Origin of the sequence: uncultured Sphingomonas sp., from assembly GCF_913774285.1 — a bacterium.
GTDB lineage: Bacteria > Pseudomonadota > Alphaproteobacteria > Sphingomonadales > Sphingomonadaceae > Sphingomonas.
In genome coordinates this window covers 111,086-166,704 of sequence record NZ_CAJYHX010000006.1, presented here as the reverse complement: position 1 = coordinate 166,704, position 55,619 = coordinate 111,086, and the positions used below count along the sequence as shown (strand labels likewise).

Annotated in this window: 57 protein-coding genes (2 of these 57 running past the window's edge); 41 read left to right on the top strand and 16 right to left on the bottom strand. The window is 68.4% G+C overall.

The features are described 5' to 3' along the window. A protein-coding gene (locus QZ670_RS02600) for a pyruvate dehydrogenase complex dihydrolipoamide acetyltransferase (RefSeq protein ID WP_294251749.1) crosses the window boundary here: on the bottom strand, positions 1-857 show its 5' portion. The gene continues 445 nt to the left of window position 1, outside the view; only the first 857 of its 1,302 coding nucleotides appear in the window; it begins with the start codon at positions 855-857; its stop codon lies beyond the left edge, outside the window. A gap of 129 nt (positions 858-986) precedes the next feature. Between QZ670_RS02600 and QZ670_RS02595 the strand changes: the two genes are divergently transcribed. The 10 genes from QZ670_RS02595 to QZ670_RS02550 all read left to right on the top strand — a co-directional run bounded on the left by QZ670_RS02595 (position 987) and on the right by QZ670_RS02550 (position 12,255). Beyond that, entirely contained in the window at positions 987-1,442 is a 456-nt protein-coding gene (locus tag QZ670_RS02595) for a universal stress protein (RefSeq protein ID WP_093298081.1), read from the top strand. 40 nt (positions 1,443-1,482) lie between these two features. Then, positions 1,483-2,784: a M28 family metallopeptidase gene (locus tag QZ670_RS02590; RefSeq protein ID WP_294251732.1), complete on the top strand. Its 1,302-nt coding sequence runs from the start codon at positions 1,483-1,485 to the stop codon at positions 2,782-2,784. Positions 2,785-2,851: 67 nt separating this feature from the next. Beyond that, positions 2,852-3,574: a response regulator gene (locus QZ670_RS02585; RefSeq protein ID WP_294251728.1), complete on the top strand. Its 723-nt coding sequence runs from the start codon at positions 2,852-2,854 to the stop codon at positions 3,572-3,574. After that, entirely contained in the window at positions 3,571-4,905 is a 1,335-nt protein-coding gene (locus QZ670_RS02580; RefSeq protein WP_294251726.1) for an ATP-binding protein, read from the top strand. The genes QZ670_RS02585 and QZ670_RS02580 overlap by 4 nt, the downstream gene beginning before the upstream one ends. A gap of 109 nt (positions 4,906-5,014) precedes the next feature. Further along, positions 5,015-6,109, top strand: coding sequence for a Gfo/Idh/MocA family oxidoreductase (locus tag QZ670_RS02575; protein ID WP_294251723.1), 1,095 nt, complete (start codon positions 5,015-5,017; stop codon positions 6,107-6,109). Between the two features lie 11 nt (positions 6,110-6,120). Next, positions 6,121-8,355 (top strand): glycoside hydrolase family 3 N-terminal domain-containing protein, encoded by a 2,235-nt coding sequence (locus tag QZ670_RS02570; RefSeq protein WP_294251720.1) that lies wholly within the window; start codon positions 6,121-6,123, stop codon positions 8,353-8,355. Continuing rightward, a complete protein-coding gene (locus QZ670_RS02565; RefSeq protein ID WP_294251717.1) occupies positions 8,355-9,698 on the top strand; it encodes a gluconate:H+ symporter in 1,344 nt (447 codons plus the stop codon). Before QZ670_RS02570 ends, QZ670_RS02565 begins: the two co-directional genes overlap by 1 nt. 11 nt (positions 9,699-9,709) lie before the next feature. Then, a complete protein-coding gene (locus tag QZ670_RS02560) occupies positions 9,710-10,762 on the top strand; it encodes an SMP-30/gluconolactonase/LRE family protein (RefSeq protein ID WP_294251974.1) in 1,053 nt (350 codons plus the stop codon). Between the two features lie 30 nt (positions 10,763-10,792). Further along, positions 10,793-11,527, top strand: coding sequence for an NUDIX domain-containing protein (locus tag QZ670_RS02555; RefSeq protein WP_294251714.1), 735 nt, complete (start codon positions 10,793-10,795; stop codon positions 11,525-11,527). Positions 11,528-11,556: 29 nt separating this feature from the next. Continuing rightward, the gene (locus QZ670_RS02550) at positions 11,557-12,255 is read left to right on the top strand and encodes an extensin family protein (RefSeq protein ID WP_294251972.1); all 699 of its coding nucleotides are present in this window, start codon (positions 11,557-11,559) and stop codon (positions 12,253-12,255) included. Positions 12,256-12,259: 4 nt separating this feature from the next. Here the strand turns inward: QZ670_RS02550 and QZ670_RS02545 are convergent, their stop codons facing one another. Next, positions 12,260-12,811: a hypothetical protein gene (locus QZ670_RS02545; RefSeq protein ID WP_121073835.1), complete on the bottom strand. Its 552-nt coding sequence runs from the start codon at positions 12,809-12,811 to the stop codon at positions 12,260-12,262. A 467-nt stretch (positions 12,812-13,278) separates the two neighbouring features. Between QZ670_RS02545 and QZ670_RS02540 the strand changes: the two genes are divergently transcribed. Then, positions 13,279-13,761, top strand: a complete 483-nt coding sequence (locus tag QZ670_RS02540) for a CHAP domain-containing protein (protein WP_294251705.1) — start codon at positions 13,279-13,281, stop codon at positions 13,759-13,761. Here QZ670_RS02540 and msrB read toward each other — a convergent pair whose 3' ends face one another. Further along, on the bottom strand, positions 13,762-14,253 hold the full coding sequence (gene msrB / locus QZ670_RS02535; RefSeq protein WP_294251702.1) for a peptide-methionine (R)-S-oxide reductase MsrB: 492 nt from the start codon (positions 14,251-14,253) through the stop codon (positions 13,762-13,764). 227 nt (positions 14,254-14,480) lie between these two features. Here msrB and QZ670_RS02530 point away from each other — a divergent pair, with 227 nt between their 5' ends. Together QZ670_RS02530 and QZ670_RS02525 are read left to right on the top strand one after the other, a co-directional pair. Continuing rightward, positions 14,481-15,725, top strand: a complete 1,245-nt coding sequence (locus QZ670_RS02530) for a DUF3419 family protein (protein WP_294251699.1) — start codon at positions 14,481-14,483, stop codon at positions 15,723-15,725. Then, positions 15,722-16,384, top strand: a complete 663-nt coding sequence (locus QZ670_RS02525; RefSeq protein ID WP_294251696.1) for a class I SAM-dependent methyltransferase — start codon at positions 15,722-15,724, stop codon at positions 16,382-16,384. Before QZ670_RS02530 ends, QZ670_RS02525 begins: the two co-directional genes overlap by 4 nt. A gap of 27 nt (positions 16,385-16,411) precedes the next feature. On the opposite strand, the gene hemA is transcribed toward QZ670_RS02525, so the two are convergent. Continuing rightward, positions 16,412-17,656 carry a 5-aminolevulinate synthase gene (gene hemA, locus QZ670_RS02520; RefSeq protein WP_294251693.1) on the bottom strand — a complete coding sequence of 415 codons (1,245 nt, stop codon included), beginning with the start codon at positions 17,654-17,656 and terminating at the stop codon, positions 16,412-16,414. A gap of 298 nt (positions 17,657-17,954) precedes the next feature. Here hemA and QZ670_RS02515 point away from each other — a divergent pair, with 298 nt between their 5' ends. After that, complete coding sequence (locus QZ670_RS02515) at positions 17,955-18,125, top strand: hypothetical protein (protein WP_294251690.1); 171 nt, start codon at positions 17,955-17,957, stop codon at positions 18,123-18,125. A 3-nt stretch (positions 18,126-18,128) separates the two neighbouring features. On the opposite strand, the gene murI is transcribed toward QZ670_RS02515, so the two are convergent. After that, positions 18,129-18,926: a glutamate racemase gene (gene murI / locus QZ670_RS02510; RefSeq protein ID WP_294251687.1), complete on the bottom strand. Its 798-nt coding sequence runs from the start codon at positions 18,924-18,926 to the stop codon at positions 18,129-18,131. 141 nt (positions 18,927-19,067) lie between these two features. Here murI and plsY point away from each other — a divergent pair, with 141 nt between their 5' ends. Together plsY and dprA are read left to right on the top strand one after the other, a co-directional pair. Further along, a complete protein-coding gene (gene plsY, locus QZ670_RS02505) occupies positions 19,068-19,652 on the top strand; it encodes a glycerol-3-phosphate 1-O-acyltransferase PlsY (RefSeq protein WP_294251685.1) in 585 nt (194 codons plus the stop codon). Continuing rightward, positions 19,645-20,724, top strand: coding sequence for a DNA-processing protein DprA (gene dprA, locus QZ670_RS02500; protein ID WP_294251683.1), 1,080 nt, complete (start codon positions 19,645-19,647; stop codon positions 20,722-20,724). Before plsY ends, dprA begins: the two co-directional genes overlap by 8 nt. A 4-nt stretch (positions 20,725-20,728) precedes the next feature. Here the strand turns inward: dprA and QZ670_RS02495 are convergent, their stop codons facing one another. Further along, the gene (locus QZ670_RS02495; RefSeq protein ID WP_294251681.1) at positions 20,729-22,102 is read right to left on the bottom strand and encodes a hypothetical protein; all 1,374 of its coding nucleotides are present in this window, start codon (positions 22,100-22,102) and stop codon (positions 20,729-20,731) included. Between the two features lie 130 nt (positions 22,103-22,232). Between QZ670_RS02495 and yghU the strand changes: the two genes are divergently transcribed. After that, positions 22,233-23,138 (top strand): glutathione-dependent disulfide-bond oxidoreductase, encoded by a 906-nt coding sequence (gene yghU / locus QZ670_RS02490; protein WP_294251679.1) that lies wholly within the window; start codon positions 22,233-22,235, stop codon positions 23,136-23,138. A gap of 9 nt (positions 23,139-23,147) precedes the next feature. Here the strand turns inward: yghU and QZ670_RS02485 are convergent, their stop codons facing one another. Next, positions 23,148-23,648 carry a hypothetical protein gene (locus tag QZ670_RS02485; RefSeq protein WP_294251677.1) on the bottom strand — a complete coding sequence of 167 codons (501 nt, stop codon included), beginning with the start codon at positions 23,646-23,648 and terminating at the stop codon, positions 23,148-23,150. A gap of 127 nt (positions 23,649-23,775) precedes the next feature. Here QZ670_RS02485 and topA point away from each other — a divergent pair, with 127 nt between their 5' ends. The 11 genes from topA to QZ670_RS02430 all read left to right on the top strand — a co-directional run bounded on the left by topA (position 23,776) and on the right by QZ670_RS02430 (position 33,478). Continuing rightward, positions 23,776-26,376 (top strand): type I DNA topoisomerase, encoded by a 2,601-nt coding sequence (gene topA, locus QZ670_RS02480; RefSeq protein ID WP_294251676.1) that lies wholly within the window; start codon positions 23,776-23,778, stop codon positions 26,374-26,376. 207 nt (positions 26,377-26,583) lie between these two features. Next, positions 26,584-27,348, top strand: a complete 765-nt coding sequence (locus tag QZ670_RS02475; protein WP_294251674.1) for an exonuclease domain-containing protein — start codon at positions 26,584-26,586, stop codon at positions 27,346-27,348. Between the two features lie 104 nt (positions 27,349-27,452). Further along, the gene (locus QZ670_RS02470) at positions 27,453-27,905 is read left to right on the top strand and encodes a YbgC/FadM family acyl-CoA thioesterase (RefSeq protein ID WP_294251672.1); all 453 of its coding nucleotides are present in this window, start codon (positions 27,453-27,455) and stop codon (positions 27,903-27,905) included. Between the two features lie 6 nt (positions 27,906-27,911). Further along, entirely contained in the window at positions 27,912-28,598 is a 687-nt protein-coding gene (tolQ, locus tag QZ670_RS02465) for a protein TolQ (RefSeq protein WP_093298119.1), read from the top strand. 4 nt (positions 28,599-28,602) lie between these two features. Next, positions 28,603-29,043: a protein TolR gene (gene tolR, locus QZ670_RS02460; RefSeq protein ID WP_294251669.1), complete on the top strand. Its 441-nt coding sequence runs from the start codon at positions 28,603-28,605 to the stop codon at positions 29,041-29,043. A 1-nt stretch (position 29,044) separates the two neighbouring features. After that, positions 29,045-29,989 (top strand): cell envelope biogenesis protein TolA, encoded by a 945-nt coding sequence (locus QZ670_RS02455; protein ID WP_365894597.1) that lies wholly within the window; start codon positions 29,045-29,047, stop codon positions 29,987-29,989. 10 nt (positions 29,990-29,999) lie between these two features. Then, positions 30,000-31,397 carry a Tol-Pal system beta propeller repeat protein TolB gene (gene tolB, locus QZ670_RS02450; RefSeq protein WP_294251666.1) on the top strand — a complete coding sequence of 466 codons (1,398 nt, stop codon included), beginning with the start codon at positions 30,000-30,002 and terminating at the stop codon, positions 31,395-31,397. Between the two features lie 65 nt (positions 31,398-31,462). Then, on the top strand, positions 31,463-31,975 hold the full coding sequence (gene pal / locus QZ670_RS02445; protein WP_093298123.1) for a peptidoglycan-associated lipoprotein Pal: 513 nt from the start codon (positions 31,463-31,465) through the stop codon (positions 31,973-31,975). A gap of 130 nt (positions 31,976-32,105) precedes the next feature. Next, on the top strand, positions 32,106-33,011 hold the full coding sequence (locus QZ670_RS02440) for an SPFH domain-containing protein (RefSeq protein ID WP_294251663.1): 906 nt from the start codon (positions 32,106-32,108) through the stop codon (positions 33,009-33,011). A gap of 9 nt (positions 33,012-33,020) precedes the next feature. After that, entirely contained in the window at positions 33,021-33,239 is a 219-nt protein-coding gene (locus QZ670_RS02435) for a toxin-antitoxin system HicB family antitoxin (protein ID WP_294251660.1), read from the top strand. After that, the gene (locus QZ670_RS02430; RefSeq protein WP_294251657.1) at positions 33,236-33,478 is read left to right on the top strand and encodes a hypothetical protein; all 243 of its coding nucleotides are present in this window, start codon (positions 33,236-33,238) and stop codon (positions 33,476-33,478) included. The genes QZ670_RS02435 and QZ670_RS02430 overlap by 4 nt, the downstream gene beginning before the upstream one ends. 3 nt (positions 33,479-33,481) lie before the next feature. On the opposite strand, the gene QZ670_RS02425 is transcribed toward QZ670_RS02430, so the two are convergent. After that, on the bottom strand, positions 33,482-33,925 hold the full coding sequence (locus QZ670_RS02425) for a hypothetical protein (RefSeq protein ID WP_294251652.1): 444 nt from the start codon (positions 33,923-33,925) through the stop codon (positions 33,482-33,484). Between the two features lie 165 nt (positions 33,926-34,090). Between QZ670_RS02425 and ruvA the strand changes: the two genes are divergently transcribed. Continuing rightward, positions 34,091-34,687 (top strand): Holliday junction branch migration protein RuvA, encoded by a 597-nt coding sequence (gene ruvA, locus QZ670_RS02420; RefSeq protein ID WP_294251649.1) that lies wholly within the window; start codon positions 34,091-34,093, stop codon positions 34,685-34,687. A gap of 9 nt (positions 34,688-34,696) precedes the next feature. Next, on the top strand, positions 34,697-35,254 hold the full coding sequence (locus QZ670_RS02415; RefSeq protein ID WP_294251646.1) for a DUF4337 domain-containing protein: 558 nt from the start codon (positions 34,697-34,699) through the stop codon (positions 35,252-35,254). A 155-nt stretch (positions 35,255-35,409) separates the two neighbouring features. Here QZ670_RS02415 and QZ670_RS02410 read toward each other — a convergent pair whose 3' ends face one another. Beyond that, a complete protein-coding gene (locus tag QZ670_RS02410) occupies positions 35,410-36,300 on the bottom strand; it encodes a 2-hydroxyacid dehydrogenase (RefSeq protein WP_294251644.1) in 891 nt (296 codons plus the stop codon). A gap of 59 nt (positions 36,301-36,359) precedes the next feature. Between QZ670_RS02410 and QZ670_RS02405 the strand changes: the two genes are divergently transcribed. After that, positions 36,360-36,623 (top strand): hypothetical protein, encoded by a 264-nt coding sequence (locus QZ670_RS02405; RefSeq protein WP_294251642.1) that lies wholly within the window; start codon positions 36,360-36,362, stop codon positions 36,621-36,623. After that, positions 36,620-37,642 carry a Holliday junction branch migration DNA helicase RuvB gene (gene ruvB / locus QZ670_RS02400; RefSeq protein ID WP_084583095.1) on the top strand — a complete coding sequence of 341 codons (1,023 nt, stop codon included), beginning with the start codon at positions 36,620-36,622 and terminating at the stop codon, positions 37,640-37,642. Before QZ670_RS02405 ends, ruvB begins: the two co-directional genes overlap by 4 nt. A gap of 152 nt (positions 37,643-37,794) precedes the next feature. Here the strand turns inward: ruvB and thiL are convergent, their stop codons facing one another. From thiL to hisG, 4 genes are read right to left on the bottom strand one after another with little or no spacing between them, the layout of a single operon-like run. Next, positions 37,795-38,694, bottom strand: a complete 900-nt coding sequence (gene thiL, locus QZ670_RS02395; RefSeq protein ID WP_294251631.1) for a thiamine-phosphate kinase — start codon at positions 38,692-38,694, stop codon at positions 37,795-37,797. Positions 38,695-38,722: 28 nt separating this feature from the next. Continuing rightward, positions 38,723-39,184 (bottom strand): transcription antitermination factor NusB, encoded by a 462-nt coding sequence (gene nusB, locus QZ670_RS02390; RefSeq protein WP_294251629.1) that lies wholly within the window; start codon positions 39,182-39,184, stop codon positions 38,723-38,725. A gap of 12 nt (positions 39,185-39,196) precedes the next feature. After that, positions 39,197-40,483 (bottom strand): histidinol dehydrogenase, encoded by a 1,287-nt coding sequence (gene hisD, locus QZ670_RS02385; RefSeq protein WP_294251624.1) that lies wholly within the window; start codon positions 40,481-40,483, stop codon positions 39,197-39,199. Further along, entirely contained in the window at positions 40,480-41,130 is a 651-nt protein-coding gene (gene hisG / locus QZ670_RS02380) for an ATP phosphoribosyltransferase (protein ID WP_064310984.1), read from the bottom strand. Before hisG ends, hisD begins: the two co-directional genes overlap by 4 nt. A 61-nt stretch (positions 41,131-41,191) precedes the next feature. Here hisG and QZ670_RS02375 point away from each other — a divergent pair, with 61 nt between their 5' ends. Next, entirely contained in the window at positions 41,192-42,274 is a 1,083-nt protein-coding gene (locus QZ670_RS02375) for a DUF2332 domain-containing protein (protein ID WP_294251613.1), read from the top strand. Positions 42,275-42,508: 234 nt separating this feature from the next. Continuing rightward, positions 42,509-45,313 (top strand): TonB-dependent receptor, encoded by a 2,805-nt coding sequence (locus QZ670_RS02370; RefSeq protein ID WP_294251608.1) that lies wholly within the window; start codon positions 42,509-42,511, stop codon positions 45,311-45,313. Positions 45,314-45,383: 70 nt separating this feature from the next. On the opposite strand, the gene QZ670_RS02365 is transcribed toward QZ670_RS02370, so the two are convergent. Next, a complete protein-coding gene (locus QZ670_RS02365; protein ID WP_294251605.1) occupies positions 45,384-46,283 on the bottom strand; it encodes an alpha/beta hydrolase in 900 nt (299 codons plus the stop codon). A 101-nt stretch (positions 46,284-46,384) separates the two neighbouring features. Beyond that, positions 46,385-47,284, bottom strand: a complete 900-nt coding sequence (locus QZ670_RS02360) for a pirin family protein (protein WP_294251603.1) — start codon at positions 47,282-47,284, stop codon at positions 46,385-46,387. Between the two features lie 192 nt (positions 47,285-47,476). Here QZ670_RS02360 and QZ670_RS02355 point away from each other — a divergent pair, with 192 nt between their 5' ends. From QZ670_RS02355 to QZ670_RS02330, 6 genes are all read left to right on the top strand, one after another. Further along, the gene (locus tag QZ670_RS02355) at positions 47,477-48,121 is read left to right on the top strand and encodes a PepSY-associated TM helix domain-containing protein (protein WP_294251598.1); all 645 of its coding nucleotides are present in this window, start codon (positions 47,477-47,479) and stop codon (positions 48,119-48,121) included. A gap of 10 nt (positions 48,122-48,131) precedes the next feature. Further along, complete coding sequence (locus QZ670_RS02350; RefSeq protein ID WP_093298143.1) at positions 48,132-48,656, top strand: DUF2271 domain-containing protein; 525 nt, start codon at positions 48,132-48,134, stop codon at positions 48,654-48,656. Positions 48,657-48,674: 18 nt separating this feature from the next. Beyond that, complete coding sequence (locus QZ670_RS02345; RefSeq protein WP_294251591.1) at positions 48,675-49,559, top strand: DUF4198 domain-containing protein; 885 nt, start codon at positions 48,675-48,677, stop codon at positions 49,557-49,559. A gap of 98 nt (positions 49,560-49,657) precedes the next feature. Then, positions 49,658-50,551 (top strand): FAD:protein FMN transferase, encoded by an 894-nt coding sequence (locus tag QZ670_RS02340; protein ID WP_294251588.1) that lies wholly within the window; start codon positions 49,658-49,660, stop codon positions 50,549-50,551. A 72-nt stretch (positions 50,552-50,623) separates the two neighbouring features. Next, positions 50,624-52,453, top strand: coding sequence for a cobaltochelatase subunit CobT (gene cobT, locus QZ670_RS02335; RefSeq protein WP_294251585.1), 1,830 nt, complete (start codon positions 50,624-50,626; stop codon positions 52,451-52,453). A gap of 4 nt (positions 52,454-52,457) precedes the next feature. Continuing rightward, a complete protein-coding gene (locus QZ670_RS02330) occupies positions 52,458-52,712 on the top strand; it encodes a ribbon-helix-helix domain-containing protein (protein ID WP_294251582.1) in 255 nt (84 codons plus the stop codon). A gap of 146 nt (positions 52,713-52,858) precedes the next feature. On the opposite strand, the gene QZ670_RS02325 is transcribed toward QZ670_RS02330, so the two are convergent. Continuing rightward, entirely contained in the window at positions 52,859-53,806 is a 948-nt protein-coding gene (locus QZ670_RS02325; RefSeq protein ID WP_294251578.1) for an alpha/beta hydrolase, read from the bottom strand. Between the two features lie 353 nt (positions 53,807-54,159). On the opposite strand from QZ670_RS02325, the gene QZ670_RS02320 reads away from it, so the two are divergent. Beyond that, positions 54,160-55,619, top strand: the 5' portion of a protein-coding gene (locus tag QZ670_RS02320) for a TonB-dependent receptor (protein WP_294251575.1). It continues 1,018 nt past the right edge of the window; 1,460 of the gene's 2,478 nt are visible here — the first part of the coding sequence; it begins with the start codon at positions 54,160-54,162; its stop codon lies off the right edge, out of view.

Here is a 55,619-nt window from a genome sequence, read left to right as displayed (position 1 = left end):
AAGGTGACGTTGCACTTGGGCGTACGCGCCAGCGCGACACCCAGCGCCTTGATCAGCAGATCGTTGACCGACAGCTTCACGCCGCGCGCCTCGAGCGCCTTGTTGAGCTCACTGCGCAGCTTGAGCAGCGCATCGAGGCGGATGTCGACCGTGAGATAGATGTGCGGGACGGTCTGCTTCGACTCGGTGAGGCGACGCGCGATCGTCTTGCGGATGTTCGAGAGCTTCTCTTCCTCGTGCGGGATCGAGTCGTCGAACCACACCGCCTTGGTCTCGGTGCTCGCGGCAGGTGCGGCAGCCGGAGCGGCGCTCGCGGCCGGCGCAGCAGCGGCCGGTGCGGCAGCCGGGGCGACGCCGGGCTTGGCGCCCTCGACGTCGGCCTTGACGATGCGGCCGTTCGGGCCCGAGCCGGTCACGCCGGCGAGGTCGACGCCCTTGTCGGCGGCGATGCGGCGGGCCAGCGGGCTCGCCTTGACGCGCGACCCCGAGGCAGCGGCAGGCTGTGCCGCCGGGGCAGGGGCCGGAGTCGGCGCGGGCGCGCTGGCGGCCGGTGCGGGAGCGGGCGCGGGGGTCGGGCTCGGGGCAGGGGCGGCGGTGGCGGACGACACGTCCTCGCCTTCGCCGGCGATCACCGCGATCACGGTACCGACCTTTACGTTATCGGTCCCTTCGGCGACCAGGATCTTCCCGATCACGCCTTCGTCGACCGCTTCGAATTCCATCGTCGCCTTGTCGGTTTCGATCTCGGCAAGCAGGTCGCCGGATTTCACCGTGTCGCCTTCCTTGACGAGCCACTTGGCAAGCGTGCCCTCCTCCATGGTGGGAGAAAGTGCCGGCATCTTGATTTCGATTCCCATGAAGGTTCCCGTCGTTGGTCCTGGGGGTGGCTGGCCCCTCCTTTGCCGCCGCAGTCCCTAGGGTCAAGCCCCGCTCTTGCGCTGCGGCCCGCGCCGGTCCACGTAAAGGCGGATTGCAAGGAAGGGCCCATGCGCACCTATCTGGTGGTGATCGACGATTCGCCCGAGGCCGAGATCGCGCTGCGCTTCGCCGCGCGGCGCGCCAGCAAGACCGGCGGCAATGTCGAAATCCTGGCACTGATCCCGCCTGCCGAGTTCGTCCAGTGGGGCGGCGTGATGGCGACGATCGAGGAAGAAGCGCGCGAGCGCGCCGAGGCGCTGGTGATGCGCGCGGCGGGCACGCTGTTCAGCGAATCCGGCCTGACGCCGTCGATCACGGTGCGCGAGGGCGACGGGCCGAAGGTGGTGCGCGAGATGCTGGCCGCCAATGGCGATATCGCCGCTTTGGTGCTGGGCGCCGCGCCGAGCGGGCCCCCGGGCAAGCTGGTCGCACACTTCACCGGCGCGGATTCGGGCAAGCTCACCGTGCCGGTGATGATCATCCCAGGCTCGCTCGACATGGATGCGATCGATCGACTGAGCTGAGTCGATTGACCGGCGCGGCCGGGCACGTCAGCATAAGCCGATGCGCATCCTCGCTCTTTTGCCGCTCGCCCTGCTCGCCACGCCTGCCGCCGCGCAGGATCGCCCAGATCCTCAGCGGCTGAAGGCCAGCGTCGAGAAGCTGGTCAGCTTCGGCACGCGCCACACGCTGTCCGACGCGGAAAACCCCACGCGCGGCATCGGCGCGGCGCGGCGCTGGTTCGGCGGCGAACTCACGAAGATCGGGGCGGCGTGCGGCGGCTGTATCGAGACCAGCGAGGTCGCGCGGGAGTTCAAGGGCCCGCGGGCGCCCAACGGCGTACGGATCGTCGACGTGCTCGGCATCCAGCGCGGCAGCGAGCCGAACCGCGTGGTGATCGTGATGGGCCATATCGATAGCCGCGTGACGGACGTGATGAACGCGACCGCCGATGCCCCTGGCGCCAATGACGATGCCTCGGGCGTCGCGCTGGTGCTGGAATCGGCGCGGATCCTGTCAAAGCACAAGTTCAAGGCGACGATCGTCTATGCCGCGCTCTCGGGCGAGGAGCAGGGGCTCTATGGCGGGCAGTTGCTCGCAGAGACGGCCAAGGAACGCGGCTGGACCGTCTCGGCGGTGCTCAACAACGACATCGTCGGCAACACGATCGGGCAGGACGGCCGCCGCGTGGCGGACCGCGTCCGCGTCTTCTCCGAAGGCGCCCGCGACTCCGAAAGCGTCGCCGAGGGCAAGGCGCGCCGGGCCGATGGCGGCGAGGATGACGGCCCCAGTCGCGCGCTCGCCAAGGCGATCCGCGGCGTCGCGGCTTCGGACAAGGCGGGACTGAAGGTGCTGATGGTGCGCCGCCCGGACCGGTTCGGCCGCGGCGGCGATCATTCGCCCTTCCTGACGCTCGGCTATCCCGCGGTGCGCTTCTCGGTCGGCGTCGAGAATTACGACGCGCAGCATCAGGATCTGCGCACCGAAGCGGGCAAGGTTTACGGCGACACGGTCGACCGGATGGACTTCCCCTATCTCGCCAAGGTCACCGCGCTCAATGTCGCGACGCTGCGCCGCCTCGCCAGCGCCCCTGCCGCGCCCGAGCCGGTGATCCTCAGCGGGGCGCTCGCCACCGATACGACGGTGAAATGGCCGGCCGTGGCCGGGGCAGCGAAGTACCGTGTCTACTGGCGCTCCGCCGACAGCGACGCCTGGATCAACCATGTCGATGTGGCGGGTGACAAGACCGAAACCGTGCTGAAGGGAATCATCGTTGACGACACCTTCGTCGGCGTGGCCGCGCTGGCAGCCGATGGGGCGGAGAGCCTAGTCAGCTTCGGCGCGCGGCCGGTGCGCGAACGTTGAACCTTCTGGCGCATCGGTTCATAGAGCCGCCCTCTGGGGTCCATTTGTACAAGAGTCGAGTTTGAGTATGGCAACCCATCCCCTGTCCGACGAACCCGCCACGCTGCTGGTGGTGGACGACGACCGCGACATCCGCCTGCTCCTCGCCAACAGCCTCGGCGCGCGCGGCTACCGCGTCGAGACGGCGTCGAGCGCGCGCGACATGGACGTTATCCTCGAGAAGATGCCGGTCGATGTGGTGATCCTCGACGTGATGATGCCGGGCGAGGACGGGCTCTCCGCCTGCCGCCGCATCGCCACCGCCGACGGCCCCGACGTGATCCTGCTCAGCGCGCTGGGCGAGGAGCAGGACCGGATCCTCGGGCTCGAAGTCGGTGCCGGCCATTATCTCCCCAAGCCGTGCAGCCCGCGCGAGATCCTGGCGACGGTGCGCGCGGCGCTGCGCAAGCGCGGCACCACCGCCGCGCCGCCGGCGGGGGATGTCTACACCTTCGAGGGCTGGCGGATCGACCTCGGCAGCCACGAGCTGTTCGATCCCGAGGGCGTGCTGGTCGGCCTTACCGACGGTGAATTCGCGGTGCTGCGCGTGTTCATCGAACGCCCGCGCCGGGTGCTCACCCGCGAGGCGCTGCTCGCCGCCGCGCGCGGCCCGGATTCGGACGCCTATGACCGCGCGATCGACGTGCAGGTCAGCCGGTTGCGCCGCAAGCTGCGCTCGGGCGCGGACGAGATCATCCGCACCGTGCGCAACGAAGGCTATCTGTTCGTCCCCCGCGTGACGCGCGCATGAGCAAGGGAACGGCGGCATCCCGGTCGCCGCTGTTCCTGCGCATCTTCGTACGGATGCTCGCCTGCGTCGCGGTGGTGCAGCTGCTCAATTTCGGGCTGCTGTTCGCGGTCCAGACGCCCAATCCTAAGCTCCACACCGTCGGCCAGATCGCACAGGCGATGCGCAATCCCGCGGCTGCGCCGGATCGGTTTGAAGTGCTCCGCGCGCTTGCGGTGGAGCGCCAGCCCTGGAATCCGCGCGCCGAGCGGACCGAGGTCGCGCTGGCGACCGCGCTTGGGGTGCCCCGCGAGGACGTGATCCTGCGCTTCCCTGTCGGCTTCCTGCAGCGCCCGCAGGTCTATAACCGGGCCGGCCTGCCGCCCGCGCCGGCGCCTGCCAGTGCCGCCGCGGCGCAGGACGTGGTCGTCACCGGCGGGTTCGAAGCCTCGCTGAAGCTGCCCGACGGCAGCTGGCGTACGGTGACGCCGGGCGAGGGACTGGAGCCCTGGCGGCTGTTCGTCATCGCCTGGCTGGTCCTGTCGGCGCTCGCGGCTGCCGTCTTCGCCTGGGCGATGGCGCAGCGCTTCGCCCGCCCGATCGGTGCCTTCGCCCGTGCGGCCGAACGACTGGGCCGCGATCCGCGCGCGCCGCCGATCGAGCTCGACGGCCCCGCCGAGATCGCCGAGGCCGCGCGGGCGTTCAACGACATGCAGGCGCGGCTCAACCGCTATGTCGACGACCGGGCGACGATGATCGCGGCGGTGGCGCACGACCTGCGCACCCCGCTGATGCGGCTGGGACTGCGCGTCGAGGACGCCGATCCGGGGATCCGCGCGGCGTGCGAGGGCGATATCCGCGAGATGCAGGCGATGATCTCGGCGGTGATGGCCTATGTGCGCGACAGCAGCCGCATTGGGGTGCGCCGCCCGCTCGATCTGCGCTCGCTCGCGGAGACAGTGGTGGACGATGCGGCTGATCGCGGCGCCGACGTCAGCCTGGAATTGGGCGATCCGGTGGTGATCGAGGCGGACCCGGTGGCGCTCAAGGCGATGCTCGCCAACCTCGTCGGCAACGCGGTCAAATATGCCGGCGGTGCCGAGCTGCTGCTGTCGGCGCGCGACCATGAGGCGGTGATTGCGGTGCGCGATCGCGGGCCGGGCATCCCGGACGAGGACATGGAACGGGTGTTCGACCCCTTCTTCCGCGGCGAGCGCTCGCGCAACCGCGATACCGGCGGCATGGGACTGGGCCTGGCCAGCGCGCGGGCGACGGCGCGCGCGCATGGCGGCGACATCTCGCTGCACCGGCGCAGCGGCGGCGGGCTGTGCGCCACCGTCACGCTTCCGCTTTGATTTCAGCCGCTTCCATCTACGACCCCGAGACGCTGGCCCGCCTCTCCCATTGTTGATACCGCTGTCGGCCGTGCGGCACGCATAGCCGCCGGGGACGAGGAGGAGGATCATGGGAACGCGACGCGACGTGCTCGGCGGGATCGGCGCCGGGGTCTTGGCCAGTGCGCTCGGCGGATCGGCGGCAGCAGCGCCCAAGCGCAAGCTTGGCTATGCGATCGTCGGCCTGGGCTATTACGCCACCAAGCAGATCATGCCCAACCTCAAGGACTGCGAGTTCGCCGAACTCAAGGCGCTGGTGAGCGGCACGCCCGCCAAGCTGGAGAAATACGGCGCCGAATACGGCATCCCCAAGACTCATCAGTACAGCTACGAGACCTACGACCGGATCCGCGACAATCCGGACATCGACATTGTCTATGTCGTCCTGCCCAATTCGATGCACGCCGAATACACGATCCGCGCGCACCAGGCCGGCAAGCATGTGATGTGCGAGAAGCCGATGGCGGTCTCGGTCGCCGAATGCCAGGCCATGATCGCCGCAGCAAAGAAGGCCGGCAAGAAGCTGATGATCGGCTATCGCTGCCACTTCGAGCCGTACAATCTGAAGGCCATCGAGACGGTGAAGTCGGGCGCGCTCGGCAAGCCCACGCTGATCTTCGCCGAGCACGGCTTCTATGCGGGGCCCAACCAGTGGCGGCTCGACAAGGCGCTGTCCGGCGGCGGATCGATGATGGACATCGGCATCTACAGTCTCAACGCCGCGCGCTATCTCTCCGGCGAGGAGCCCGTCGAGGTCACCGCGATGGAATATACCGATCGCAGCGACCCGCGCTTCAAGACGGTGGAGGACCGGATCGACTGGCAGTTCCGCTTCCCCAGCGGGCTGATCGCCGATTGCGTGTCGAGCTACAGCTCGAACCACAACCATTACCGCGTCACCGGCCGGAAGGGCTGGGTCGAGCTGGAGCCCGCCACCAATTATGAGGGGCAGGAGATGTGGACCCGGCTGGACGGCAAGCGCGAGCAGGTGGTGCTGCCCAAGCCGGCCAAGAACCAGTTCGTCCGCCAGCTCGACCATCTGCCCGAATGCATCCTGAGCGGGCGCGAGCCGATCGTCTCGGGCGAGGAAGGCTTGCGCGACATGCGGCTGATCGAGGCGGTCTACCGCGCGGCGCGCGAGCATCGGGCGATCACGCTGGCATGAAGAAGGGACGGATGAATCGACGCGATGTACTGGCGGCGGGCGCGATGCTCGCCGCTTCCGCCTGGAGCCCGCTCGCCCGTGCGGCACGACCGCTTGGCGCCGACCACCGCGCGCATATCCAGGCGCTGCTCGGCCAGATGACGCTCGCCGAGAAGGTCGGGCAGATGAACCAGATCGCCGGCGGCCGGCAGAAGGCGCTCAACTCGAAGCTGGACGCGGCGATGCTCGACCGGGTGCGCAAGGGCGAGATGGGCTCGTTCCTCCACGTCGCCGGCGCCGAGCCGCTGCGCGACCTGCAGCGCGTCGCGGTGGAGGAGTCGCGGCTCAAGATCCCGCTTTTGTTCGCGATGGACGTGATCCATGGCTATCGCACCATCCTGCCGGTGCCGCTGGCGCTCGCGGCGAGCTGGGACCCGAAGGTGGCTGAGCAGGCCGCACGAATCGCGGCGGAAGAGGCCTGGGCGGCCGGGCTGCACTGGACCTTCACCCCGATGGTCGACGTAGCGCGCGATCCGCGCTGGGGCCGGGTGGTCGAGGGCGCGGGCGAGGACGCCTATCTCGGCAGCCGCATCGCCGAAGCGCAGGTCGCCGGCTTCCAGGGCGCGGACCTCGGCAAGGGCATGCGGATGATGGCCTGCGCCAAGCATTTCGTCGGCTATGGCGCGGCGGACGGCGGGCGCGATTACGACAGCGCGGAAGTGGGGCCGCGTACGCTCAACGAGGTGTACCTCCCGCCCTTCCATGCCGCCGCACGCGCAGGCGCGGGCAGCTTCATGACCGCGTTCAACGCGCTCGACGGCGTGCCGATGACCGCCAATGCCGAGCTCGTCCGCGGCTTCCTGCGCGCCCAGTGGCACTATCAGGGGCTGGTGGTGAGCGACTGGAACGCGATCCGCGAGCTGGTCAACCATGGCATCGCCGCCGATGCGCGCGAAGCCGCGGTGCTGGCGCTCAAGGCCGGCGTCGACATGGACATGGCGAGCGGCAGCTACGCCACCTACCTCGCCGAAGCCGCGATGGCGGATAGGAGCCTGGTGCCGCTGATCGACGAGGCGGTGGGCCGCATTCTCGCCATCAAGGCGCGGCTGGGGCTGTTCGACGATCCCTATGGCTTCGGTGATCCGGCGCGCGACAAGGCGCCGCTGCGGCGGACCGAGGCGCGCGATCTCGCGAAACGATCGGTGGTGCTGTTGCGCAACGACGGCGCGGTGCTGCCGCTCAAGCCGGGCGCCAAGCTCGCGCTGATCGGCGCGCTGGCGGACGATGCATCCTCCGCGATCGGCTCGTGGCGCGCACGGGGACAGGCGACCGATGCGGTGACGCTCAAGGCGGCGCTGGCGGGTGCCGACTATCAGCCGGGCACCGATGTCGCGGCGGCAGTCGAGGCGGCCAAGCGCGCCGATGTGGTGCTGGTCGCCCTCGGCGAGGATTTCAATCGCACCGGCGAAGCGCGCAGCTATGCGGAGATCGGCCTCCCCGACGGGCAGGCGGCGCTGCTGGAGGCGCTGAAGGCGACCGGCAAGCCGATCGTGGCGATCCTGATGGGCGGCCGCCCGCTGGCGCTCGAACGCGAGCTGACCGGGGTACCCGCCGTGCTGCAGACCTGGCTGCTCGGCATCGAGAGCGGCCCGGCGATCGCCGAGATCCTCACCGGCAAGGCCGCCCCCGGTGGCCGCCTGCCGATCGGCATGCCGCGCAAGACCGGCCAGTCGCCCCAGAGCTACGCCCACCTGCCCACCGGCCGCCCGGCCAACCCGGACCTCGCGGTGGACAGCGCACGCTATCACGATACCGAGATCGGCCCGCTCTTCGCCTTCGGCCATGGCCTCACCTATGGCGAGATCGCCTATGGCTCGCTGGCGCTCAGCGCCGAGACGCTCGCCCTTGGCGGCCGGATCACCGCCTCGGTGCAGGTCACCAATCGCGGCACCATGGCGGTGGAGGAAGTGGTGCAGCTCTATGCCAACGATCCCGTCGCTTCGGTTTCGCGGCCGGTGGCGGAGCTGCGCGGCTTTGCCCGCGTGCCGCTCAAGCCGGGGCAGAGCCGCACCGTGCGCTTTACCCTGAGCCCCGAGCAGTTCGCCTTCTGGCGCGACGGCAAGTGGATCGTCGAGGCGGGCGACATCCGGCTGATGGCCGGCGCTTCCTCAGCTGACCTCAAGAGCGAGGCCAGGTTCCGCATCACCGCCGCCGCGGAGGGGCAGGTGCCCGCCGCCTCGCTTGCCGCCAAGGTGGAGGTCGCGTGATGGGCGAGCCCTGGCATACGCTGCTCATCGTCGCCGGCAGCATCGCGACGGTCATCCTGCTGGTGCTGCGCCTCAAGCTCCAGCCGTTCGTCGCGCTGCTGCTGGTGGCGCTGGCGACCGGCCTGGTCTTCGGCAACGATCCGCAGGCGGTGATCGCGGCGATCAAGAAGGGCACGGGCGAGGCGCTCGGCTCGGTCGCGGTGGTGATCGGGCTCGGCGCGGTGCTGGGCGGGATGCTGGAGGCATCGGGTGGCGTGCAGGCGATCGCGCGGCGGCTGCTCGATCTGTTCGGGGAGAAGCGCGTCCCTTGGGCGCTCACCGCGATCGGCATCGTCGTCGGCGTGCCGTTGTTCTTCGACGTCGCGTTCATCATCCTCGCGCCGCTGCTCACCACGCTCGCGGTGCGGGCGGAGCGACGCGTCACCTATTTCGCGTTGCCGCTGCTCGCCGGCCTGATGACGATGCACGCGCTGCTGCCGCCGCATCCGGGGCCGGTCGCGGTCGCCGAACTGCTGCATACCGATTATGGCCGCATGGCGCTGTACGGCCTGATCTGCGGCATCCCCTCGGCGATCCTAGCCGGCCCCGTCTTCGCCAAGCTGGCCCATGGCGCGCCCGGTTACGGCGCGATCGGGGCGCCGCCGATGCTCGACGAGGGCGCGCCGCAGACGGTTGCGGTCGGCTTCGGACCAGCGCTGGCCGCGATGCTGCTGCCGCTGGCGCTGATCCTGATCGGCACGGTGGCGAGCGAGACGATGGCGCCGGGGATGGCGCGCTCGACGCTCGTCTTCCTCGGCCACCCCTTCACCGCGCTGATCCTCGCGGTGCTGGCGGCGATGGCGTGGCTGCGCTTCGTGGCGGGCGCGGGGTTCGAGACGCTCTCCAGGATCAGCACCCGCGCGCTCGAGCCGGCGGGGCTGATGGTGCTGATCATCGGCGCCGGTGCGGCCTACAAGGAAGTGCTGATCGACTCGGGCGCGGGTAAGCAGATCACCATGGCGGTGCAGGCCGCGCAAGTTTCGATTCCCGTCTTCGCCTTCCTGCTCTCCGCCTTCGTCCGCGTGGCGCAAGGCTCGGCAACGGTGTCGATGGTCACCGCGGCGGGGCTTGCCGCGCCGCTGATCACCGCGGCCGGGCTGGGCCCCGATCGGATCGCGCTGGTGACCGTGGCGATCGGCGCGGGCGCGACCGTGGCGAGCCATGTCAACGACACCGGCTTCTGGCTGGTGAAGCAATATCTCGGCCTCACCGAAGCGCAGACCTTTCGCAGCTGGACCATCGGTGCCACCATCGCGGGACTGACCAGTTTCGCCATGGCGCTGCTGCTATGGCCGTTCGTCTGATGGGGATTTCGATGCTCGCCACCACCCGCCGCACCCTGTTGGGCGGCCTCGCCGCGCTGCCGATGCTGCCGGGCCTCGCCCGCGCGGCGGGGGCGGGGACGATCACCCGGCTCGATCCCGAGCTCGACACGCTGCTCGACGTGGAGTCGCCGCTCGAGGTGATTTCGAGCGGCATCCAGTGGGCCGAGGGGCCGGTGTGGATACGCGACGGCGCGGTCTCGGGTGATGCGGCCGGCGGGGCGAGCGCGTTCGATCGCAGCTATCTGCTCTTCTCTGATCCCCCGGCGAACATCGCCTATCGCTGGGACGGCAAGGAGACCAAGCCGTTCCTCGTCCCCTCAGGGCTCGCCGGTCCGATCCCCAAGGGTATGCGCGAGGCGGGGTCGAACGGGATGATCCAAGGCCGCAAGGGCGAACTGCTGATGGCGGACAGCGGCACCCGCGCCATCGCGGCGGTGGACCTGGAGACCAAGGAAAAGACGATCCTCGCCGGCAAGTACCAGGGCAAGCGCTTCAACAGCTGCAACGACCTGGTGCAGGCGAAGAACGGCGCGATCTATTTCACCGACCCGCCCTATGGCTTCACCGAGGGCGACCAATCGCCGCTCAAGGAGCTGCCGTTCAACGGCGTGTACCGGCTCGACACCAACGGTACGGTGCACCTGATCGAATCGAAGCTGACCCGGCCCAACGGCATCGGCCTCTCGCCGGACCAGCGGACGCTCTACGTGTCTGTCTCCGACGACGCGGCGCCGTACACCTGGGCGTATTCGTTGGGAGACGACGGGCTGGCGACGGGCCGCAAGATCTTCCTCGATCACCGCGCCGGCACCGCCGCGGGCCTGCAGGGCCATGCCGACGGGATGAAGGTGGCGGCGAGCGGGCATCTCTATGCCAGCGGTCCCGGCGGCATCCATGTCGTCGCGCCCGACGGGCGGCGGCTGGGGCTGATCTCTACGGGCAAGAAGGCGGCGAACTGCTGCTTCGGCGAGGACGGCAAGACGCTGTTCATCACCTCCAGCGACCAGGTGTTCCGCCTCCGCCTGCGTGCCTCCGGCTGGTAAGCAGCGCGCGCGGGGCGTAGAGCCGGGCCGATGACGTCGCCCGAAGCCATCCCAGCCGCCACCGTCGTCGTAATGCGCGATGTGGCGGGCGGGCCGCCGGAACTGCTGATGGTAGAGCGCTCGCGGGCGATGGCGTTCGCGGGCGGGGCGCTGGTGTTTCCGGGCGGCCGAATAGATCCGGGCGATCATCTGCTGACCGACAGCCATGATGATGCCGCCGCCCGAGTCGCGGCGATCCGCGAGACGATCGAGGAGGCGGGGCTGGCGCTGGGCATGGCCTGCGAGTCCGGTGCCCTCGCGAAACTGCGCGCGGCGCTCCATGCCGGTGAACCCTTTGCACAGCTGTTGACGGAAGCCGGACTGGCGCTCGATCTTGACCTGCTGGTGCCGTTCGCCCGCTGGCTGCCCTATGGCCTGCCGCACCGGGTGTTCGATACCCGCTTCTATCTCGCCCGCGCGCCCGAGGGCGCCACGCCGCAGGTTGATGGCAGCGAGAATGTCCGGTTGTGCTGGATCACCGCGCGAGATGCCCTGCACGCAGCCGATCGCGGCGAGGCGATGGTGATCTACCCCACCCGGCGTAACCTGGAACGGCTGGCGCTGTTCGACGGTTTCGACTCGGCGATGGCCCATGCCCGCCGCTTTCCGATCGAGCCGATCACCCCCTTCGTCGAGTCGCGCGGCGGCGTCGACTGGCTCTGTATCCCGGAAGGGCTCGGCTACCCCGTCACCGCCGAGCGGATGGACCGCGCGGTGCGGGCGTGAAGGCGCTGAAGCAGACCGTCTGGGTGCTGCTGGTCTTCGCGCTGATCGCCGGCGGTGCGCTGCTGTTGCTGATGTGGACGCGCAGCCGCCCGCAAGACGTGCCTTGGACGCCGCTCGACCTGTCGCAGCCGATCGGCGCCTTTACCGGGCGCAAGCTCGCGGGGCTGGGGAGCGATGACGGGCAGTGCCGGGCGCTGCTCACCCAGGCAGGCGTCCGCTACGAGAAGCTGGCGCCGGTGCAGCGGCAGGGCGAATGCGGCTATGCCAATGGCGTGCGGTTTACCAGCGGGGGGGCGCGGACGATCGCGTTCAGCCCGGCGTCGCTCGGCACCGCCTGTCCGGTCGCCGCTGGGCTGGCGCTGTGGGAGTGGAATTTCGTCCAGCCCGAAGCGCAGAAGCATTTCGGGACGCGCGTCGTTCGTATCGAGCATTTCGGCAGCTATTCGTGCCGCCGCATGTACGGCCGCACCACCGGCGACTGGAGCGAGCATGCCAGGGCCAACGCAGTGGACATCGCCGCCTTCATCCTCGCAGACGGGCGGCGGGTGAGCGTGCTGAATGACTGGAAGGGGGAAGGGGACAAGCCGGCCTTCCTGCGCGCGGTTCGGGACGGCGCTTGTCGGCTGTTCGCGACGGTGCTGTCGCCCGACTACAATGCCGCCCACCGCGACCACCTCCATCTCGACCAGGCTGCACGCGGCGAGATGGGGTGGCGGGCCTGTCGCTAGCCGATCAGTTCGGCAGGGCGTTAGTGTCGATCTTCTCCACCCATTGCGGGAAGAAGCTCGGCTGGCGGTTCGACCAGCCCGAGGCGGTCGCCGCGGCTTCGCTGATCGACTGGAGCAGCTTGCGACGCAGATCCGGGTGGAGGTGCGGCAGCGCCGAGGCCGAGCAGAACGCCGCCGGCAGCCACGGCCGCACTTCCGCACCGAGCAGCCGCTCGTAGAGGAAGCGATAGGAGGAGAAGCTGGTCAGCCGGCCCTGGCCGAGGTCGAACGCCGAGAGCGTCACCAGCGGCGCCATGAACGGCTCGATCCCGTTCAGATCGCTGTCGTTCGGCATCATTGCGCGAATGTCCTTGAGGCGCTCGTAGATGCGCGCCTGGGCGCGAATGCTGGCGGCTTCGACCACGTCGCGCGACCAGCGCGAAAGGGCGTCGTCGCGCTCCAGGCCCACGTCGAGCGACCGGCGCACATAGCGCTGGGTGCCGGCGGCAAAGCCTGCGAATTCCTTCATCTCTGCCAGCGTCATCGCACCTTCGGCCGGTTTTGCTCGTGCAGCCATCGTAACGTCTCCCGCTCGGGTTCCTTCTGCCCGGTAGAGAGGATCATGCTCCGCACTGGTTAACGCAGAGCTTAATGACCCCCTCCGTATCCCCACGAGCATTGGACCCTAAAATGTGCTGCGACGCAACATTGGTTTGCGACGAACCGACGGGACTAAGGGAACTTCCTTAGGCATCTGAATTCGTGCCGTAATTTCCCTTATGTCCTTGCCCCTATGCCAATTTGGGCAATCGGTTGCGCGCCGCGCGGCAATGTGGGTTTTAGGGCAGGTTCCACCGTTCAGAAACGGTTCAGCGCACCTCGTCGGCGCATTCCAACGGTTCGTCGGATCGGCGAACCGCAGGGCTGTACTGCCGTCCTATAGTTTGGGTACCAACCCTCAACCACTTCCTTTCCTGACCGGGGGGTCCAAAGATGTTCACTCGTTTCGCAGCGCGTTTTGCGCTGATGGCGGCGTGCGCCCTGATGACTGTCGTTCCCGCTCAGGCGAAGGGCACCTTCTGGCAGTGCGTCACCTTCGCCCGCCAGGCCTCGGGCGTCGAGCTCCGCGGCAATGCCTGGACCTGGTGGGACCAGGCCGCCGGCCGCTACCAGCGCGGTGAGACCCCCAAGGTCGGCGCAGTGATGTCGTTCCAGCGCACCGCCCGCATGCCGATGGGCCATGTCGCGATGGTGTCGCAGGTCGTCAGCCCGCGCGAAGTGCTGCTCACCCATGCCAACTGGTCGACCCCAGGCGCCGTCGAGCACGACGTCCGCGCAGTGGACGTCTCGGCCGCCGGCGACTGGAGCGAAGTGCGCGTGTGGTACGGCCGCACCGGCAGTCTCGGCCTCTCGGCCTATCCGGTGAACGGCTTCATCTATCCGGACGCGGCACCGGCCAGCGACTGGGCCAATGTCCAGGTCGCGGCGCTCAGCCTGCCGACGCTGACCCAGATCGCGTCGAACTGATCACCCGCGCGGCGTGAAGCGTAGCGCCACCCCATTCATGCAGTAACGCTTGCCCGTCGGCTTGGGCCCGTCATTGAAGACATGGCCGAGATGGCTGCCGCAGCGGCGGCACAGCACCTCGGTGCGCTCCATGCCTAGGCTGCGGTCGCTCCGCGTCACCACCGCATTGGCGAGCGGCTGATAGAAGCTCGGCCAGCCGGTGCCGCTGTCGAACTTGGTGGCGGAATCGAACAGCGGCAGCGCGCAGCCGGCACAGCCGAACACGCCCTTGCGATGCTCCTTGTTGAGCGGGCTGGTGAAGGGATATTCGGTCCCGCCGTTGCGCAGCACGTTATAGGCCGCCGGGCTCAGCTTCTTCTTCCATTCGGCATCGCTCAGCTTGAACGGGAAGTTCGGCAGCGGCGCGGCGGGGGCACTGCTGCAGGCGAACAGCGGCAGGGCGATGGCGCCTGCTCCGGCGGCGGCGAGCAACTGGCGGCGATCGATCGGCATGGCGAACCTCGTGCGATGATGGTCTCGATATAGGTTCGGTCCGCGCGGCCGAAAGGTTGCAGCACCCTCGGCACTTTCTTTCCACCGCCCGGCTGCGGCGGGTTGCATGGTGAAGGATTGATTTCCCGGGGCCGCTGTCACAAGGCTGCAAAGCTTTTGTCACAGGGGGTGTGGGGAGCTTGTTCGGCGGGGCGCCGGGCGGGCTGGTTCGCCGGGAGTCGTTTCGAATGCCATCTATCGCCAAGTCGCCGAAGAACGATGCGGTCCGGGGTGCGGTGCACCGCCACGAGCATCTTTCCAAGGAAGGCATCCTCGAGCGCGCCTTCACCTTCGCGTTCCGCGGCCTGGTCTATGCCCAGATCTGGGAAGACCCGGTGATCGATATGGAAGCGCTGCAGATCACGCCTGAGAGCCACATCGTCACGATCGCCTCGGGCGGCTGCAACGTCTTTTCCTATCTGACGGCGAACCCGGCGAAGATCACCGCCGTGGACCTCAACCCTGCGCACATCGCGCTCAACAAGCTCAAGCACCAGGCGGCGCTGCGGCTGCCGGACTATGAGTCCTTCCATCGCTTCTTCGGCCTGGCCAACCGCCCGGAGAATATCGACGCCTACAAGACCTATCTGCGTGGGAACCTCGACGATACCTCGCGCGCCTATTGGGACGGCCGCGCGCCCAACGGCGTGCGCCGGATCAACGGCTTCAAGACCGGCTTCTATCGCCAGGGCCTGCTCGGTCGGCTGATCGGCTTCGTCCACTGGCTGGGGCACCGCTACGGCATCGATCCAAGGGAGATCCTGCAGGCCAAGACGATCGAGGAGCAGCGCCACATCTTCGAGACGCGCTTCGCGCCCTTCTTCGACAAGAAGCTGCTGCGCTGGATGGTCGACCAACCCGCCGCGCTGTTCGGCTTCGGCATCCCCCCGGCGCAGTACGACCTGCTCAAGGTCGACGACCAGGAAGGCATCACCGGCGCGCTGCGAAGCCGCCTGCGCAAGCTCGCCTGCGACTTCGACCTGAAGGACAATTTCTACGCCTGGCAGGCCTTCGGCCGCGGCTATGGCGAGCATGAGGGCGCGCCGCTGCCTCCCTATCTCGAGCGCAAGAATTACGAGCTGGTGCGCGACCGTGCCGACCGCGTCGAGATCCGCCACACCAACTATGCCGATTATCTCGAGTCGATGCCGGCCCAGTCGCTCGATCGCTACATCCTGCTCGACGCGCAGGACTGGATGACCGACGCGCAGCTGACCCGCATCTGGACCGAGATCACCCGCACGGCGAAGCCGGGCGCGCGCGTGCTCTATCGCACCGCGGCGGTGCCGGACGTGGTCCGCGGCCATATCCCCGACGAGCTGATGAACCAGTGGCAATATGAGGACCAGGCCAAGCTCGACGACTGGACCCGCCGCGACCGTTCGTCGGTCTATGGCGCGACCCATGTCTGGACGCTGAAGCCGCACGCATGAGCGGCAACGCGGCGGCGGGCGATCAGAAAGGGCTGATGGATGCGACCTATGCACTCCATCGCCACTTCTACGATCTCACGCGCAAATTCTATCTGCTCGGCCGCGACCGGCTGATCCGCGAGCTCGCGCCGCCGCCGGGCGGCACGGTGCTCGAGGTCGGCTGCGGCACCGCGCGCAACCTGATCGTCGCGGCCAAGCGCTGGCCGAACGCCCGGTTCTACGGCTTCGACATCAGCGAAGCGATGCTCGATACCGCGCGCAAGTCGGTGGCGAAGCGCGGCCTGAGTGACAAGATCACGCTGGCGCAGGGCGATGCCGGGGCGTTCGACGTGGGCACGCTGTTCGGGCTGGAACAGGTCGACCGCGTATTCATGAGCTACACGCTGTCGATGATCCCGCCGTGGAAGGAAGCGATCGCGCTGGGAGCCAAGGCGCTCGCGCCGGGCGGCAGCCTGCACATCGTCGATTTCGGACAATATGAGCGCCTGCCCGGCTTCGCCAAGCGCTTCCACTTCAAGGAACTCAACGCCTTCCACGTTTACCCGCGCGCAGATCTTCGCGAGGTGGTGGAGGCGATTGCGGCCGAGCAGGAGCTGACGGCCTCGTTCCGGTCGTCTCTGCGCGGCTATACGTGGAGCGCAGTGCTGCGGCGGCCCTGATCGCTCAGGTGCCGCCGATGGGCGCGCTTACGCTGCGAGCCGCAGTTCCAGCCTTCCCCAGATCTCGACCAGCGCGTCGACCAGCTCGCGCATCATCGCTTCGTCGTGCGACGGGCCGGGGGTGAAGCGCAGCCGCTCGGTGCCGCGCGGCACCGTGGGGTAGTTGATCGGCTGCACGTACACGCCGTACTCGGCGAGCAGCACGTCGCTGATCTTCTTGGCCTTGACCGGATCGCCGACCATCAGCGGCACGATGTGGGTGGTCGAGGGAAGCACAGGCAGCCCGGCGTCGTTCATCAGCTGCTTGAGCATCGCCGCGGCGGCCTGCTGGCCCTCGCGCTCGACGCTGGAGGCCTTGAGGTGGCGCACGCTCGCCAGCGCGCCGGCGACCAGCACCGGCGACAGCGAGGTGGTGAAGATGAAGCCCGGCGCATAGCTGCGGATCACGTCGATGATCACCTGGTCGGCCGCGATATAGCCGCCCATCACGCCGAACGCCTTGCCCAGCGTGCCCTCGATGATCGTCAGCCGGTCGGCGAGCCCCTCGCGATCCGAGATGCCGCCGCCGCGCGGACCGTACATGCCGACGGCATGGACCTCGTCGAGATAGGTGAGGGCGTTATACTTGTCGGCCAGGTCGCAGATTTCGGCGATCGGCGCGATGTCGGCGTCCATCGAATAGACGCTCTCGAACGCGATCAGCTTCGGTACCGAGGGGTCGTCGGCGGCGAGCAGCTCTTCGAGATGGGCGACGTCGTTGTGGCGCCACACCCGCTTCTCGCAGCCCGAATTGCGGATGCCCGCGATCATCGAGGCATGGTTGAGCTCGTCCGAATAGATGATGCAGCCCGGCATCACCTTGGCGAGGGTCGCCAGCGTCGCCTCGTTCGAGACATAGCCCGACGTGAACAGCAGCGCGTTCTCCTTGCCGTGCAGGTCAGCCAGCTCGCGCTCGAGATCGATGTGGTAATGCGTGTTGCCGCCGATGTTGCGCGTGCCGCCCGAGCCGGCGCCGACATCGTGCAGCGCCTCTTCCATCGCCGCGATCACCTTGGGGTGCTGGCCCATGGCGAGGTAATCGTTCGAGCACCACACCGTGATCGGCTTCGGCCCGTTATGCCCGGCGAAGCAGCGCGCATTGGGGAACATGCCCTTGTTGCGCAGGATGTCGATAAAGACCCGGTAGCGCCCCTCAGCGTGGAGGCGGTCGATGGCCTGGGTGAAGACCCGCGTGTAATCGATCGCGGGTGCGGAGGCGTCTGGGCGCTGCATGGACGTGATCTCTACGCCTTAATTTCCAGCAATTCTAGCACGTGAACTACCGTATAGGTTTGGGATTGCTCCCCGGAGCATGACCGCGGGGGCCATGCCTCGCAAATAGGCGATGCATGCCGCAGATGCAGCATCCGGACTGATGAAGATTCTCGCCATCGGTTATCGATCCTTGCGCAAGATCAGGGATCTGAAGCTTCGCTTGTGGTAAATAAAGCGTATCGCGGACGACTCGGGGCGCCAGCATGTCCGCGGCTGGGAGACGATTGCGCTCCCGCTCGGCATCGGAGGGCAGCCCATGGCGAAGAACGACATCGAATATTTCGAACGGCGCGCGCGGCAGGAGCGCGAGCGCGCAGGCAAGTGCGACGACAGCAGCGCGCGGCGCGTGCATCTGGAGATGGCCGATCGCTACACCGCCAAGGTCGCGGTGCGCGATCCGCAGGCGATCCTTGGCGACTTCGCCTGAAGCTTACAGAGTCTCGATCCGGCTGAGCCCGTAGCGGGCCAGCGTCGGAGCGAGCGCATCGGCGCGGTGATCCCGTGCGGTGAACACGGCGCGGCCGGGGGGCAGGTCGGCGGGCCAGCTCTGTTCGCGGGTGAGGTAGGCGACTCGGCGCGCGATGCCGGGGCCGCCATCGACGAACTGCACGCCTTCCGGCACCACCGCGCGCATTTCGGGCTCCAGCAGCGGGAAGTGCGTGCAGGCATTGACGATCACGTCGATGCGCTCGCCGCCGGGCTGGTGGAACAGGCCGTCGAGTTCGTTGGCGATCACCTCGGGCGCGATCGTCTCGCCCGCAAGCTTGGCCTCGGCCAGTTCGACCAGCGCCGCCGAGCCGTGGCGCAGCACCGTGCAGTCGTCGGCGAAACGCGCGGCGAGATCGTCGACATAGGGCTGGCGCACCGTCGCCGCGGTGCCCAGCACGCCGATCGTCCGCGTCCGGCTCATCTCCGCCGCCGGCTTGATCGCGGGTACCGTGCCGACGATCGGCAGGTCGAGCGCGGCGCGGACATGCTGGAGCGCGATCGTCGAGGCGGTGTTGCAGGCGATCACGATCAGCCGCGGATCATAGCGCTCCGCCAGCCGCCCGAGCAGCGCCGGCACCCGCGCGGCGATTTCCGCCTCGCTCTTGGTGCCATAGGGAAAGCCCGCCGAATCGGCGACATAGACCAAAGGCGCCTGGGTGAGCAGCGCGGTGGTGGGCCCGAGCACCGACAAGCCGCCGACACCGGAATCGAAGAACAGCACGGGACGACGATCGGCCATGCGCCCGCCATGGCCGAGGCACCGCGACAGCGTCAACACGAGCGTCCGTCTGCACGCTGATGCAGATCATTGCGTTTGGGTAAGGGAAGCGGCTAAACGCAGGAACGAAAGGGGGCCGCATTGCCCACGGAAGTTCCATGGATGGCCCCGGCCGGGGCCTTGTTGCTCGGTTATCTGCTCGGTTCGATCCCCTTCGGGGTGCTGCTCACGCGCGCCGCGGGGGCGGGGGACCTGCGCCAGATCGGATCCGGCAATATCGGCGCGACCAACGTGCTGCGTACCGGCCGCAAGGGCCTGGCGGCGGCGACGCTGCTGCTCGATATGGCCAAGGGCGCGGTGGCGGTGCTACTTGCCGCGGCCTTCCTGCCCGGCTCCGCCGCGCTGGCGGCGACCGCGGCGTTCATTGGCCATTGCTATCCCGTCTGGCTGAAGTTCCGCGGCGGCAAGGGGGTGGCGACGCTGATGGGCGTGGTGCTGGCGCTCTACTGGCCCTCCGGCCTCGTCTATGCGGCGGTGTGGCTGGGACTGCTGGCGACGGTGCGAATCTCCTCGGTCTCGGGCATGGCGGCGGCGATCAGCGCGCCGGTGAGCGCGGCGTTCTTCGGCCGGCTCGACCTGGTGCTGATGCTGCTGGCGCTGGCGCTGATCGTGCTGTGGAAGCACCGCGAGAATATCGACCGGCTGCTCAGCGGCGCCGAACCCAGGGTCGGCAGCAAGCGTGGCTGACGGGCGGGAGCCGCGGCTGAGGCTGCTGCGCTCCGCCAATGTCGGTCCCGTCACCTATGCCCAGCTGATCGCCCGCTTCGGCACCGCCGAGGCGGCGCTCGACGCGCTGCCGATGCTCGCCGCGCGCGGCGGCGGGCGGGCGCCGCAGATCGCCGATGCCGGCGCGGTGCGACGCGAGATCGCCGCGGTCGAGCGGCTCGGCGCGCGCTACCTGTTCCTCGACGATCCCGCCTATCCGTCGCTGCTCGCCGAGCTGGACAACGCGCCGCCCGCGCTGATCCTGCGCGGCAACATGGCGGTGCTGGAGCGGCCCTGCGTCGCGATGGTCGGCGCGCGCAACGCCTCGGCGGCGGCATGCCGCTTCGCCCGCCAGCTCGCCATCGGGCTGGTCGAGCAGGGCGCGAGCGTGGTCTCCGGCCTGGCGCGGGGCATCGACACCGCCGCGCATCAGGGTGCGCTCGCCGGGGGGACGGTGGGGGTGATCGCCAGCGGCATCGACATCGTCTTCCCGCCCGAAAACGCAGAGCTGCAGGAGCGGGTCGCCCGCCAAGGCCTGCTCGTCACCGAGCAGCCGCCCGGGACCGAGCCGCTGGCGCGGTTCTTCCCGGCGCGCAACCGCATCATCGCCGGGCTGTCGCTGGGCACGGTGGTGGTCGAGGCGGCGCCGCGCTCGGGCAGCCTGATCACCGCGCGGATCGCCGCCGAGGCGGGGCGCGAGGTGATGGCGGTGCCCGGCTCGCCGCTCGATCCGCGCGCGCAGGGCTGCAATCTGCTGATCCGCGAGGGCGCGATCCTCGTCCAATCCGCCGACGACATCTGGGAGCAGGTGCGGCCGATCGACTCGCGGGTCGTGCGGTCGCCACGCGATCGCTTCGGCGCAGCGTCGCCCGAGGACGCCAGTGATGCAGACCGCTCGCGTGTGACCGGTCTGCTCGGCCCTGTGCCGGTCGGCGTGGATGAGCTGATCCGCCAGTCGGGCTGCGCGCCTGCAGTGGTGCAGACGGTGCTGCTCGAGCTTGAACTCGCAGGCCGGCTCGATCGTCACGCCGGTGCGCGGGTGTCGCTCCGCTAGCCGCTCAGCGCAGCCCGAACGCCTGGAGATAATAGGCGCCGAAGCCGTCGCCGATCAGCAGTTGCCCGGGCCCCAGCCGCCCGACCAGATAGGCAGCGCCGACCAGCAGCGAGGCGAGAACCGAGATGGTCGCTAGGATCGCCGTCCAGCGCGGACCCGGCGCCGGCCCCCCGCGGCCGGCCACGATCAGGCCCGAAAAAGCGAGAAACTCGAACAGCGGGTAGAAATCTAGCCGGTAGCGGAAGTTCATGCTCACCGCGCACAGCATCAGCCCGGCTGGGATCGCGAGCCCCAGCGCAACCGCGATGCCGCGGGCGCGGTCGGCGGTCGCATGGCGCATCCAGCCGAGGATCGCGAGCACGCCCAGCACCAGCACCAGCGGATCGGTGAGCAAGAAGCTGCTCGGCGGCAGCTCGGCGGCGTCGATCCATTTGCTGCGGGTGGCCTCGAGCAGCAACTGCCCGTCGGCACCGCGCAGCACCCAGATCGGCGCGAAATAATAGACCAGGCCGAACGGCACGCGGTGGAGGTTGAACAGCCCCTGTTCGGCCAGGCGCACCATCCGGTCCGGATACCAGGCGTTGTAGTTGTAATGGTGATAGTCGGCGAAGGTGAAGGGATTGCCCCAGCGCCCGATATTGACCCCGGCCGTGACCAGCCCGAACAGCATCAGCATCAGCACCGGAGGGCCCGCGCTCGCGAGCCAGCCGCGCAGGTCGGCGCGGCTACGCACCGCCTCGACCAGCAGCACGCCGCCGAACGCCGCGACCAGCCCGATGCCGAGCGACACGCGGGTCAGCATCGCAAGGCCCGCGGTAAGCGCCATCACCAGCAGCGCGCCGCGCCCCAGCCCGCGCAGCTGCGCCTGGATCGCCGCCGCGACGAACAGCGCCCCCCATAGCGCCGCCCACAGGCACACCTCCTGGTAGAGGCTGAAGCGCAGGAAGCAGGTCTGCGCGCCGGCGAGCACCAGCACCACCGCCATTGCCCGCCCCAGCCATGTGGGCAGGCCGGGCAGTTCGCGCCGGATCAGCCGCAGCGTCCACAGCTTGGTCGCGATCATGCCGGCGAGTGCGACGAGGCAGGAGCCGATGGTGAAATCGAGCATGCGCCAGCCGGGAAAGACCATCATCGGCAGCCGCAGCAGCGCGGGCAGCGGCCCCCAATAGGCCATGACCTGCCCGTGGATCGTGAACCCCTCGCGGCCCACCGTCCCCGGATAGACGTCGAACCGGCCGCGCAGCAGATGGTCGAGCATCGAGTTGAACGTCAGCTCCAGCGGATGCACCTCGCGCGGGATCAGCGCGATCGCATAGGTGCCGAGGATCGCGACCAGCGCGAGCCCGGCGATGCGAAGGAGGCGGGGGGCTGCCGTCATCGCGGCGCCTTTGCCCGCGGATGCGAGTGGCCGCAAGCGCCGGAAGTTGGATCGATCCCGCGGAGGCCACTGGCAAGTCGCCGCCCGCGCCCTACATGCCGCCGGCAAGATCCTCTGAGGAGACACAAGCATGGCCGACGCCCCCGATCCCGCGAACAACCTTCCCGCCGGCTATGTGCCGCCCCAGGTTTGGGAATGGGCGCCGGGCAATGGCGGCCAGTTCGCCAACATCAACCGACCGGTCTCGGGCGCGACGCACGAGAAGGAACTGCCGGTCGGCCGCCACCCGATCCAGCTCTATTCGCTCGGCACGCCCAATGGGCAGAAGGTGACGATCCTGCTCGAGGAACTGCTCGCCGCGGGCCATGCCGGCGCCGAGTATGATGCGTGGAAAATCAACATCGGCGAAGGCGACCAGTTCGGCAGCGGCTTTGTCGCGATCAACCCGAACTCGAAGATCCCGGCGATGGTCGACCATTCGATCAGCCCGGCGCTGCCGATCTTCGAGAGCGGCGCGATGATGATCCATCTCGCCGAAAAATTCGGAGCCTTCCTGCCGACCGACACGGCCAAGCGCGCGCAGACCCTCAGCTGGCTGATGTGGCAGATGGGCTCGGCGCCGTTCCTCGGTGGCGGCTTCGGCCATTTCTTCGCCTATGCGCCGATCAAGATCCAGTACGCGATCGATCGCTATGCGATGGAGGCCAAGCGCCAGCTCCACGTGCTCGACACGCATCTGGCAACCCACCGCTACATGGTGGGCGACGAGTACACGATCGCCGACATGGCGATTTTCCCCTGGTACGGCGCGGTGGTGCGCGGCGAGACCTATGCGGGCGCCGACGTGTTCCTGAATGCCCAGGAATATCCGAACCTGCTGCGCTGGGCCGCCGAGATCGCCGATCGCGAGCCGGTGCGGCGCGGACGGCTGGTCAATCGCGGCACCGGTCCGGAGGACCAGCGCGTTCCCGAGCGGCACGACTCCGGGGATATCGATGTGGTGCTGGCGCGGATGCGGGCCGCCCAGCCTGCCTGATCCAGGCGCTCAGCGACAGGCGGTCTCGACCGCGCCGGCGCGGCACAGCGTCGCGCGGTCGAGCTCGGCCTTCGCCCAGCTCGCCTGCACGTCGGTCGGCACGGAACGGAAGGCGACCTGCAGGATGTACAGCTTGCCGCTGGCCGGCACCACACGCTGGAACATCGTTTCCGCCTGGCCGGTGGTGGGATTGCGGGGGCAGTCGATCCGGACGTCGACTCCGCGGGGGCCCCTGCTGGCCGGGCTCGCCACCGCGCCGGGGCAGGCCTGCTGCCAGCGCTCCGCCATGCGCGTGCTGAACAGCATCGGATCGACGGGCGCGGGAAAGGTGATGCGGGTGATCATACGGGTCCACGCCTCGACGGTCTCGCCCTTGGCGACGCGCTCCTCGATCGCGGAGCCGTTGGGCGATTCCTCGTGGAACGCGGTCGTGAAGCCCTCCGCCATTGGCCAAGCCAGCGTGTCGTCGGCCTGCAGGGTGACCAGTGCGATCAGTGCCAGCGCGTGCATTTCCATTCCCCCTCGTCCTGCCGGGCGTGGTAGCAGCCTTGCCCGGGCGGCGAAACCGTCCGCTTGACGCGCCGCAGCGTCGCCCCCCACCTTACACGCGTACACGTAGGGATCGATCGAACACCTCATGCAGCTTGTCATCGTCGAGTCGCCCGCCAAGGCGAAAACCATCGAGAAATATCTCGGCAAGGATTATCGCGTTCTCGCCAGCTATGGCCATGTCCGCGATCTGCCGGCCCGCGACGGGTCGGTGAACCCTGACGAATCGTTCGCGATGGAGTGGGAGACCTATGCCGACAAGTCGAAGCAGCTGAAGGCGATCGCCGACGAGGCGAAGAAGGCCGACCGCCTGATCCTCGCCACCGACCCTGATCGCGAAGGCGAGGCGATCAGCTGGCACGTGCAGGAAGTGCTGCGTAACAAGAAGGCGCTCCCCAAGGAGGTCGAGCGCGTCACCTTCAATGCGATCACCAAGCCCGCGATCCTCGAGGCGATGCAGCGCCCGCGCGAGCTGGATACCGACCTGATCGACGCCTATCGCGCCCGCCGCGCGCTGGACTATCTCGTCGGCTTCACCCTCTCGCCGGTGCTGTGGCGCAAGCTGCCCGGCGCCAAGTCCGCCGGCCGCGTCCAGTCGGTGGCGCTGCGGCTGATCGTCGGGCGCGAGCGCGAGATCGAGAGCTTCGTCGCGCAGGAATATTGGTCGGTCATCGCCGAGATGGAATCGGACGGCACGCCGTTCCAGGCCCGTCTCGTCAAGTGGAAGGGCGAGAAGCTCGACCGGCTGTCGATCGGCGACCAGGCCAGTGCCGAGGCCGCCAAGAAGGCGGTCGAGGAAGGCCGCTTCACCGTCGTCGCGGTCGAGACCAAGCCGGCGATGCGCAACCCGCCGCCGCCCTTCACCACCTCGACGCTGCAGCAGGAGGCCGCGCGCAAGCTCGGCTTCTCGGCCAGCCATACGATGCGGATCGCGCAGGCGCTCTATGAGGACGGCGCGATCACCTACATGCGTACCGACGGTGTCCAGATGGATCCCTCGGCGATCCAGGCGGCGCGCAAGGCGGTGGCCGATCGCTATGACGGCAGCTACGTGCCGGACAAGCCGCGCCAGTACCAGACCAAGGCGAAGAACGCCCAGGAAGCCCACGAGGCGATCCGCCCGACCGATTTCAGCAAGGACCGTGCAGGCACGGGCGACCATGCCCGGCTGTACGACCTGATCTGGAAGCGCGCGCTCGCCAGCCAGATGGCCTCGGCGCGCATGGAGCGCACGACGGTCGACCTGGCGGACGGCACCGGCCAGCACGGCCTGCGCGCCACCGGCCAGGTGGTGCTCTTCCCCGGCTATCTCGCCCTCTACGAAGAGGGCAAGGACGACGAGGGCGACGAGGACAGCCGCCGGCTGCCGCGCATGTCCGAAGGCGCCTCGCCCGCCAAGAAAGCGGTCAACGCCGAGCAGCACTTCACCCAGCCGCCGCCGCGCTTCTCCGAAGCCTCGCTGGTCAAGCGGCTGGAAGAGCTGGGTATCGGCCGGCCTTCGACCTATGCCTCGATCATCCAGGTGCTCAAGGACCGCGCCTATGTGCGGGTGGAGAAGAACCGCTTCTTCGCCGAGGAGAGCGGCCGCCTGCTGACCGCGTTCCTCGAGCGCTTCTTCGAAAAATACGTGTCGTTCGACTTCACCGCCGAGCTGGAGGAGGAGCTGGACGACGTCTCCGGCGGCCGTGCCGCCTGGCAGGCGGTGCTGGAGGCGTTCTGGCGCGACTTCAAGCCGCGCACCACCGAGGTGATGGAGCAGAAGCCCTCCGACATCACCGCGGCGCTCGACCAGTTCCTGGAGCCGTACCTGTTCCCCGCCAAGGCGGACGGCAGCGATCCGCGGCTCTGCCCGAATTGCGGGGTCGGCAAGCTGGCGCTGCGCGGCGGCCGTTTCGGCGCGTTCGTGGCCTGCTCCAACTATCCGGAGTGCAAGTACACCCGGCGCTTCGGCCAGCCGGGCGGCGAGGGAAGCGAGGATACGGGGCCGGAAGTGCTGGGGCAGGACCCCGAGACGGGGCTCAACGTCGAGCGCAAGTCGGGCCGGTTCGGGCCGTATATCCAGCTCGGCGAGGGCAAGGATGCGGCGCGGGCGTCGATCCCGAAGGACGTCGATCTCGATCTCGAATGGGCGCTGAAGCTGCTCAAGCTGCCGCGCACCATCGGCAACCATCCGGAGACGGGCAACCCGATCACCGCCTCGATCGGCCGCTATGGGCCGTATCTGGCGCATGACGGCAAATACGCGCGGCTCCAGTCGACCGCCGAGGTGTTCGAGACCGGCATGAACGCGGCGGTGGTCAAGCTGGCCGAGGCGGCGGCGGGCGGCGGTCGTCCGGCGCGCGGTGCAGCCCGCGAGCCGCTCAAGGTGTTCGGCAAGCATCCTCGCACCGAGGCCGAGATCAAGCTGATGGAGGGCCGCTATGGCGCGTACCTCACCGACGGCGAGACCAACGCGACGCTGCCCAAGACGATCGACAAGGACGCGCTGACCTTGGAGGAAGCCGCCCAGCTGATCGACGCCAAGGCGGCGATGGGCCCGGTCAAGGGCAAGGCGAAGAAGAAGACGCCGGCGAAGAAGGCCGCGGCGAAGAAGCCGGCGGCCAAGGCTGCGGCGGGCGAGAAGGCTACGGCGGCCAAGAAGCCCGCCGCGAAGAAGGCCCCGGCGAAGAAGAAGGCGGCGGCAGAGTAAGCGGACGAACCAAGGCGGCCCTATCAATCGTCATCCCGACGAAAGTCGGGATCCATTCGCCACTAGGCCTCGGCAAGAGCCGAGACGGCGAAGGCAATGGATCCCGGCTTCCGCCGGGATGACGAGGTGTGTGAAGCGCGCCCACACTTTGGCGGCAGCCCACGCTTTCGGCTGGCAATTCCCCCCGAAAACCCCCACATCGCGCGCATGGCTCCGCCAACCCCCTCGATCATCCGCGTCATCGACCTCGAAACCACCGGCGACAAGCCGCCCGTTCACGCCGTATGCGAGATCGGCTGGCAGGACGTGGCGCTGGGCGCCGACGGCCGCTGGGAATTGTACGGCGAAGGCGGCAATCGCCTCGTCAATCCAGGCCGCGGCATCCCGCCGCTGACCATGGCGATCCACCATATCCGCGACGAGGACGTGGCCGACGCGCCCTATTGGCACGACGTTGCCCGTCCCATCCTCGATCCTTGGCCGCGCCGCGTCGCGCTCGCCGCGCACCGCGCGACCTTCGAGGAGCAGTTCTGCACCCCTGCGCTCACCCGCGGCGCGGATTGGATCTGCACCTGGAAATGCGCGCTGCGGCTGTGGCCGGACAGTCCGGGCTTCTCCAACCAGATGCTGCGCTACTGGCGCCGGCCCGAAGGCATGGAGCATGAACGCGGCCTGCCTGCGCACCGTGCTTTCCCCGACGCCTATGTGACCGCGTTCCACCTGCGCGACATGCTCAACGAGGCGAGCGTCGCGCAGCTGGTCGAATGGTCGAGCCAGCCGGGGCTCTTGCCCCGCGTCCGCTACGGCCCCGATCGCGGCAAGGAGTGGAGCGAGATCTCCGAGGATTCGCTCGAAGGCTTCCTCACCGATCGCGACGAGGATGTGCGGTTCACGGCGGAGACGGAGCTGGCAAGGCGGCGCGGTGGGGCGCCGGTGGGGCGCGGGAGTTCCACCCAGCGGCTGCTGTTCTAGGACTTCCAGATCCTCCCCGTGCCGGGGAGGATCGAAGGCCCCCACCGCAGCTTAACCCCCTTTGGGGTTCCGCTAGGGCATCGCCTCCGCTAGGAGGCCAATCCATGACCTGCAGCGACCAAGCCCCTGCCGGCCGGTTCGACGGCCGCGAGCACCGCTTTGCGCTGCGCGTCTATTTCGAGGACACCGATCTCACCGGGGTCGTCTATCACGCCAATTACCTGCGCTACATGGAGCGCGCCCGATCGGACATGCTCGACGTCGCAGGCATCGACCAGCGCGGCGTGTTCGAGGCGGGCGGTGGGGCCTATGCCGTGGCCGGGCTCGACATTCGCTATCGCGCCCCGGCGAAACTCGGCGACACGCTGGTGGTTGTCAGCAGACTGATCCGATTGCGCGCCGCCGTCGTCACTATTCAGCAACGAGTCATGCGGGACGAAACCATAGTCGCCGAAGCAACCGTGGAGGTGGCGTTTGTCGCCCCCGGCGGTCGCCCGCGGCGGCAGCCGGCCGAATGGCTGGCCGCGTTCGAACCGCTCGTGTGGAAGGAGAGTTAAGCGTCCATGCCGTCCGTCTCAACCGGTGCCGTCCTGTCGCCGATCCATCTGTTCCTGGAAGCCGACATCGTCGTGAAGCTGGTCATGATCGGCCTGCTGCTCGCCAGCCTGTGGACCTGGACGATCATCGTCGGCTTCGCGCTGAAGGTCAGCGGCCTGCGCAAGGAGATGCAGCGCTTCGAGACCGAGTATCGCGAAGCGGATGACTTCGACGAATTCCACCGCCGCGCCGCAGGACGCGACCAGCCGATCGCGCGCGTGTTCGCCGCGGGCGTCAGCGAATGGCGCCGCTCGACCGCAGGCAAGACGATCGACCGCGAAGGCACGCGCGAGCGCCTCGCCACCGCGATGGGCGCCACCGTCGCGATGGAGATCGATCGGCTTTCGGACCGGCTGAACTTCCTCGCCACCGTCGGCTCCGTCGCACCGTTCGTGGGCCTCTTCGGCACCGTCTGGGGCATCATGCGCAGCTTCACCGGCATCGCCGCGGCGCAGAGCTCGTCGCTCGCCGTCGTCGCGCCGGGCATTGCCGAGGCGCTGTTCGCCACCGCGATCGGCCTGTTCGCCGCCATCCCGGCGGTGATCGCCTATAACCGCTACAGCCACGCCGTGAACCGCGTCGAGGCGCGGCTGAACCGCTTCGCCGACGGCTTCCACGCGACGCTGAGCCGTCGCCTGGAGATGGAGGGCTAAGCCGATGGCCATGCACCTCCCCTCCGGCAAGGGCCGCGGCCGCCGCGCGCCGATGGCCGAGATCAACGTCACCCCGCTGGTCGACGTGATGCTGGTGCTGCTGATCATCTTCATGGTCACCGCGCCGCTGCTGACCGCCGGCGTGCAGGTGAACCTGCCCGAGAGCCGCGCCAAGGCGCTCGACCAGGAGCAGAAGCCGGTCCAGATCTCGATCGACGACAAGGGCCAGATGTTCCTCGACAATGATGCGGTGAGCGATGCCGAGCTTCCCGCCAAGCTGGAAGCGATCGCGGCGAAGAAGGGCCCCGACGGCAAGCCCGCCGCGATCTATCTGCGCGGCGATACCGCGCTCGGCTATGGCAAGGTGATGCGGGTGATGGGCGAGCTCAACCAGGCCGGCCTCAACAAGGTCTCGTTGCTCACCGAACCGAGCGACCAGCGCTGAGGTGAGCGAGACCATGGACCGTAGCGAGCGGATCGGGCTCGGCGTATCCGTCGCGGCGCATGCCGCGGTGTTCGCCGCGCTCGTGCTCAGCTTCGCGAAGACGCTGCCGCAGGAACCGCCCAAGGCGATTCCGATCGACATCTCGCTCGCCGACAAGGTCGGGCTGGAAAGCAGCGCGCCGGTGCCGAGCCAGGAGGAGCTGGCCGCCAAGAAGTCGCCGGTCGAGGCGCCGGCGGAGCCCGAGGCAGCCCCGCCGCCGTCTCCGGAACCGCAGCCGCAGCCCAAGCCGCAGCCCGCGCCGCCGCAGCCTCAGCCGGCCCCGCAGCCCAAGCCCCAGCCGCCCCAGCCCAGGCCGGCACCGGCCGAAAAGCCGCAGCCCAAGCCGAAGCCGGCGCCCGCCGAGAAGCCGCAACCGGCCAAGCCCGCGCAGCCGGCCAAGCCGGCGCCGCCCTCCAAGGCCGCGCCCGCCAAGCCGAGCAACGCGCCCGCGCAGAGCGCCGCGACCGGCAGCGCACGCCGCCCGGTGAAGCCGACCGGCAACCTGGCCGGGCTCGATCTCGGCCGCTCGAACAACAAGACCGCCAGCACGTCGCTGCAGAATCCCGGCAGCAAGGCCTCCGCCGAGGATGTGGCGAGCTTCCGCGGCGTGATCGCACGGCAGATCCAACCCTGCGCCAACCGCCAGGTCACCCCCGGGCCGGGCGCGGAGCGCATCCGCGTGCTGCTGCGCGTGAACTTCAATCCTGATGGCTCGCTGGCGGGCGATCCGGACATTACCGGTGTACAGGGGAACGATGCGACCAATGGTCGGTATGTGGAGCGGGTGAAGGATCTGGCGATCGCCACCTTCAAGGGCTGCACGCCGATCCGTGGGCTGCCCGCCAGTCTCTATGCCGTGCCGAGCGGCTGGAAGAGCCTGGCGTTCAGCTACAAGCTGCCTGGATGAGGATGAAGCGATGAAATTCAAATTTGTGGCCCTTGCGACGGTCTGCCTCGCGACCGCGGCCCACGCCCAGACGACCCCGCCGCCGCCGATCGCCAACAGCCCGGAGGCGCAGAGCCAGGCCGCACAGCCGGCGCAGCAGGGCGGCGGCCAGCCGGTGATCGACATCGTCGGCGGCATCTCCGCGCCGATGCCGATCGCGATCCCGACGATGCCGACGTCCGCGGTGGTCGACACCCCCGCGGGTTCGACCGACGTGCTGGGCCAGAAGCTCGCCGACATCATCACCAACGATCTGCGCGGCTCGGGGCTATTCACCCCGGTGCCGCCGGCGCAGCTGCGCACTGTCGTCTTCCCCGAAGTGACCGCACCCGCCTATGATTATTGGGGCGGCACCGGCGCCCAGTCACTGGTGCAGGGCTATGTCCGCGCCAATTCGAACGGCACGCTGACGGTCGGCTGCTATCTCTACGACGTTTCCTCGAAGGTCGAGCTGATCCGCCAGGGCTTCGTCGTGTCGCCGGGCGAATGGCGCCGCGCGGGCCACAAATGCGCCGACGCGATCTATGCGCGGCTGACCGGCGAAGGCCCCTACTTCGATACCCAGGTCGTCTACATCGCCGAGAGCGGCCCCAAGAACCGCCGCCGCAAGCAGCTGGCGATCATGGACCAGGACGGCGCCAACCACCGCTTCCTCACCAACGGTCAGTCGATCGTGCTGACCCCGCGGCTGAGCCCCAAGCTCAACGCGATCCTGTACATGAGCTTCGAGCGCGATCGCCCGTCGATCCACATCTACGACCTGGCCTCGCGCCAGGATCGCGTGCTGGTGGCGAACGTGGCGCTGAACTTCGCGCCGCACTGGTCGCCGGACGCGCGCTGGGTGGTGTTCTCGATGGCGGTCGGCGGCAATACCGACATCTACCGCGTGCCCGCCAGCGGCGGCACCCCGCAGCGGCTGACCACTTCGCCCGGCATCGACACCGGCGGCAGCTATTCGCCGGACGGCTCGAAGATCGTGTTCGAAAGCGATCGCGGCGGCACCCAGCAGCTCTATGTGATGAATGCGGACGGCTCCAACCAGCACCGCATCAGCTTCGGCGGCGGGCGCTATGCGGCGCCGGCATGGAGCCCGCGCGGCGACCAGATCGCCTTCACCCGCATGGGCGGCGGCGCGTTCCGCATCGGCGTGATGAATCCGTCGGGCGGCGGCGAGCAGCTGCTCACCAACAGCTGGGGTGACGAAGGCCCGAGCTGGGCACCCAATGGCCGCGTGATCATCTTCTTCCGCTCCGCCCAGGGATCGGGCCGTCCGGACCTCTGGACGGTCGACCTGACCGGCCGTGCGACGCGAAAAGTGCCGACGCCGCTCGATGGCTCGGATCCAAATTGGGGTGCCGTGCGTCCCTGACACCAAGTAGAAACTCTAGCGTAACGAATGCGCGGCATGCGCGACAACCGTACAAGGAGGATTTCATGACCAAGCTCGTCCCCAGCCTGATGCTCGGCGTGGCACTCGTCGCCACCGCGGCCTGCTCGAAGAAGCCGCCGAAGGAACTGCCGCCCGCGCCGACCGAGACCCCGGCGCCGAGCCAGCCCTATGGCAATGGCGAGACGACGCAGACCACGCCGATGTCGGAGCAGTTCCGCCGCGAGGTGACGAGCGACACGATCCACTTCGGCCTCGACCAGTATGACGTCGACCAGCAGTCGCGCGCGATCCTCGACAGCCAGGCCAAGTGGCTTGTCGCGCACCCGAACGTCCGCATCACGCTGGAAGGCCATTGCGACGAGCGCGGCACCCGCGAGTACAACCTCGCGCTGGGCGACCGCCGCGCCAATGCCGCGAAGAACTATCTCGCGGCGCAGGGCGTCTCGGCCGATCGCATCACCACGATCAGCTACGGCAAGGAACGTCCGGTCGCGATGGGTTCGGACGAAGCCGCCTGGGCGCAGAACCGCCGCGCGGTGACGCTTGTCCTGAACTGAGTTCAGGCCTGAGCCGAACGACAAGGCCGCCGGGGCGAAAGGCTCCGGCGGCCTTTTTCGTGCCCGCCGAATCCGCTTGTCCACCCTCCTGATTCGATATAAATATGATATCATAATTCAGGAGGGAAAGATGACGGACGTACGGAGCACCGCACCCGCATTGCGCCAGAGCACCGAGTCGGTAGCGCGCACGGCGAGCGGCTACGGCATGTTGTTGGTCGCGATGGCAGCGCTGGCCTTGGGCGGGCTGGCCTTCACCCAGATCGATCGACTGCCGGACTGGATGGTGGTCGCCTGGATCGTGCTCGCGTCGCTCGTCTTCCTCTTCGTGCTGTGCGGCTTCTACCTGCTCCAGCCCAACCAGGCGGCGGCGATCCTGCTGTTCGGCGACTATCGCGGCACCGATCGCACCACCGGCCTGCGCTGGTCGTGGCCGTGGCTGATCAAGACCAAGGTGTCGGTCCGCGCCAACAACATGATCTCGGACAAGATCAAGGTGAACGACCTGCGCGGCAACCCGATCGAAATGGCGGCGCAGGTGGTGTGGCGGGTGACCGACACCGCCCAGGCGCTGTTCGACGTCGACGACTACAAGGCGTTCGTGAACGTCCAGATCGAGGCGGCGGTGCGCACCATCGGCTCGCGCTATCCCTATGACGATTTCGAGCATCAGGAAGTCACCCTGCGCGGCAACCACGACCAGGTCGGCGGCGAGCTTCGCGCCGAGCTGATCGCGCGGTTGGCGGTAGCCGGTATCACCGTCGACGAATGCGGCTTCACCCACCTCGCCTATGCGCAAGAGATCGCCGGCGCGATGCTGCGCCGCCAGCAGGCCCAGGCGGTGGTCGCGGCGCGCAAGGCGCTGGTGGAGGGCGCGGTCGGCATGGTCGAGATGGCGCTCGACCAGCTCTCGGCGAAGAATGTCGTGGAGCTCGACGACGAGCGTCGCGCCGCGATGGTCTCGAACCTGATGGTGGTGCTGTGCGGCGAGCGCGACACCCAGCCGGTGGTGAATGCTGGCTCGCTCTATCAGTAAGGCCGTGGCGTGAGCGTACCCCCGCAGAAAAAGGCCTTCCCGCTCCGCCTCGATCTGGCGCTGTACGCCGCGATCGAGCGGAGCGCGGCGACCGATCTGCGCAGCGTCAACGCGCAGGTGGAGTGCCTGCTGCGCGAGGCGCTGGCGCGGCGGGGGGTGAAGCTCGCCGAGCCGGTTCGGCCCAGGCGGGGCCGCCCCCCCAGGGATTCGCAAGGAGACGAGGAATGACCGAGGATCGCGTGCGCCCGGGCTTCTGGTTCAAGCCCAAGGCATTCGGCTATGGTGCCACGCCCGCGACGTGGCAGGGCTGGCTGGTCGTGGCGATGTTCGTGCTGCTGACCGGGCTGATCGTGCACCTGGCGACGCCGCGCCACCCGCTGTTCCTGACGCTGCTGGCGCCGCTGACGCTGGCCCTCGTCTGGGTCAGCCGGGCCAAGACCGACGGCGACTGGCGCTGGCGACCCTGAGCCTCAGGCGACGAGGGCGAAGGCCGGTCCGTCGCCATCGTCGTTCGCAGCCGGACGGGCAGGCCGACGCGTCCGGCGCGCGCGCGGGAGGCTACGGCTGAAGCGCGCCGCGACCCAGTGGCGCAGCCCGCGAATGCGCATTGCGGTAAACACGGTGGCCGTCGTTAGCGCGACGTCGACCAGCGTGCCGATCTCGAACATGCTCGCCCAGGCAATGGCCTCCGGCGCCATCATCCCGAATACAACGGCACCCTCGGTCTCCATCACCCAAACGATCGCGATGGCAGCGGCCACGAAGCCGAGGACGAGCACCACCTCGCCGCGCGACCAGCGGTTGCACCAGCGGGCAGGGGCCTCCACGAGCACCCGTCGCAGCGTCCGGCCAACGGGGGTCCCTTCGGCCACCAACAAGGCGAACCAGAACAGCAGCAGCGTCACTTGGATCATCGTGAAGTCCCCCCAGTTGGCGAAACATCGGTGCGGACTTGCGGCATTGCCAGCCCGAAAGCGCGGAAAATCGCTTTCTCCTATCCCCTGTTCCGCTTATGTACCGGCGATGCTGCTGCCTGCTTTCCCGCTGCCGCCGGTGCCCTTCCTTTCGGAGTGCCGCCGATGATTGCCCATCTTCGCGGTGCGCTCGCCGCCAGCGGCGCCGATCATGCGGTGATCGACGTGAACGGCGTCGGCTATCTCGTCGGTGCCTCGGCCAAGACGCTCGACAAGCTGGGCGCGGTGGGCGAGCAGGTCACGATCCATACCGAGATGCTGGTCAGCGAGGATTCGATCCGGCTGATGGGCTTCGCCACCGCCGATGAGCGCGACTGGTTCAAGCTGCTCACCAGCGTGCAGGGCGTGGGCGCCAAGGTCGCGCTGGCCATTCTGTCGATTCTCGCGCCCGAGGAACTGCGCACCGCCGTTGCCCGCGCCGACTCCGCGACGATCGCGCGGTCGAACGGGGTGGGGCCCAAGCTCGCCCAGCGCATCGTCAACGAGCTGAAGGACAAAGCCGGCGGGCTCGCGCTCGGCGGTGTGGGCGCGGCGGCCGCGCCGAGCGGTGGAGCCGGGGCCGATGCGGTGTCGGCGATGCTCAACCTCGGCTTCAAGCCGGCGGAGGCCAGCGCGGCGGTCAACGCCGCCAGCGACGAGCTGGGGCCGGCGGCCACGCTCGACGCGCTGGTGCGGCTCGCCCTGCGCAAGGCGGCCAAGTAAGGGGCGATCATGGAAATCGAAGTCTCCGCCGAAGCCAAGGACAAGCGCCTCAACCGCCGCGTCGCCGTCACCGTGGTGATCCTTTCGGTCTTCACCGGCGTGTGCGGTATCAAGGACGGCAACATCGTCCAGGCGATGCAGCAGGCGCAGTCCAGTTCGGTCGACCTGTGGAACGAGTATCAGGCGACCAAGACCAAGCAGCATCTCGCCGAAACCAGCCGCGCGCAGATCGCGGCGATGGCGAGCGATCCCGCGAAGGTGGCGCCGGTATTGAAGGGGCTCGACGCGGACATCGCCAAGTACAAGGTCGAGGCGCCCAAGCTCGCTGAGCAGGCCAAGGCGCAGGCGGCGCTGTACGACGCACTCAATATCCATGACGACCAGTTCGACGCCAGCGACGCGGCGATCGCCACTGCGATCTCCGTCGCGGCCGTCTCCGCGCTGGCCGAAAGCAGCTGGCTGCTCGTGGTCGCCTGGGTGTTCGGCGCGTTCGGGCTGTTGATGGGGCTGTGCGGCTTTGCCGGCTGGGGGTTCCATCCCGACGTGCTGAGCACCTTACTCGGATGAGGAAGCCCTCCTCAAGATCCTCCCCTCTAAGGGGAGGTGTCGCGAAGCGACGGAGGGGTGTCCACGCTGGTGCGGCATACTTGCGTTTCGACCCGGGACACCCCTCCGTCAGGCCTTCGGCCTGCCACCTCCCCTTCCAGAGAAGGATGCCACCGTCACAGCAGCGGCGTCGGCAGCGACTCGCCGGCGAAATGGGCGTCGAGATTGGCGAGCACCAGCGCCGCCATCGCTGCGCGCGTCTCCGCCGTGGCGCTGCCCTGATGGGGGGCGAGCACCACCTGCTCCATCGATCGCAGCGCTTCGGGCACGTGCGGCTCTTCGGCGAACACGTCGAGCCCCGCGCCGGCGATGGTGCCGGCCCACAGCGCAGCGATCAGCGCATCCTCGTCCACCAGGCTGCCGCGAGCGACGTTGACCAGCACGCCCGCGGGGCCGAGCTTGTCCAGCACCGCCGCGTCCACGACATGCGCCGTCGCCGCGGTGCCGGGCGCCGCCAGGATCAGCACGTCGCTTTCCTCGGCGAGGCTGGCGATGTCGGGCAGATAGCGCCAGGGCACCGATTTCGCGCTGCGGGCGGTATAGAGCACCTCGCGTGCGAAAGGCGCAGCGCGGGCGGCGATCGCGGCGCCGATCTTGCCCATGCCGAAAATGCCGATGCGGCGGCCGCTCGCGTGGCGGCCGAGCGGCGCCTTCCAGCCGCCGCGGCGCACCAGCGCATCGTTGGCGGCGATCCGGCGCTGCACCGCCAGCATCAGCCCGATGGCGAGGTCGGCGACGTCGTCGGTCAGCACGTCGGGCGTGGTCGACACCCGCACGCCGCGGGCGCGCAGGGCATCGAGGTCGAGCCCGTCATAGCCGACGCCGTTGATCGCGACGATCTCCAGTGCCGGAAACCGTGCCAGCGTCTCGGCACGCAGCTGCAGCTGTCCGCCGCCGACGATCGCCCGCGTCGACGCGGGCGGGTCCTTCTCATGGACGGTGAAGCGTCGGTCGAGCTCGGCGCGAAGGCTGGGCGATGCGGGCGTCGCGAGGTACAGGTCCGTCATGGCGACCTGATGCGCCTGTCGGACGCTGCTGGCCAGCCGCAAACGATCGAAACCGTGCGATGAGCGGGCATATCGATCCCGTCATCGTCCATCTGCGCGATCGCATCCTCGATGCAGACGGCACGCTGGAGGAGGACTATAACTACCTCGTCTACGACTTCGGCGACGACCATATCGCCCGCGCCTATCTCGATACGCCGGGGCGGGTGGCGGTGATGCGGCAGGGGCCGGTGCCGGACGCGGTGCTCGCCTATCTTCGCCTGCGGTTCGACGTGATCGACCAACTCGGCCCTAGCGGCTATAAAACCATCTGGACTGCATGACCGATACCGATCGCCTCCTCACCGCCGGCCGCCGCGCCGAAGACGTCGACGCCGCGCTGCGCCCCAAGTCACTCGACGAGTTCGTCGGGCAGAAGGCCGCGCGCGAGAATCTCCGCGTGTTCATTGATGCCGCGAAGGCGCGCGGCGACGCGCTGGACCATGTGCTGTTCTTCGGCCCCCCGGGACTGGGCAAGACCACGCTGGCCCAGATCATCGCGCGCGAAATGGGGGTGGGATTCCGCTCCACCTCCGGGCCGGTGATCGTGAAGTCGGGGGATCTGGCGGCGCTGCTCACCAATCTCGAGGATGGCGACGTGCTGTTCATCGACGAGATTCACCGGCTCAATCCGGCGGTGGAAGAGGTGCTGTATCCGGCGATGGAGGACCGCGCACTCGACCTGATGATCGGCGAGGGCCCCTCGGCGCGCAGCGTGCGGATCGATCTGCCGCGCTTCACGCTGGTCGGGGCGACGACCCGGCAGGGGCTGCTGACGACGCCGCTGCGCGACCGTTTCGGTATCCCGGTGCGACTGCAATTCTACACGGTGGACGAATTGGAGCGGGTGGTGACGCGCGCCGCCGGGCTGCTGGGCCTGGACATCGCCGCCGATGGTGCGCGTGAAGTCGCCCGTCGTTCGCGGGGTACGCCGCGTATCGCCGGGCGCCTGCTGCGCCGGGTGCGCGACTTCGCCAATGTGTTCGGCGAGGCGGTGGTGCATGCCAAAGTGGCCGATGCGGCGCTCAACCGGCTGGAAGTGGACGGGCTCGGCCTCGACGCGATGGACCGGCGCTACCTGATGATGATCGCCGACGTCTATCGCGGCGGCCCGGTGGGGGTGGAGACGCTCGCCGCGGGGCTCAGCGAGCCGCGCGACACCGTCGAGGAAGTGATCGAGCCCTATCTGATCCAGCTCGGCCTGATCGCGCGGACGGCGCGCGGGCGCTGCCTGAACGGACCGGGCTGGAAGCATCTCGGGCTCAACCCGCCCGCGGGATCGCAGGACGGACTGTTCGACTGAGGGGCGACCATATCCTCCCCCGCCAGGGGGAGGTGGCAGGCCGCAGGCCTGACGGAGGGGGAGGAAGCACGACGGTCCGAGAGGTTCTGGCATCCTCCCCTTCCGTCGCCTTCGGCGCCACCTCCCCCTGGCGGGGGAGGATAGGCTCTACTTCACTCGCCGTGCTCGAAGCCCAACCGGTCCGGCAGCGCCAGCGCTAGGCCGCCATCGTGGAGCGTCAGCCCTGCGCCCTCGCTGAACGCGCCGAGGCACGTCGCTGCCACCGGGAGCGGTCCCGGCGGCGCCGCAAACAGCAGCTCGTAATCGTCGCCCGCGGTCGCGGCGGCCAGCCGCGCCGCGCGATCCCCGCCGCGCACGGCCTGATAGTCCGCCGAGAGCGGCACGGCGGCGAGATCGATCGTCACCGCGAGCCCGCTCGCGTCGGCCATGCGTGCGGCATCGATCAGCAGCCCGTCGGACACGTCCATCATCGCGTGCACCCCCGAGGCGAGCGCCTGCCCCTCTTCCAGCCGCGGCGTCGGGCGGCGATAGCGGTCGAGCAGCGTCGCCGGTCCTTCGCCGGACAGCGCGACCGCCAGCCCCGCGCCGCCATCGCCGATGGTGCCGGTAACGTAGAGCAGGTCGCCCGGCTGCGCGCCGCTTCTCGCGGGCGCATGGGGCGAGCGGCCGAGCGCCGTCAGCGACAGCGTTCGCGGCACGCCTGCAGGCGCCTTCACCGTGTCCCCGCCGATCAGCGGGCAAGCAAAGGCTGCCAGCGCTGCGTCCAGCCCTGCCAGGAACGACGAATCCCAGGCATCGTCCCCCGCCAGCGGATAGCCGAGCAGCACACCCTCCGGCACCGCGCCTTTGGCCGCGAGATCGGACAGGTTCACCGCCACCAGCTTCCAGGCGACGTCCTCCGCCGGGTCGTCGGGCAGATAATGCACGCCCTCCACCAGCACGTCATGGGTGAGAACGAGGTCGCCGAGGACGGCCGCATCATCGCGCAGCCCGCGCGCTCCGGCATGGAGCGGCAGGTGGCGCAGATAGGCAAGGAACGCCGCTTCGTTCATCCCGCCCGGCACGGGGCAGGGGCGCGCGTCAACCGCGCGCGTCCTTGGCGATCGCGTCGAGAATGCCGTTCACGAACCCCTTTTCACGGCGATCGTAGAAGGCGTCGGTGACATCCAGATATTCGCTGATCACTGCAGCGGTCGGCACGTCCTTGCGGGCGAGCAGTTCATAGGTGCCGGCGCGCAGGATCTGGCGCATCGGCTTGTCGAGCCGCTCCAGCGTCCAGCCGGTGCTCAGCTTCGCCGCGATGATGCCGTCGATCTCCTCGCGGCGGGCATCGGTGCCGCTGACGATGTCGTCGAAGAAGGCGATGTCGGCGTCGGCATATTCGACGTCCTCGATGATCGCGCCGAGCCGGTGCTGGTGGAACTCGTGCAGCAGCGCGGGGATCGAGGTGCCCTCCATCTCGCGCTGATAGAGTGCCTGGACGGCACCGAGACGCGCGGCGGCGCGGGCCTTGGAACGGGAACGTGCTTGCGGACTGGCCATATTCTTACTCTATCACTTTAGACGGATCGCGACCGACTTCGCGTGCGCGGGCAGGCCTTCGGCTTCTGCGAGCGCCACGGCGGCGGGGCCGATCGCGGCGAGCCCGGACGGATCCAGGCTCAGGAACGAGGTGCGCTTCATGAAATCGAGCACGGAGAGGCCCGATGCGAAGCGCGCGCGCCGCCCGGTGGGCAGCACATGGTTGGGGCCGGCGACATAATCGCCGACGGCTTCCGGCGTATAGCGGCCGAGGAACACCGAGCCGGCGTGGCGTACCATGTCGAAGAGCGGCTCGGCATCGTCGCAGGCGAGTTCGAGATGCTCGGGCGCGAGGCGATCGACCAGCGGCATCGCGGTGGGCAGGTCGGGCACCAGGATGATCGCGCCGTTCGCGTCCCAGCTGGTGCGCGCGGTGGCGCCGGTGGCGAGCGTGGCGATCTGCGCATCGACGGCCGCCGCCACCTTGTCGGCGAAAGCGGGGTCGTCGGTGAACAGGATCGACTGGCTGGTGGGATCGTGCTCGGCCTGGCTGAGCAGGTCGGCGGCGATCCACTCGGGATCGTTCTTGCCGTCCGCCACCACCACGATCTCGGAGGGCCCCGCGACCATGTCGATGCCGACCACGCCGTACAGCTGGCGCTTGGCTTCGGCCACCCAGGCATTGCCCGGGCCCGTGACGACGTCGACCGGCGCGATCGTCTCGGTGCCATAGGCGAGGGCGGCCACGGCCTGCGCGCCGCCGACGCGGTACAGCTCGTCCACACCTGCGACGTGCGCGGCGGCGAGGACCAGCGGGTTGACTTCGCCATTGGGAGTAGGGGTGACCATCACCAGCCGGCGCACGCCCGCCGCCTTCGCGGGGATGGCGTTCATCAGCACCGAGCTGGGATAGGCTGCGCGGCCGCCGGGCACGTACACGCCCGCCGCATCGACCGGCGTCCAGCGCGCGCCGAGGCGGATGCCCTGCGCGTCGGTTTCGTCGCGATCCTCGGGGCGCTGCTTGGCGTGGTAGACCGCGATCCGCTCGGCGGCGAGTTCGAGCGCGTCGCGCAACTCGGGGCTCAGCCCTTCATAGGCGGCGAGGCAGTCGGCGCGGTCGATCGTCCAGCCCGAGCGATCGAGATCGTGCTTGTCGAACAGCCGGGTGAGGTCGCGCACCGCGACATCGCCTTCGTCGCGGACGCGCTTGATGATGTGCGTGACGTTGCGCGCGACATCGTCGTCGGCCTCGCGGCGGGCGTTGACCAAAGCGGTGAAGGCGTCGGCAAAGCCGGCGTCGGCGGAGTTCAGGCGGATCATGCCACGGCCTTTCTAAATCCATCCACCAGCGGCACGACTTCGCTCGCGCGCGTCTTGAAGGCGGCGCGGTTGACGATCAGGCGGCTGGTCACCTCGGCGATCACTTCCACCTCTACCAGGCCGTTTTCCTTTAGCGTGCGGCCCGAAGAGACGAGGTCGACGATGCGCGGGGCCAGACCCAGCACCGGTGCGAGTTCCATCGCGCCGTTGAGCTTGACGCACTCCGCCTGAACGCCGCGGGCCTCGAAATGGGCGCGGGTGATGTGCGGATACTTCGTCGCGACGCGGACATGGCTCCAGCCGCGCGGATCGTCCTGCTCGGCCAGCGCCACGGGTTCGGCGACCGAGATGCGGCAATGGCCGATGCCCAGGTCCACCGGCGCGTAGAGCTCCGAATAGTCGAACTCGGCCAGCACGTCCGAACCGACGATGCCCAGATGCGCGGCGCCATGCGCGACGAAGGTCGCCACGTCGAAGGCGCGCACCCGGATAAGGTCGATCGCGGGATTGTTGGTCGCGAAACGCAGCGCGCGCGAGTTCTTATCGGAAAAGGCGGCTTCGGGCACGATGCCGACGGCTGCCAGCAAGGGCAACGCCTCTTCGAGAATCCGGCCTTTCGGCACGGCAAGGATCAACGGCTCGGTCATGGGTGCGGGGGCTTTACTTGGGGGGCGCCATGGGCGCAACAGGCGCCAAAGGGAGATGCGCATGGCAAGCGAAGCCGAGAACCGCAAGAGTTTTGCCATCCAGGCCGGCTATTGCGCGGCGATGGACGCGCCGATCACCGCGCGCATCTGTACCGCGCTGGGGCAGGGCATCACCCGCGCAAGCGAAACCGGCCGCCGCGTGCTCGACTGGCCGGGCGAGCCGGTGGCGGATGCGCTGGTGCTGCGGCTGGTCGGCGGGCTGCATGCGCTCCACCGGCGCGGCGTGCCCGAACTGCGGCGCATCTTCACCGGCGAGGAGACCGATCTCGGCCGGATCGGCGCGGCGCTCGACGCGGTGCTCTCGGCCTATGACCTGCCGCTGATGCCCTGGCTGTACGGGCCGCCCCAGACAAACGAGGCGGCGCGCTCCAACGGATTGATGACCGGGCTGCTCCACCTGGCGACGCGCTACGGCCCGCGATTCGAGCTGCTCGAGATCGGATCGAGTGCCGGGCTGAACCTGATGCTGGGGCGCTACCGTTTCGATCTGGACGGCGTTGCAGTCGGTCCGACCGAGTCGCCGCTGGTGCTGCGGCCGGACTGGCGGGGGAGTCCGCCGCCTGCTGCGCCGGTGGAGATCGTCTCCGCCCGCGGGGTGGACATCGCGCCGCTCGACCTGACCGACGACCGCGATGCCGATCGGCTGCAGGCCTATGTCTGGGTCGATGCGGTGGAGCGACAGGTGCGGCTTGAGACCGCGATAGCGATGCTCCGTGCCGCGCCGGTGCGGCTGGAGCGCGGGGACGCCGCCGAGTGGCTCGAAGCCCGCCTCGGCGAGCCGCAGCCGGCAGGGGTGACGCGGGTGCTGCTGCATTCGGTCGTCTGGCAATATCTGCGCCCCGAGGCGCAGGCGCGGATCGCCGCGATGATGGAGGCGGCCGGGGCCGCCGCGACGCTCGAGCGCCCGCTGGGCTGGGTGATGATGGAGCCCAACCGCGATCTCGCGGTGCAGGAGGTGCGGGTGCGCGGCTGGCCCGGCGACACGCCGATGGAGCTGGTCGCGCGGACGCATGCGCATGGCGCCTGGGTTGAGGGGCTAGCCCCGCCCTATGACACTACACCGTATGTGATGCGCGCGGCCTGAGGCCGCGCCACCGCCCCTGCGCATCCTGCCCGTCGATCGCGGCGCCGCCGCGGCCGCAACTGCTTGCGACTGCACGTCTTTCATCGCTGACGATGAAATTTCATCCGTGCATCATTGACAGCTTTTCCATTTTGTCAGACTTAAAAGATCGAAACCGCGCCTGTCGCGGTGTTCTGTGTCTGTCGCAGCGATCGGGAAAGCCCGAGCCGATGGACGCCAAAAGGGGAGGACGACGTGACTCGCAAACCGATTCTTTTGCTGGGCGGGGCGCTGGCCGCGCTTGCCGCCACCACGCCCGCATGGGCGCAATCTGCCGCAACGCCCGAGGAAGGGGCGCAAAAGCCGAGCGCGCAGAGCAATGCGACCGAAGAGGAAATCCTGGTTACCGGCATCCGCGCCAGCCTTGCCTCAGCGCGCGAGTTCAAGCGCAATTCGGACTCGATCCTCGATGCTATCGTCGCCGAAGACATTGGCAAGTTGCCGGACAATAATGCGGCAGAGAGCCTTGCGCGCCTGCCTGGCGTGCAGGTCGGCCGCTATGCCGACGAGGCGTCGGGCATCCTGATCCGCGGCCTGCCGGACGTCGGCACCTCGTTCAACGGGCGCGAGATCTTCACCGCCGAGAACCGGACCGTGGCGGTGCAGGACTTCCCGGCGGGGGCGCTGGCGGCACTCGAAGTCTACAAGTCGGCGACCGCCGATCTGATCGAGCCGGGCCTGGCCGGGCTGGTCAATGTCCGCTCGCGCCGTCCGTTCGACTTCAAGGGGCTGGAGATCGCCGGGGCGATCCGCGCCTCGTACAACGACCAGTCGAAGAAGACGAACCCCAACGGGAATCTGCTGATCAGTGACCGCTGGAACACGCCGATCGGCGAGATGGGTGCGCTGATCAACGTCGCGTACAACCGTTTCTATTACAACAACGCGATCCGCTATACGAACGGCGGGGTCGATCCGGTGGCGAACAGCAAGGCGACGCTGCCCGCCGGCGAGGCGGCCGATTTCCGCTTGCCGTACAGCGTCGGCCTCTATTATCCGCGCGGCCTGCGCGAGCGGCCCTCGGTCAACGGCTCGCTCCAGTGGAAGCCGGCGCACAATCTCGAAATCTATGCCGACGGCCTGTGGCAGGCCTTCCGCAACCAGGGCTCGACCGAGAGCTTCGACGTGTCGCTGCTGCGCGCCGCGCCGAAGAATGCCGCGGGCGTCGAGGTGCCGCCGAACCTGTTCAACATCGTTCGCGTACCCGGCGAGGCGAACAAGCTGGTCAGCGTGAGCAAGACCGGCGGCTATCCGGCGGAGATGTTCCGTTCGACCACGCGCGATTACACCAACACCTACCAGGCCGCCGCCGGCTTCATCTGGACCACCGGCCGGGCGGTGATCTCGAGCGATTTCGCCTATACCTTCTCGGAATATGGCAACAACGAAGCCAGCCTGGACGGGCAGACCGCCGCCGCCCCGCCGGTCAACGTGATCTTCGAGAAGGACAAGTCCTCCTGGTTCGATCTCGGCAATTACGATATGACCAATCCCGCCAACTATGTGTGGCGCGGCTTCTACCAGAAGGAATATTACGTCAGCGGCGCCGGTCTCCAGTGGCGCGGCGACGTCGCGCTGGATACCGAGATCGGCTGGCTGCCCAAGATCAAGTTCGGCCTGCGCGCGACCGACCGCGATGCCAAGCGCCGCCAGGGCAACCGCTATGCCTATACGCCGACGCTGGGCATCGCGCTCGCCAGCCTGCCCACCGGCAGCCTGGAGCAGGTGCAGGACGGCTTCCGCGGCGACGGCCCGCCGTTCCGCAACTGGCTGATGCCCTCCTACGACGCGATCCAGAGCAACGCCGAAGCGCTGCGCCAGCTATCCTACGCGTCGCTTCAGAAGATCGTTGCCGCCAACCCGAACGACCAGGGCTATAAGGATGCGTTGAAGCAGTTCAGCACCCAGGCGATCCCGATGGATCCCTATGGCGGCTTCTACGCGAAGGAATCGAGCTACGCCGCCTATGCGTCGGCCGGCTACGCCTTCGATGTCGGTATCCCGATCGACGGCACCTTCGGGGTGCGGATCGTCAACACCGACGGACGCTATGTCGGCACGTCGAAGGTGACGGCAGTGGACGGCACGATTTCGGCCGTGACGGATACCAACCGGCAGAACTATGTCGACGTGCTGCCGAGCTTCGGGCTGCGCGCCAAGCTGGCGCAGGGGCTGCAGGCGCGGCTGGGCTTCACCATCACGCGCACCCGGCCAGGCTTCGGCCAGCTCAACCCGGCGTTCAGCCTCAACCGCAACACCGACACCAGCTCGGGCGGCAATAATGCGCGCTATGCCTTTTTCGGTTCGGGCGGCAATCCGGACCTGAAGCCGCTGACCTCGAAGAACTACGACGCGACGGTCGAATATTATTTCGGCCGCAACGGCGCGGTGAGCGGCGCGGTGTTCTACCGCGATCTGAAAGGGTTCATCAGCAACTATACGCGCGACGTGAACGACCCGGTCTACGGCCTGATCCAGATCAGCCGGCCGGAAAATGCCGGCACCGGCAAGATCAAGGGCTTCGAGCTTTCGGCGCAGAGCTTCTTCGATTTCCTGCCGGGCTGGCTGAGCGGGTTCGGCGCGCAGGCCAACCTCACCTATGTCGATGCCAAGAACCAGCTGCCGGCAGCGCTCGGCACGGCGCAGCCGATGGTCTCGCTGACCGGCCTGTCGAAATGGTCGTATAACCTCAGCGGCTTCTATGAGCGTGACAAGGTTTCCTTCCGCCTGTCGTACAATTATCGCAGCTCTTATGTCGACTTCTACAGCAGAAACTCGAACGATGTCCAATATACCGGCCAGATGGTGCGGCCGATATCACGGCTGGATTTCTCAGCATCGTACACACCGATCGAGAACATCACGCTGACGGCGGAGGTCAATAACATCCTCGCGCAGCCGTTCAGTAACTATCGCTACTTCAATGAGACGCAGTACTATCCGATCGACACGCGTTACGAAGGGCGTTACTACAGCGCCGGCGTACGTTTCCGCTTCTGAGACCCGGGCTTTCGGTTCCTTCCCCCTGCGCCCGGCCTTGCCGGGCGCTTTTTTGCGTCCCGGCCTTTTCTCAGACGGGACGTGCAGCCAGCCATTCGAGCAACGCGGCGGTCACGTCCTCGGGTTTCTCCCAAGGCGCGAAATGGCCGGCGTCGCGGATCTGCACGATTCGATAGTCGGGGATCAGCGTCTCCAGCCCATCGAGCAGGCACGGCAGCAGCCCGCGATCGCGCATTCCCCAGATCACCAGGGTCGGCTGCGGCTGAAGCGGGAAAGGGCCGTCGATCCAGCTCGGCCGCGGCGGATCCTCGTCCATCGCCGGCACCACGATCTGCGTGGCGCGATACCAATTGAGCATCGCGGTGAGCGCACCCGGCTGGCTCCATTGTTCGAGATAGATCGCCTGTTCCTCAGGCGGCACCGTAACCTGCAGATGCTCGCCGAACAGCGAGAGCAGGAACTGCTCCAGCCCGGTCTTGTCCGGCGCGCGATCGAGTTCGGTCTCGCGAAAGAAGCGGATATATTGGCTGGCGCGGCGCTGGCCGGGATCGTCGAACAGCTTGCGCTGGAAGACCTGCGGGTGCGGCGCGTTGATGATCACCAGCCGGGCGACCCGCTTGGGTTCGCGCAGGGCCGCCATCCAGGCGATCGCGCCGCCCCAGTCATGCCCGACCAGCGTGAAGCGTTCGACTCCCAGCGAATCGGCGAGCGCGAACACGTCCGCCGCGATCTTGTCGGCGGCATAGGCCTCGACGCCGTCGGGCTTGGACGAGCCGGCATAGCCGCGCTGGTCGGGTGCGATCACGAAATAGCGCTCCGCCAGCGCCGGGATCTGGTGCCGCCAGGTGCGATGCGATTCGGGGAAGCCGTGGAGCAGGATGACGGGGGGGGTGGCGGGATCCCCCGCCAGCGCGACGTTGAGCGTAACGCCCGTCGCCAGCGGCAGGCTGGTCTGTCGAATTGCGGTCACACGGCTCTCCCTGTTCCTGTCCGGCACCGCCTCCGTGCCGTCCAGTCTCTGCCCAAGGCCCTAGATGCGCCGGTTGGGCGAAAGCCGCAAGTAAAGGAAAACTAGGGGTAACTTACCGTCTTAGGAACCGCGGGGATGGGGATGAATTCCTTGTCGTCATTGGGCACCTTGGGGAAGGCGCCGGCCTTCCAGTCTTCCTTGGCCTGGTTGATCCGATCGCGGCTCGAGCTGACGAAATTCCACCAGACGTGGCGCGGCGTCTTGAACGCCTCGCCGCCGCAGAACATCACCCGCGCGCCGCGTTCGGAGCGCAGCGTCGCGCGGATGCCGGGGCGGAGCAGATAGAGCGTCATCGGCACCAGCGGCATGCCGTCCAGGCTCGCCTCACCCGTCGCGACATAGAGCGCGCGCTCGTCCGCCACCGCGTCGATGGGAATGCTGGCGCCGCCCTCGAGAACGATGTCGCCATAGATGGTCTGGGCATAGGTGGTGGTCGGCGCCGTGGCGCCCCACAGCTCGCCCATGATCACCCGCGCGCGGGCGCCATGCGCCTCGATGATCGGCAGATCGGCCGCCGCGACATGCTCGAAGGCCGGATCCATCTCTTCCAGCGCCTCGGGCAGCGCCAGCCAGGTCTGGATACCGGATAGCTCGGGGCCCTTCTCGCGCTCCGCGGAGGGCGAGCGTTCCGAATGGACGATGCCATGGCCCGCGGTCATCAGGTTCACCGCGCCCGGCTCGATGGTGGCGAAGGTGCCCAGCGAATCGCGATGGTCTATGGCGCCGGCGAACAGATAGGTGACGGTGGCGAGGTTGATGTGCGGGTGCGGGCGCACGTCGATGCCGGTGCCGACGTCGAGGATCGCCGGGCCCATCTGATCGAAGAAGATGAACGGTCCCACCATGGTGCGCGGGAGCGAGGGGAGGGTGCGATGCACCTTGAAGCCGCCCAGGTCGTGCGTGGTCGGCTCGATCGTCTGGATCACCAGGTCGTCGCGCATCGTTCGTCTCCGTGTTTGCTGGCCCCCGGATAGCCGCTCAGGCGCGCAACGCCCAGACAAACCAGCGGATAGGATCGGGAAGACAGCGTTTCCGAGGCGGCCGGTACAGCTTGTTACAACTCGATCGTTGTAAATGCGAATCGTTCGCGTTATCGCACCGGTCCGACCCTAGCCGAGATTCCTGATCGCCCGATGCACGCCCCGTCTCCTCCCGTCGCGCCCCGCAAGCGCAGCCGCAAGAGCTTCTGGCTCAAGCAGCTCCACACCTGGCACTGGATGAGCTCGGCGATCAGCCTGATCGGGCTGCTGCTGTTCGCGATCACCGGCTTCACGCTCAACCATGCATCGGACATCGAGGGCGCGCCGCAGACGGTGGATCGCGCCGCGCAGCTGCCACCCGCGCTGCTGCCGCTGGTCAAGCCCGACGACAAGCCCGACACCAAGCAGCCGCTGCCCGCGCCGGTGGCGGGCTGGCTGCGCACCACCCTGAAGATGCCGGCCGAGGGCGTCGCCGAATGGTCGGCCGACGAGATCTATCTCGCCCAGCCGCGCCCGGGCGGCGACGGCTGGATCGCGATCGAGCGCGACACCGGCAAGGTGACGAGCGAGAGCAGCTCACGCGGCTGGATCGCCTATCTCAACGATCTCCATAAGGGCCGCAACGCCGGCACCGCATGGAAATGGTTCATCGACGTCTTCGCCTTTGCCTGCCTGGTGTTCACGCTGACCGGGCTGGTGCTGCTGTGGATGCATTCGAAGCATCGCAAGAGCACCTGGCCGCTGGTTGCCGCCGGCCTCGCCATTCCTGCGCTGATCGCGCTGTTCTTGATTCACTAAAGGGGGTTTCATGCAGTTTCGCCTGACCGGACTCACCACGGCCGCGCTCGGCGCGGGCGCATTGCTGCCGAACGCGGCGGCGGCGCAGACGATGGATCTGTCGATCGAGCTGCCGCGCATCCGCGTGGCCGAATATCACAAGCCGTACGTCGCCGTGTGGCTGGAGAAGGAGGGGCAGGCGCCGCGCACGCTCTCCGTCTGGTACGATGTCGACAAGCGCGGCGGCGAGGGCACCAAGTGGCTGCACGAGGTGCGGCAATGGTGGCGCGCCTCGGGCCGCACGATGAGCTTCCCCGCCGACGGCATCAGCGGCGCCACCCGCGCGCCGGGCGTGCAGAAGCAGCGGCTTGTCGCCGGCAAGGGCGGCATGCCCGCGCTCACGCCCGGCCAGTATACGCTGGTGGTGGAAGCCGCGCGCGAAGTCGGCGGACGCGAAGTCGTGCGCCTGCCCTTCGCCTGGAACGGCAGCAGCGCCACCGCCACTGCCAAGGGCGCCAGCGAGCTCGGCGCCGTCTCGTTCACGCTCAAGCGCTAATCCGGGGGGATCGATACCATGAAGTTCCGCAAGCCGCTTTTCGCCCTCGCCGCTGTCACCGCGCTCGCCGCGCCGGCCGCGATCGCCCATCGCATGTGGCTGTTGCCCTCGTCGACGGTCGTCTCGGGCACCGACAACTGGGTGACGGTCGACGCCGCGGTGTCGAACGACCTCTTCTATTTCGACCATCGACCGATGGGTGCCGTTCCGACGATCACCCAGCCCGACGGCACCGAGGGCAAGGCCGAGCACCACAATGTCGGCCAGTTCCGCGCGACTTTCGACGTGCACCTCACCCAGCAGGGCACCTATCGAATCGCGGTGGTGAACCAGGGCGTGTTCGGCCGCTACACGCTGAACGGCGAGACCAAGATGCTCCCGCGCGGCACCACCAAGGCGCAGCTCGCCACCGTCATTCCGGCCGGCGCCACCGACGTGCAGACCAGCGAGATGCTCGCCCGCAACGAGATCTTCGTGACGCAGGGCGCACCGACCAGCACCGTGTTCAAGCCGACCGGCGAGGGCATCGAGCTGGTGCCGGTGACGCACCCCAACGACCTCGTCGCCAATGAGCCCGCGACCTTCCAGTTCCTGCTCGACGGGAAGCCAGCCTCGGGTCTGTACGTCACCACCATCCTCGGCGGCGGCCGCTACCGTGCGGCGCCGAAGCAGATGGAGCAGCGCACCGATGCGGCGGGCAAGGTGACGATTCGATGGCCCGAAGCAGGCATGTACTGGATCAACGTGACCCAGAACGCGCCGCAGCCTGAGGGGGAGGGGCCCCGTCCCCAGGCGCAGGGTGCAGGCGCGCGTCCGGCACAGGGCGGGCCGCAGGGCATGGGGGGCGTTCCCTCCGGCCGCCGCGTCAGCTACACGACCACGCTGGAGGTACTGGCACCCTGATCGCCGACGCACGTATTGCCATTCCCGAAAGCCTGTCGCCGGCGGCGTTCCACCGGCGGCGATCGGCCGCGCCCGTCGCCACCTTCGGCGGCGCGACGATGGGCACCACTTGGCGGCTGGTGGTCGTCGACCCTCCCGAGGACATCCGCGAGACCGTTCAGGCGGTGCTGATGCGGATGATCGCCGAGTTCAGCCATTGGGAGCCGGCCTCGCGCATCGGCCGGTTCAACCGCGGCATGCTCGGCTATTGGCAGCCGCTGTCGCCAGAGGCGGCGCGCGTGCTCGACGCGGCGCTGTCGGTCCACGCGGCGAGCGACGGTGCGTTCGATCCGGCTGCGGGCGTGCTCGCCGATTTATGGGGCTTCGGCCCCGTCGGACCGCGCGACGACGTGCCGAGCGCCTATGCGATCGGCGAGGCGAAGATCATGTCCGGGGCGCGCCACCTCGAGTTCGACCGCGAGCAGCGCCGCATCCGCCGGCGCGAGGCGGTGCAGATCGACCTGTCGGGTATCGCCAAGGGCTATGCGGTGGATGCCGTGGCCGAGCGGCTGGTGGCACTCGGCATTGAGGACTTCCTGATCGAGATCGGCGGCGAGCTGCGCGGCGAGGGGATCAAGCCCGACGGCCGGCCCTGGTGGGTTGAGCTGGAGCCGGTCCCCGCCAGTACGCTGGCGCCGCTCCGCGTGGCGCTGCACGGACTGTCGGTGGCGACCTCGGGCGACTATCGCCGCTTCTTCGAGCAAGGTGGACGCCGCTATGCGCACAGCATCGATCCGCGCACCGGCTGGCCGATCGACAACCAGGTCGTCTCGGTCTCGGTGCTGCACCGCGAGGCGATGCTGGCCGATGCCTGGGCGACCGCGCTGACGGTGCTGGGGCCCGCGGGCATGGCGCTCGCCGAACTCCAGGGGCTGGCAGCGCATATGGTGACGCGCGAGGGCGCGGCGTTCGCGGAGCGCCTGTCCCCTGCTTTGCTGGCGATGCTGGACTGACTGTACCAAGGGGTGCCGGTCGCGATGCTGGCGTTTCCTTGACATCTGCCCGATGGGGCGCATGTGGGAGGGATGGCGCAGGACAATCCCCTCGATCGGCTTCGCGACGTGCTCGCGGGCACCGCGCGTGCGCTCTCGGGTGCCGACGAACTCGAATTCGGCTTCACCGCCGACGCGCCGTTCCAGAGCGGCAAGACGGTCAAGGTGCCGATGCCCTCGCGCACCCTGCCGCCCGAGCAGGTCGCCGAGGCGCGCGGCTTTGCCGACAGCTTCGCGCTGCGGATGCGCCACCATGACGCGAACCTCCACGGCCGCACCGCGCCGCGCGAGCCGGTCGCCCGCGCCGTCTACGACGCGATCGAGACCGCGCGCGTCGAGGCGCTGGGGTCGCGTGGCTATGCCGGCATCGCCGACAATCTGGAGCAGGCGCTGGCGATGCGGCTGCGCTCGGACCCGATCGGCCGCGCCCGCACCCGCGACGAAGTGCCGCTGTCCACCGCGCTCGGGCTGATGGTCCGCGAACGGCTGACCGGCCGCGAATCGCCGTCGAGCGCCGCGCTAGGTCTGGCGCTGGTCCGCGACTGGATCGAGGAGAAGGCGGGGTCTGATCTCGATGCCATGGCCATGGCGATCGACGACCAGAACGCCTTTGCCGCGCTCGCCGCCAAGCTGCTCCAGGATCTCGAGCTGACCGAAGGCGAGATGGTCCCCGACGAAGCCGATGAAGGCGGCGACGAGGAAGAGGGCCAGGAAGAGCAGCAGGAGCAGGGCGAAGAGGAAGGCGAGTCCCAGCAGCAGCAGGGCGAGGGTCAGACCGAGGCACGCGGCGAGCAGCGCGAGTCCGAACAGGGCGAGGAAGGCGACCAGGAGCAGCAGTCCGAAGGCATGGACGATGGCGACGGCGAGCCGGGCGATGACGGCGACGAAGGCATGATGCCCGTCCGCCCCAACCGCCCGTGGAGCGACCTGCCGCCGAGCTTCGAATATCGTCCTTATACCACCCAGTTCGACGAGGTCGTGGCGGCGACGGACCTGTGCGACACCGACGAGCTGGAGCGGCTGCGCTCCTATCTTGACCAGCAGCTGGTGCATTTGCAGGGCGCGGTGACCAAGCTCGCCAACCGCTTGCAGCGGCGCCTCATGGCGCAACAGAGCCGCAGCTGGGATTTCGACCAGGACGAGGGCCTGCTCGATGCGGCCAGGCTCGCGCGGGTGGTGGTGAACCCGATGCAGTCGCTCAGCTACAAGATCGAGCGCGATACCGAGTTCAAGGACACGGTGGTGACGCTGCTGATCGACAATTCGGGCTCGATGCGCGGCCGTCCGATCTCGATCGCGGCGATCAGCGCGGACATTCTCGCGCGCACGCTGGAACGTGTCGGCGTGAAGACCGAAGTGCTCGGCTTCACCACCCGTGCCTGGAAGGGCGGCCAGTCGCGCGAGAAGTGGCTGGGCGAGGGCCGCATCGCGCAGCCGGGCCGGCTCAACGATCTGCGCCACATCATCTACAAGCAGGCCGACGAGCCGTGGCGCCGCGCGAAGAAGTCGCTTGGGCTGATGATGCGCGAGGGGCTGCTCAAGGAGAATATCGACGGCGAGGCGCTGCTCTGGGCGCACAGCCGGCTGATCGCCCGGCCCGAGGACCGCAAGATCCTGATGGTGATCTCCGACGGCGCACCGGTGGACGACTCGACGCTGTCGGTGAACTCGGGCTCGTACTTGGAGCGGCACCTGCGGCAGGTGATCGGCTGGATCGAGGCGCGTTCGCCGGTGGAACTGGCGGCGATCGGCATCGGCCATGACGTGACCCGCTATTACAGCCGGGCGGTGACGATCATGGACGCCGAGCAGCTCGCCGGCACGATGGTCGAGCAACTGGCCGCGCTGTTCGATACCGAGTGACGCCGTGGCGCTGGAGATCGTGCCGCCGCCGGGGGGCTTCCACGGGCCGCTAAAGCGCTCGATCACCATCGCGGGCCATCCAACCTCGATCAGCCTGGAGCCGATCTTCTGGGTTGCGCTGGAGGCGGCCGCAGTGGAGGCCGCGCTGCCGCTGAGCGCACTGGTCGCGGCGATCGACCATGCGCGGATCAGCGCGGAGGACCCGCCGAACCTGGCCAGCGCGATCCGCACGTGGCTGATGGCGGCAACGCGAAGGTAGCTTATACTCCCCCGCCAGGGGGAGGTGGCCCGCGCAGCGGGTCGGAGGGGGAGGAGGATGCCAGAACATCTGGCCGACATGCCTCCTCCCCCTCCGTCAGGCCTGCAGCCTGCCACCTCCCCTTGCGGGGGAGGATAGGGGCGGCCTTACGCCCCGGCCTTGATCCAGTCGTGCATGGTCATCCAGCGGACGAATTCGTCGAACCAGCCGGTGCTCGTGGTCTTCTTCGGGTACATGCCGAAGCCGTGGCCGCCCTGCTCGAACAGATGGAATTCCACCGGGCGCTTGGCGCCGCGCCAGCTGTCGATCAGGCCGAAGCCGGTATTGCCGAACAGCGGATCGTCGGCGGCCAGCGCCACGAACAGCGGCGGCGCGTCGGCGGGGACCTGGAAGGTGGTGAGTGGTCCGTAGATCGTGCCGATAAAGGCGGGCTTGGCATCCTGCCCGTCGAGCGCGGTCGCGAGCGTTAGCATTGCGCCCGCCGAGAAGCCGACCATGCCGACCTTGTCCGGCTGGACGTGCCATTCGCCCGCGCGCTTGCGCACCAGCGCGAAGGCCGCGCGCGCGTCGGTCACCTGGGTCGCGATTCCCGCCATCATCGCCTTGGGATCGGCACCGCGCGGCGGGCCGCCGCCGCCGCCGGCGAAGCGTGCCTTCATCGCAGCCTCATAGGCAGCGAGGTCCTGCGGGGTCTGGTTGAGCCGGTATTTCAGGACGAAGGCGGCGACGCCGTGCGCGGCGAGCGCCTTGGCGACATCCCAGCCTTCATTCTGCATCGACAGCGAGGTGAAGCCGCCGCCGGGCGCGACGATCACCGCAGTGCCGTTCGCCTTGGCGGGGTCGGGCAGGAAGGGGGTGAGCGTCGCCACCGTCACGTTGCGCGCGAATACGCTGCCATATTGGCTGTGCCAGCTCTCGGTCGCCGTGGCGCCGGGCAAGGCGCCGGTGCCGAGCGCGATCGCTGTCGGCTGCGCAGGCGTGGCGATGGCGGCCATCTTGTCGTTTTGCGCGAGCGCCGGTGCGCTCGCCACGCCGGCAAGCGCAAGCGCGACTCCAATGGCGCGGACCCGTCGCCGCGGCGTGCTGCTCCCCATCCTGGACGGTACGAAGTTCCACCACGTCATTCGCATTCCTCCCCTGTTGTTATGCACGGCAACTATTCATGGTACCGGTATCATTGTCCAACGAATTAGGTGCTGCACCGCGGCAAGGCGCAGTTGTTGCTTCCGGCGTGCCGAGAGTGCTTGCCCGCTATTCTGGCGCGGTTGCCGCTTCAGCCTAGCGGATCGCCGGTTCTTGTGTGGGGTCGCACACAACTTGAGCCCTGACGCAATCTGGCCTGCCAAACCCCCAAAGCAGAGGTTTTTTGCAAACCGCTCGCATTAGCGTTGACTCTGCGAGGCGCTCGCAATAGCAGGCGCGTAACGATTCATCGGGGGTTCTTACGTTGCGTCTTTCTGCTGCACCTGCATCCAATCGCATTCCTGCTTTCCTCGCGCTCGCCTGCGTCGGCTTCGTCGCTTCCGCACCGGCGCACGCCAGCGACAATGATCCCGAATCGGACGATCAGGATCGCATCGTCGTCAACGGCCACCGCGTCGGCGAACAGGTCGGGCCCAAGGCGGTCGCGCCGGTCGTCAATACGCCGCGCTCCGTCGTGGTGCTCTCGCGCGAGGTGATCGAGCAGACCGGCTCGACCAGCCTGGCCGACGCGCTGCGCACCGTGCCCGGCATCACGTTCGGCGCGGCCGAGGGCGGCAACCCGATCGGCGACCGCCCGTTCATCCGCGGCTTCGATAGCCAGGGCTCGACCTTCCTCGACGGCGTGCGCGATATCGGCGCACAGACCCGCGAAGTCTTCGCCACCGAGCAGGTCCAGATCGTCCGCGGCTCGGATTCGACGCTGGGCGGCCGCGGCAGCGCCGGCGGCTCGATCAACATCATCTCGAAGCTGCCTGTCGCCGGCAGTTTCGTCGCCGGCGCGGCGAGCGTCGGCACCGCGGACTTCAAGCGCTTCACGCTCGACGTGAACCAGAATATCACCGACAAGGTCGGCGTGCGCGTCGCCGCGCTTTGGCACGACCAGGATGTCGCGGGTCGCGACCAGGTCTGGCAGCGGCGCTGGGGCGTCGCGCCGTCGGTGACGATCGGCATGGGCACCAATACCCGGCTGACCGCCTCCTATTATTATCTCGAAAGCCACGAACTGCCGGACAGCGGCATTCCCTATGCCTATACGCTGGCCAATGCGCCCGGCACGGGCACGATCACCAGCCAGCCGGTAATGGGCGACTTCACCACCATCGCCGGGGTGAAGGGGCATGTCGATCGCAACAACTTCTACGGCATCGCCGCGCGCGACTTCCGCGATGCGACGACGAATCAGGCGACGCTGCGCGCCGAGCATGATTTCGGTGGCATCACGCTGCGCAACACCGCGCGCTACAGCCATACCGATCAGGCCTATATCTTCACCCTGCCCGACGACAGCCAGGGCAATGTCTACGGCACGGCGGCGACCAATCCGACCACCGGCGCGGCGGCAGCGCGCGGCGACATGCTCACCGGCGGCCTCGTCTGGCAGCGCGCCAACACCCGCTATGGCTATACCGAGACGCTGAGCAACCAGACCGATCTGTACGGCAGGTTCGAGACCGGATCGGTGAAGCACAGCTTCTCCACCGGCGTGGAGGTGAACTGGGAAAAGGCACGCCGCGGCACCTATGTGCTGTCCAGCGGATTCGGCGTCAGCCCGCGCTGCAACGCCGCGACGGTCGCGCGCTTCTATTGCACCAGCGTCTTCAACCCGGTGCAGCAGCCCTGGGTGAACTATAGCAGCGACACCTCGACCGTGCAGACGCCGATCGTGAAGGGCGCGCCGATCACGGAGACGCAGAACGACGCGAG

Coding starts and splice junctions, on each gene's coding strand:
- QZ670_RS02595 (WP_093298081.1), top strand. CDS start 987: ATGCGCACCTATCTGGTGGTGATCGACGATTCGCCCGAGGCCGAGATC.
- QZ670_RS02590 (WP_294251732.1), top strand. CDS start 1,483: ATGCGCATCCTCGCTCTTTTGCCGCTCGCCCTGCTCGCCACGCCTGCC.
- QZ670_RS02585 (WP_294251728.1), top strand. CDS start 2,852: ATGGCAACCCATCCCCTGTCCGACGAACCCGCCACGCTGCTGGTGGTG.
- QZ670_RS02580 (WP_294251726.1), top strand. CDS start 3,571: ATGAGCAAGGGAACGGCGGCATCCCGGTCGCCGCTGTTCCTGCGCATC.
- QZ670_RS02575 (WP_294251723.1), top strand. CDS start 5,015: ATGGGAACGCGACGCGACGTGCTCGGCGGGATCGGCGCCGGGGTCTTG.
- QZ670_RS02570 (WP_294251720.1), top strand. CDS start 6,121: ATGAATCGACGCGATGTACTGGCGGCGGGCGCGATGCTCGCCGCTTCC.
- QZ670_RS02565 (WP_294251717.1), top strand. CDS start 8,355: ATGGGCGAGCCCTGGCATACGCTGCTCATCGTCGCCGGCAGCATCGCG.
- QZ670_RS02560 (WP_294251974.1), top strand. CDS start 9,710: ATGCTCGCCACCACCCGCCGCACCCTGTTGGGCGGCCTCGCCGCGCTG.
- QZ670_RS02555 (WP_294251714.1), top strand. CDS start 10,793: ATGACGTCGCCCGAAGCCATCCCAGCCGCCACCGTCGTCGTAATGCGC.
- QZ670_RS02545 (WP_121073835.1), bottom strand. CDS start 12,811: ATGGCTGCACGAGCAAAACCGGCCGAAGGTGCGATGACGCTGGCAGAG.
- QZ670_RS02540 (WP_294251705.1), top strand. CDS start 13,279: ATGACTGTCGTTCCCGCTCAGGCGAAGGGCACCTTCTGGCAGTGCGTC.
- msrB (WP_294251702.1), bottom strand. CDS start 14,253: ATGCCGATCGATCGCCGCCAGTTGCTCGCCGCCGCCGGAGCAGGCGCC.
- QZ670_RS02530 (WP_294251699.1), top strand. CDS start 14,481: ATGCCATCTATCGCCAAGTCGCCGAAGAACGATGCGGTCCGGGGTGCG.
- QZ670_RS02525 (WP_294251696.1), top strand. CDS start 15,722: ATGAGCGGCAACGCGGCGGCGGGCGATCAGAAAGGGCTGATGGATGCG.
- hemA (WP_294251693.1), bottom strand. CDS start 17,656: ATGCAGCGCCCAGACGCCTCCGCACCCGCGATCGATTACACGCGGGTC.
- QZ670_RS02515 (WP_294251690.1), top strand. CDS start 17,955: ATGGCGAAGAACGACATCGAATATTTCGAACGGCGCGCGCGGCAGGAG.
- murI (WP_294251687.1), bottom strand. CDS start 18,926: ATGGCCGATCGTCGTCCCGTGCTGTTCTTCGATTCCGGTGTCGGCGGC.
- plsY (WP_294251685.1), top strand. CDS start 19,068: ATGGCCCCGGCCGGGGCCTTGTTGCTCGGTTATCTGCTCGGTTCGATC.
- QZ670_RS02495 (WP_294251681.1), bottom strand. CDS start 22,102: ATGACGGCAGCCCCCCGCCTCCTTCGCATCGCCGGGCTCGCGCTGGTC.
- yghU (WP_294251679.1), top strand. CDS start 22,233: ATGGCCGACGCCCCCGATCCCGCGAACAACCTTCCCGCCGGCTATGTG.
- QZ670_RS02485 (WP_294251677.1), bottom strand. CDS start 23,648: ATGCACGCGCTGGCACTGATCGCACTGGTCACCCTGCAGGCCGACGAC.
- topA (WP_294251676.1), top strand. CDS start 23,776: ATGCAGCTTGTCATCGTCGAGTCGCCCGCCAAGGCGAAAACCATCGAG.
- QZ670_RS02475 (WP_294251674.1), top strand. CDS start 26,584: ATGGCTCCGCCAACCCCCTCGATCATCCGCGTCATCGACCTCGAAACC.
- QZ670_RS02470 (WP_294251672.1), top strand. CDS start 27,453: ATGACCTGCAGCGACCAAGCCCCTGCCGGCCGGTTCGACGGCCGCGAG.
- tolQ (WP_093298119.1), top strand. CDS start 27,912: ATGCCGTCCGTCTCAACCGGTGCCGTCCTGTCGCCGATCCATCTGTTC.
- tolR (WP_294251669.1), top strand. CDS start 28,603: ATGGCCATGCACCTCCCCTCCGGCAAGGGCCGCGGCCGCCGCGCGCCG.
- tolB (WP_294251666.1), top strand. CDS start 30,000: ATGAAATTCAAATTTGTGGCCCTTGCGACGGTCTGCCTCGCGACCGCG.
- pal (WP_093298123.1), top strand. CDS start 31,463: ATGACCAAGCTCGTCCCCAGCCTGATGCTCGGCGTGGCACTCGTCGCC.
- QZ670_RS02440 (WP_294251663.1), top strand. CDS start 32,106: ATGACGGACGTACGGAGCACCGCACCCGCATTGCGCCAGAGCACCGAG.
- QZ670_RS02430 (WP_294251657.1), top strand. CDS start 33,236: ATGACCGAGGATCGCGTGCGCCCGGGCTTCTGGTTCAAGCCCAAGGCA.
- QZ670_RS02425 (WP_294251652.1), bottom strand. CDS start 33,925: ATGATCCAAGTGACGCTGCTGCTGTTCTGGTTCGCCTTGTTGGTGGCC.
- ruvA (WP_294251649.1), top strand. CDS start 34,091: ATGATTGCCCATCTTCGCGGTGCGCTCGCCGCCAGCGGCGCCGATCAT.
- QZ670_RS02415 (WP_294251646.1), top strand. CDS start 34,697: ATGGAAATCGAAGTCTCCGCCGAAGCCAAGGACAAGCGCCTCAACCGC.
- QZ670_RS02410 (WP_294251644.1), bottom strand. CDS start 36,300: ATGACGGACCTGTACCTCGCGACGCCCGCATCGCCCAGCCTTCGCGCC.
- QZ670_RS02405 (WP_294251642.1), top strand. CDS start 36,360: ATGAGCGGGCATATCGATCCCGTCATCGTCCATCTGCGCGATCGCATC.
- ruvB (WP_084583095.1), top strand. CDS start 36,620: ATGACCGATACCGATCGCCTCCTCACCGCCGGCCGCCGCGCCGAAGAC.
- thiL (WP_294251631.1), bottom strand. CDS start 38,694: ATGAACGAAGCGGCGTTCCTTGCCTATCTGCGCCACCTGCCGCTCCAT.
- nusB (WP_294251629.1), bottom strand. CDS start 39,184: ATGGCCAGTCCGCAAGCACGTTCCCGTTCCAAGGCCCGCGCCGCCGCG.
- hisD (WP_294251624.1), bottom strand. CDS start 40,483: ATGATCCGCCTGAACTCCGCCGACGCCGGCTTTGCCGACGCCTTCACC.
- hisG (WP_064310984.1), bottom strand. CDS start 41,130: ATGACCGAGCCGTTGATCCTTGCCGTGCCGAAAGGCCGGATTCTCGAA.
- QZ670_RS02375 (WP_294251613.1), top strand. CDS start 41,192: ATGGCAAGCGAAGCCGAGAACCGCAAGAGTTTTGCCATCCAGGCCGGC.
- QZ670_RS02360 (WP_294251603.1), bottom strand. CDS start 47,284: ATGCGCGACGACCTGGTGATCCAGACGATCGAGCCGACCACGCACGAC.
- QZ670_RS02355 (WP_294251598.1), top strand. CDS start 47,477: ATGCACGCCCCGTCTCCTCCCGTCGCGCCCCGCAAGCGCAGCCGCAAG.
- QZ670_RS02350 (WP_093298143.1), top strand. CDS start 48,132: ATGCAGTTTCGCCTGACCGGACTCACCACGGCCGCGCTCGGCGCGGGC.
- QZ670_RS02345 (WP_294251591.1), top strand. CDS start 48,675: ATGAAGTTCCGCAAGCCGCTTTTCGCCCTCGCCGCTGTCACCGCGCTC.
- QZ670_RS02340 (WP_294251588.1), top strand. CDS start 49,658: ATGGGCACCACTTGGCGGCTGGTGGTCGTCGACCCTCCCGAGGACATC.
- cobT (WP_294251585.1), top strand. CDS start 50,624: ATGGCGCAGGACAATCCCCTCGATCGGCTTCGCGACGTGCTCGCGGGC.
- QZ670_RS02325 (WP_294251578.1), bottom strand. CDS start 53,806: ATGGGGAGCAGCACGCCGCGGCGACGGGTCCGCGCCATTGGAGTCGCG.